Genomic DNA, 56,770 nt, shown 5'->3' on the forward strand with positions numbered 1-56,770 from the left:
CAGCGGGCTGCTGCGACCTGATCCTGCCCCTTCCTTAAAGCATCCATAGCTGGAATAAAGCCGCCAGACGGGCTCCAAACGACGCCCTCAGACGCTCCAGAGGCCGGTTTTGAGACCTCGGCGCCCTCCGCCGTCCAGTCCTGATTTCCGCCCGCCACCCCGGGTCTTGATTTTGGCAGCCGCAACGTCGAGAACGTACATCGCGCGAGGCTCGCGGAAGGAAGTTGCCTGAGGCCGGATGAACGACTTTGCACGCTCCATCGGCTCCGCCCTCTCTCTGATCGCCGAGGCCGACGCCGAGCTGCTCGGCATCGTCGCATTGTCGGTGCGGGTCAGCCTGACCGCCAGCATCGCCGCGCTCCTGATCGGCGCACCGTTCGGAGCCCTGCTTGCGATCACCCGTTTCCGGGGACGTCAGGTTGTCATCATCCTCACCAATGCGCTGCTCGGCCTTCCGCCGGTCGTAGTGGGGCTCGCACTCTATCTCCTGCTGTCGCGGTCCGGCCCATTCGGGATGGCCGGACTGTTGTTCACGCCGGCCGCGATGGTGATCGCGCAGACCCTGCTGGCGACGCCGATCGTGGTGGCGCTGGTGCACCGGCCCGCGAGCCTGCTGTGGGCCGAGTATGGCGATCTGGCCCGGATCGACGGCCTCTCGGCCTTTCGCAGCATGGCGCTTTTGTTCGCGCTCGGCCGGACCTCGCTGCTGACGGCGTTTCTCGCGGCGTTCGGGCGCGCCATCGCCGAAGTCGGCGCCATCATCATCGTCGGCGGCAACGTCCGCGGCTTCACGCGCACGATGACGACCGCGATCGCGCTGGAGACCAGCAAGGGCGATCTGCCGCTGGCGCTCGGGCTCGGGCTGATCCTGCTCGCGCTCAGCGTGGCAGTGTCGACCATCGCCTTCCTGCTAGTGGGACGCGTTGGGGAAAAATAGCTGCTCGCCGCCGACCTTGTACCCGGCGATCGCCTCCTGCCCCTTCGACGAGACGAGCCAGTCGATGAAGGCCTGTCCATCCTTCACCTTCACGGTCGGATGCGTGGCGGGATTCACCAGCATGACGCCGTACTGGTTGAACAGCCGCTTGTCCCCTTCGGTCAGGACGGCGAGTTCGCCGCGGTTCTTGAACGACAGCCAGGTGCCGCGGTCCGACAGAAGATAGGCGTTCGACGACGAGGCCATGTTCAGCGCCGGACCCATGCCCTGGCCGATCTCCCGATACCAATCGTTCTTTACCGCGCCGAGGTCGACGCCCGCTTCCTTCCAAAGCCGGAGCTCGGCGGCATGCGTGCCGGACTTGTCGCCGCGCGAGATGAACAGCGCCCCCGCCGCCGCGATCTTGCGCAGCGCGTCCGCAACGTCCTTGCCGCCGGCGATCTTTGCGGGATCACTCTTCGGGCCGACGATGACGAAGTCGTTGTACATGACGTCGAAGCGCTTCACGCCCTGCCCTTCCGACATGAACTTGTCTTCGGCGGACCTGTCATGGACAAACACCACGTCGGCATCGCCGCGCCGCCCGATATCCAGCGCCTGGCCGGTGCCAACGGCGACGACCTTAACACCAATGCCCTCGGCCTTCGTGAACAGCGGCAGCAGATGGCCGAACAGGCCTGATTGCTCAGTCGACGTGGTCGAGGCGACCGTGATGGTGCGATCCTGCGCGAAGGCGATGGTGGACCAGAGCAGAACCGCTCCCAGGGTGGCAATCTTCCTCATGCGTCGTTCCTCAACCAACAATGACGATCCTGAATAGCCCCTGTCGATGAAATCGGGAACCCCCGACGTCAGACCGCATAGAGTTGAACGGGTGACTACAAAGCGGCAGGAACGTCGTTGGCGCAGGCGGATTGTCTGGGAATGTAAGTCAAGGAGAATCCAATGAAGAAGATCATCTTGGCATCCACATGCATCATGGCGCTTGCAACCGGTGGCGCCGTCGCTCAGACACAACCCGCGCCGAGCGCCTCAGGCCAAAGCGATGTCGGTCCCTCATCGCGAGGTCCCGCCACCAAGGGCATGACGACCGGACGTTCGTCGAACATGCAGAACGAGGCCAGCGACGGCAAGGGGGCGCAGCAACCATCGGCCGGCGGCACCAACACCAACAACATGGGCAGCCCGGCCGGCGGCGGCAGCGCCGGCTCCGGCTCGGGCTCGGGCGGGCGATAAGTCTGCAGCTCGGCCAGGAGCTCGCTGCACGCGTTCTCTCCGAGGCTCGCGAATCAGGCGCCGCATGCGGTGCTGCGAGTCTCGGATCGCGTTAGTAGAGTGGAGCACGCGCACGAGCGCGCTTGCAGTTGCAAGGTATCTTCCAGGATCCTGAACCCGAGCCAGCGTATCCATCACGGCACGGCCGCACTGTGTCGCGGTCACACGCACATGTGCGGATGTTCTGCAATTGATCTCACCTTGACAGAGATGTGACGACCGGGGCAGTTTTTCATATTGCTGACGAATCAGCGATTGCCTCACGCCGAGTACCTCTTGGACAACTCCTAGTGCTTTCGAGACTGATATCGTTGCTGCGCCGCATCCCCGCGGTGAAATGGGCATTCACCCGGCTTCGGCCCGTGCCGCATGGCGGCAGCATTGACGTCAACCCGCTCACCGCAGACATCTCGTCCGTCATCGCCGAAGGCATCGCGGCCGAGAACATCACGAAAGCCGCTCCGGCTCAAATCACCGATATCAGCGCAGTTTCGGCGCGCGACGACGTCGAGATCGCGTGCGCGACTCGGTCCGCCGAAGTTGACGTCGCCATCTCTGTCATGGCGGAGAGCCCGCCGGCAGCCCCAGCCGATGCCGGCGGCAGCGACGATTCTTCGCGGGAGACGCCGTCGGAGATCGAACCGGTCATCGTGGAGCGGGCTTCGGTCTCGACCATCCAGATCGAAATCGCGACAGCCGATGAATCCGTCGCCAGCGATGACCCGGCTATTGAAATCTCGACGAACGTCGAGGCCGTAGATCCGGACCCGGCCGCGGTCGGCGTCGTCAGCGAACCGACCGACGCTGGGTTCGTTGTCGCGGAGGAGGCATCGCCGTCGTCCGTCGGTGTCGAGAGCGCGCCGGATGCCGCCCGCGCTCTCGCCGTCAACGATGATAGTTCCCCTGCCGTCATGGTGGATGTTGAGGCGACCGTAGAGGAGCCGTGTGTCACGCTTGTCGGCAGCGAGGGGCTGGCAGAGCCATTCCCTGAGGCTCGTTTCCACAGCGATCCTTTCCCCGGCGCCATGGCGGCAACCGAGCCGGGTGCTGCGGACGTTGCTGCGCCCGTCACAGCGGTGGCCGCGGCGCAGAGTACCCCCGACACAGCCGGCGTCGCCACCGACATCGAGCCGGCTCTCGTGTCTCCCTCTGCCGAGAGCCTCAGCACGCCGAAAGGCCGCGCAAGGGCCGCAGAACCTGCCGATCGCACCGCGCTGATCCGGCAGCGCTGGGCGGAAACCGGGATCAGGATGTGGAATCCGCGGCTGCACGGCACCGGCGAGGCCACGCTGAACATTCAGGGAAGCGTTGGGCTGCTGCCACCCGCCCCCGGCGAGACGATGCCGCGCTACGACAAGCTGGAATTCAAGATGCTCGGCGGACAGATCGTCTGCGAGGGCGTTATCCTCGAGGCGCCCGGGCAGGCGAGCCGGCACAGTTTCACGCGGCTCGCGGAGCCCTCGAAAATCGAGCGCGCCCGCGAACCAGCGCAGGAACGCCAGGCCGCTCTCGCCTGATCCCTTTCTCCCGCGATCAACCTAAAGTGGCTTTCTGTCGACACGCTCTTGTTCCCGCGCGGCACGTAAATTTTCCTCATACGAAGCCGTTGCCCGTAACGCCGGCTGCAACGTAACCTGCGCGCGGTCGAGCCCCGACATCCGCCCGATCAGAACGACAAGAACACTATGGGAGGAAAACCATGAGAACATTCACGGCCGCGCTGTGCGCACTGGCATTGTTCGCGACGGGCGCGCAAGCACAGACCCTCAAGGCTTTCCTGGCGTCGGTCATGCAGAAGTGGACAGCACCTTTCGAGCCGTTCCAGCTCATCGGCAACATCTACTATGTCGGAACCGAAGGCATTGCCGTCTATGTCATCAAGACATCGCAGGGCCTGATCCTGATAGATACGGCAATGCCCCAGTCAACCGGCATGATCAAGGACAACATCGCCAAGCTCGGCTTCAAGGTTGCCGACATCAAGATCGTCCTCAACTCGCACGCGCATCTCGATCACACCGGCGGTTTTGCCGAGATCAAGAAGGAGACCGGTGCGCAGCTCGTGGCCGGCGAGCGCGACAAGCCTCTGCTGGAAGGCGGCTACTATCCCGGCGAAGAGAAGAACGAGGATCTCACCTTTCCCCCGGTGAAGGTCGACCGCACGGTGAAGGAAGGCGACAAGGTCACGCTCGGCGACGCTACCCTCACCGCACATGCAACGCCCGGCCATTCGCCCGGCTGCACGAGCTGGGAGATGACCGTTGGGGACGGCGACCAGAACCGCCAGGTGCTGTTCTTCTGCAGCGGCACGGTGGCCCTGAACAGGCTGGTCGGCCAGCCGACCTATCCGGGCATCGTCGACGACTACCGGGCGACCTACGTCAAGGCCAAGGCGATGAAGATCGACGTGCTGCTCGGGCCACACCCGGAGGTCTATGGCATGCAGGCCAAGCGAGCGCAGATGAAGGACGGCGCGCCGAATCCATTCGTCAAACCGGGCGAGCTTGCGACCTATGTGACCGGCCTGTCGGAAGAATTCGACAAGCAACTCGCCAAGCAGACCGCGGCGCTGGAAAAGAAGTAGCGGCGATCGGATTCGGCCTGGCACCTTTCCCGGACCGGGAGAGGTGCGGCAGGTCGTCAGTCCGACGCGCGTGGTTAGCAAAGCGTAGCGCGGCTTTGCAGAACTTTGCAGCCAAAGCGCTGCATTTGCGGCCCCTATCCTTAACGCCGCCTCACCAACGCACGGGCCCGAAATGTCCGCGGTAGCGTGCAACCTGCGCTGGCCCTTGGCGCACGATCGATCTAACGCGCCCTTTACCGCCACCATGCAAGATCGGCCGCGTTTTCAGGGGCTCGTATTTCAATGCCTGTTGCCGATTTGAAGTCTCACCTCGCCGCCGCAATGCGGCTGTTTCGCGTTCCGGCCGACAATCCGGATCTGATGCGGGCGCAGTTCGACGCTTTCGCGCCCAGCTCGACACCCTGCGCCGCCTGGGGTGCGACTTCATCCAGGGCTATTATTTCGCAAAACCCATGCCGGGCGATGCGATTGGCGACTATCTGGCGAAGGAGCAATTCCGCCTCGACGGCGCCGGGGCCAAGGTCGTGGCCTGAGGTCACACCGCGCAATAGCGCTCCTGGATGTCCTTGTCCGCGAGCAGCGCCGCGGCGCTGCTCTGATGCACCACCTCGCCCTGGTCGATGATCACGGCGCGATCGGCCAAGCGGAGCGCCCATTCGACGTTCTGCTCCACCAGCAACAGCGTCTTGCCCTCGTCACGCAGGCGGCGGAACAGCGCGCCCATCTCCTCGACCAGAACGGGCATGATGCCCTCCGAGGGCTCGTCGAGCAGGATCATTTTGGGCCTCGCAATCAACGCGCGCGCGATCGCCAGCATCTGTTGCTCGCCGCCGGAGAGCGTCACGCCCTCCTGGTCGAGGCGCTCCTTCAGGCGCGGAAAGGTCTCGGCGATCTCGTCGATCGCCGCCCGTTCCTCGATGCCGCTGCCGGCAGCGACGAGGCCGAGCCGGAGGTTCTCGCGCACGGACAGGCCCGGGACGATGCGACGCTCTTCGGGCACGTACGCGAGGCCGAGGTGGAAGCGCTGATGCGCACGCAATGGCAGGAGCTCCCTGCCCGCGAAGCGCACGCGGCCGGTCGCCTTCGGCATCAGACCCATCATCGCCCGCAAGGTTGTGGTCTTGCCGGCGCCGTTGCGGCCGACGAGAGCGACCACCTCGCCCTCCTTCACGTGCAGGGAAATGCCGTGGAGGATGTGGCTGGCACCATACCAGGCGTGCAGGTCCTCGATTTCGAGCAGTGCTGTCTCAGCCATAGCCTTCACTCTGTCCGAGATAGACCCGGCGGACGTCCGGATTACTCCTGATCTCGTCGGGCGCGCCGTCCGCGAGCAGGCGGCCGTGGTGCAGCACGACGACGCGCTTGGACAGGCCCAGCACCATCTTCATCTTGTGCTCGACCAGGAGCACGGTGCGTTTGTCGGCGAGGCGCTCCAGCAGCGCAACCATCTCCTTGGTCTCTTCGGGCCCCATGCCGGCGGTCGGCTCGTCGAGCAGCAGCAGTTCCGGCTCCGAGACCAGCGCGATCGCGATCTCCAGCGCCCGCTGTTGGCCATGCGCGAGGAACTTTGCCAGATCGCTGCGCTTGCCGAGCAATCCGACAGCCTCGAGCGCACCGTCAGCACGCGCATTCAGCTCGGACAGCCGGGTGCGGTTGCGCCAGATGTCGTAGCTCACGGACAGTGCCTGCGCCGCCACGCGGACGTTCTCGTGGACGGACAGGTCCGGAAAGATGTTCGTAATCTGATACGAGCGCGAAATGCCCCGATGGACGAAGCGGTGCTGTGGCAGGCCGTTGAGCTCGCGCCCCTTGAAATGGAGATTGCCCGACGTCGGAGTCAACGCACCGGAGAGAATGTTGAAGAATGTGCTCTTGCCAGCACCGTTCGGCCCGATGATCGAGGTGAGCTGGCCGGCTGCGAACGACACCGTGATGCCTTCGAGCGCGACGAAGCCGCCAAAGCGTTTGCCGATCCCTTCGGCGCGAAGCAACTCCTCGCTCACGGCCGCGCCTTTCCGACGCCGAGAGCGTCCAGCAGCGTTCCCCAGATGCCCTTGGGCAGGAATAGCACGAACAGGACGAAGATCGCGCCGACGAAGATCTGCCAATGCGGCGTCCAGAGCGAGATGACGTCCTCCAGGATCAGGAAGCTGGCCGCGCCGACGAAGGGCCCGAAGAAGCTGCGAGCGCCCCCGAGCAACACCATCATCACGATCATGCCCGAGGTCTGGTAGTGCAAGATGTCGAGCGGCACGATCGATAGATGCAGCGCCAGCATGCAGCCGCCGAGTGACGAGATCGCGCCCGACAGCATGAACACGAGCAGCTTGCTGCGTTCGACGTCATAGCCGCAGGCCCGCGCCCGCTGTTCGTTCTCGCGGATCGCCTCGATGACGGCCCCGAACGGCGAGTTGAGGATGCGCGACTGGAACCACATCGCCAGCGCCGCAAAGGCCATCAGTACGTAGTACTTGTTGACGGGGTCGAGGAAATTGACCTGAAGGCCGAACAGGCTGATGCGGTCGACGGTGAAGCCGCGCAGGCCGTTCTCGCCCCCGGTGAAGGAGGCCGCCTGAAGCGCGACGTAGTAGACGAGCTGCGCCAGCGCGAGCGTCACCATGGAGAAATAGATGCCGCGGGTGCGCGTCGAGATGATTCCAATCACCGCCGCGAGGCAGGTGCTGAGCAGTACGGCAAGCGCGACCGCGGCAAACCACGGCACGCCGTAGCGGCCGATCGCAATGCCGGTGAAGTACGCTCCCGCACCGAAGAACGCCGCCTGACCGAACGACAACAGCCCCGTGTAGCCAAACAGCAGGTTGTAGCCCATCACCACGATGCCGTAGATCAGGACGTTGACGGCCAGCGCCTTGGACGGCAGCAGCCAGGGCAATATGGCCAGAACGATGATCGAGAGCAGCACGCGGTGGTCGAGAATCCGGTCGAGCCCGCCCGACGCAGATTTGGCGAGAGCCTCGCCGCCAGAAGGGTGCGTCACGCTGTCCTCCCTCTCACGCCGAACAGGCCCTGCGGGCGGATCAGCAGCACTACCGCCATCAACGCGAACATGACGATGGTCGCCATCTCCGGCGCGAACAGCGCGACAAGGCTGATGGAAATGCCGACCATGAGGCCGGCCACAACCGCACCGACGATCGAGCCGAGGCCGCCAATCACGGTGACGACAAAGGCTTCGGCCAGCACCAGAGAGCCCATTTCCGGGTTGACGCTGCGCATCGGCCCCGCGAGCACGCCGCCCAGCGCGGCAAGCCCGACACCAAGTCCGAAGATCGCAAGCCAGACCCGGCCGATATCGACGCCGAGCACCTGCATGATTGTGGGATCGCGGGCGCCGGCGCGCACGATCAGGCCGACGCGGGTCTTCTCCAACGCCAGCCAGAGCGCCAGCAACACCACCGCCACGAGCGCGATGACGAACAGGCGGTAACGCGGGAAGAATCCGATGCCGAGATCGAGCACGCCGATCAGCTGCGGCGGGGTCGGAAACGGAATTCCGTCGCTCCCGAATACGATACGCACGCCCTCGACCAGGACATAGCTGAGGCCGAAAGTAAGCAGCAGCGGATCGTCGATCGAGCGCCCGTAGAGTCTGCGGATCAGGACGAACTCGATCAGCATGCCGAAGGCGCCGATCAGGATCGGCGCGAGCAACAGCCCCCACCAGAAGCTGCCGGTGAGCGATGCCAGATACAGTCCCGCATAGGCACCGATCATGAACAGCGCGCCATGGGCGAAGTTGACCACCCCGAGCATGCCGAACACGATCGTCAGCCCAAGCGCAGTGATCACCAGGACCGCCCCAAGGGCGATCCCGGAGAGAAGCTGCATGATGATCAGCGACAGGTCCATCGGTCAGGCTTCAGGTGGCGTGGCCGAGCTCGCTGCAACTGCGCAGCATGTCGTCCGAGCCTGCGGCGTTGGCGAGGATCGCGAACAAATCGTTGTCGCCCGCCATGGCCGACTTCTTCTTGGATTCCAGCACCAGCACCGACTGTACCGATTGATGGTCGCATTTGCGGTAGTGCTGCGGGCCCTTGGTCAGATCGTATTGCAGCTTTTCGAGCGCATCGACGACCTTGTCGGTGTCGGTGCCGCCCGCGGTCTGCATCGCGGCCAGCAACGATCCGACACCCGAATAGCCGTAGGCGCCGTAATCGGTCGGGATGGCGCCGCCATTGGCGGCCTTGAACGCGGCGTTGAACGCGGCTGCCGACTTACTCTGCGCCTCCAGGCCCCAGTAGTAATTGGCGCCGCCGACCACGCCCTCGAACACATCGGGGCCGACCGCGAGCCGCTGGTTGTGCAGGATGACGGGCACGACGATTTTCATCTGCTGCTTGACACCGAAATCCACCGCCTGCTTGATCGCATTGGCCTGGTCGCGACCGAAATTGGAGATGCAGAGCACGTCGGGCCGCATCGACATCAGGCGCGGCATGAAGGTGGAATAGTCGGCAGCGCCGAACGGATGCAGGATCTCGCCGACATTGTCCGCGCCGATCGCCGCCTGCGCGCGCTTGAAGCCGCGCAGCATTTCATGCCCGTAGGCATAGTCGGCGACGAGATGCGCAACTTTCATGCCTTTCTTCAGGGTCTGCCGCGCCACTGCCGCCGTCGTCATGTGCGGGTTGAGCGCCTCGTGGAAGGTGTACTTGCTGAAATCCTTGGCCTCGTTGATGGTGTCCGACTGGCTGATCGAGACGTAGATCACGCCGCGGGCGCGCGTGACCTCGTTGACCGCGAGTTGCACCGCGCTGGAGAGCGCGCCGACCACGGCATGAACCTTGTCCTTCTCGATCAGCTCGAGCGTGCGGGTCGCGGCCTCACCGGCGTTGAGCTTGTCGTCGCGTACCAAGAGGTCGACCTTGCGGCCGCCGATGCCGCCCTTGTCGTTGACGAGCTTCACCGCGAGCTCGGCACATTTGACCTGATCGCGCGCTTCCGCCGCGAAGGGGCCGGTGAGCGGGGTCGGAAAGCCGATGCGGATCGTCTCGTCGGCCGCGCGGCCGATCCGGGGCATGGCGAGCAAAGCTGCGCCGGCCGAAAGGCCGACGAGCGCGGTGCGGCGGGTTATTCTCGGGGTCGAGCCGGATTTGGGCATGGTTTCCTCCAATGGTCTTTTTTCTAGAATCGCTTCAGGGCTTTCAGAACTTTGGCAGGCGTGATCGGGATAGAATTGATCGTCGCATCGAACGGGGCGAGCGCGTCGTTGACGGCGTTGAGCACGGCAGCCGAGGCCGCGGCGGTGCCCGCTTCGCCGACACCCTTGGCGCCGAGCTCGGTGTCGGCGGTCGGCGTCTCGACATGGGCGATGACGATGTCCGGCATCTCCATTGCCATCGGAACAAGGTAATCGGCGAGCGAGCCGTTCATGAGCTGGCCGGTCTCGCTGTAGCGGCATTCCTCGAACAGTGCCGCGCCCAGCCCCTGCACGATACCGCCGCGAAGCTGCTCGTCGACCAGCATCGGATTGATGACGCGGCCACAATCCTCGACGATGAAATGCTTCAGGAGCTTGATGAAGCCGGTCTCGACGTCGACCTCCAGCGAGCAGCCCTGGATGCCGTTGGTGAAGGCAAACGGATAGCCCTGCGGCGCGAAATGATGGCTTACGGTGAGCTGCGCCTGTGTGCCCGGCGGAAGCGTGTCGGAGCGGAAATAGGCGATGCGCGCGATCTCGGAAATCGGCAGGCGCGTGTTGCGCGTCGCGGCGTCGACCACCTTGCCATCGACGATATCGAGTGCCGACGGCTGCTCCTGCAAGATGAGCGCGGCGATCTCCAGGATGTTGCGCTTGAGAGCGCGCGTGGCCTGCAGCGCGGTTTCCCCTCCGATGCCGGCGCCGCGGCAGGCCCAGGTGGCACCGCCATGCGGCGTCACCTCGGTATCGCCGGTGACGACCTTGACGTGCTCCTGCGCGAGGCCAAGCTGATCGGCAACGATCTGGCTGATGATCGCCTCGGTGCCCTGCCCCTGCTCAGTGACCGAGATCAGGCAACGCACCTCGCCCGACGGGGTCAGACTGACGATCGCGCCATCCTGTGACGAGATTCGCGCGCCACCGACGCCGTAGAAGGCGGGGCTGGGATTGGTGATCTCGACAAAGGTCGCAATACCAATGCCGCGATGAACACCGCGCTTTCGCAAATCCGCCTGCTCGGCACGCAAGCTGTCATAGTCCATGATTTCACGCAGCCGCTTCAGGCAAGCCTGATGCGACAATGCCTCGAAGCGGTATCCGGTTGGCGACGTCTGCGGATAGGCATGATCCGCAATCACGTTCTGCACGCGGATGGCGAAGGGATCGAGGCCAATCTTCGCGGCAGCCATGTCGACCAGCCGCTCGGTGACGGCGCAGGCGATGGGATGGCCGACGGCGCGATATTGGCTGGTCTGCACCTTGTTCTGGAAGATCACTTCAAGGGCAGCACGATAGTTCTTGAAACGATAGGGCGCGCCGATCAGGCGGATCACCTGGTTGCCCTCGACGACGCTGGTGCGCGGGTAGGTCGAGAACGCGCCGATCGCGGTCAAATCGAGCACGTCCATCGCCAGGATCTCGCCCTTGGCATCCAGCGCCATGCGGGCGCGCACGCGGTGGTCGCGGGCGTGGATATCGGAGACGAAGGATTCCATGCGATCAGCGACGTACTTCACGGGCCGGCCCAGCAGGATCGAGAGGCCCACCACCGCCATGTCCTCGTGATAGACATGCAGCTTCATCCCGAAGGAGCCGCCGATGTCAGTTGCGATCACGCGAACGCGGGCCTCGGCGATGCCATAATGCCGCGAATAGAGGTCCTGGAATTGGTACGGCGTTTGGGTGCCGTGATGCACGGTGAGCATGCCGGCAGAAGGATCGTAGTCGGCGACGATGGCGCGCGGCTCCAGCGTCACCGCGGTGTGGCGGCCGAAGGTGAACTCCTCTTCCACCACGTGGGCGGCATGCGCAAAGGCGTCATCGACAGTGCCGCTCTCGAGCTGGCTGCGGAAGCAGGTGTTATTCGCACTGCCGGGATTGACCAGCGCACTGCCGGCCTCTCGTGCGCCGTCAATGTCGACGACCACAGGAAGATCCTCGTAGTCGACCTCGATCAGTTCCAGCGCGTCCTCGGCGATCGCCCGGGTTTCAGCGACGACAGCGACCACGGCCTGCCCGGCCCAGACCACGCGATCCAGCGGCAGCGGCAGTTGCGGCGCGGAGGTCATGCCCTTGAAATGATCGAGCGTGCCGGTCCAAGGCGTGCAGATCTTGGCGAGCTCGGCGCCCGCGGCAACGAGATGCACGCCTTCGAGCGCGCGCGCCTCGTCGATATTGATCGAGACGATCCTCGCATGCGCATGCGGGCTGCGCAGGAACGCAGCATGGAGCATGCGTGGCAGCCTGAGATCGCTGACATAGCGCCCGCGCCCGGCGAGCAGGCGCTTTGCGTTGGGCCGCGGCACAGAGCGGCCGATATAGGAGTTCGGGCGGTCGATCGAGGTCAGCGGCGCACTCATGTCGCGCCTCCGCTTTCGCGGCGCGCTTTCGCCACAGCATCGATGGCGTCGATGATCGCCTCATAGCCGGTGCAGCGGCAGTAATTGCCCGAAAGTGCGTCGCGGATGTCCTCCCGACTCGGCTGCGTCGCTTGCGAGAGCAACTCCTGGGCATTGACCAACATGCCCGGCGTGCAGAAGCCGCATTGCAGCGCATTGCGGCGGTGGAACTCAGCCTGGAGGTCGGCGATCACTCCGCTCTCGGTCAGACCTTCGATCGTCTCAATCCTGGCGCCGTCGGCTTGCACCGCAAAGATCAAGCAGGAATGCGCGGCACGGCCGTCAATCTGCACCAGACAGGCGCCGCAGGCTCCCATCTCACAGCCCGCATGCGTACCGGTCAGCTCCAGCTTGTCGCGCAGACAATCGACCAGCGTCTCGCGCGGCGCGACCTCACAGGCGATCTTGCGGCCGTTGACGACCAGGCGAATGCGCACCGTCTCGTCGGTCTCGTCCAGCAGAGTTTCGTCGAAGCTGCTCATGCGCCCTCTCCGAGACGTCCGAGCAGGCGTCCCAGCAACACGCGCGCGAGATGCAGGCGCATCGCCGGAGGCACCTCGTCGCTGTCGGGCGGCGCGAGATCGCCTTCGAGCGCTCCTTGCGCGGCCGCGATGCGTTCCGCATCCAGCCTCGCGCCGATCAATGTGGCCTCAACCCCCTTCACCCGCGTTGGCGTATTTCCGACCGAGAAGAAAGAGATGCGGATGTCGTCGATACGCTCGTCGGTGCAGGTTGCGAGCATGCCGCACCCGACCAGCGCGTAATCCCCGCGCCGCCGCGCCAGCTCGTCGAAGGCAAAGCGCTGACCGACCTTGAACAGCGGAACGTAGATTGCGGTGATCAGCTCGCCAGCCTGCAACGCGGTCTCGAACAGGTCGATGAAGAAATTGTCGGCCTTGACGCGCCGGCGGCCGGAAGGGCCGGCGATCTCGACCTCGGCATCGAGCGCCAGCGTCATCGCCGGAAATTCGGAGGCGGGATCGGCGAGGGCAATGCTGCCCCCGAACGTGCCGCGGTTGCGGATGGCCGGATGCGCGACGAACGGCGCCGCCGCGTGCAGCAGCGGCGCAAACTCGGCGATCAACGGCTCGCTCAGCATCTCGCAATGGCGCGTCAGCGCGCCGATGCGCAAAGCATCGCCTTCGCGCCTGACACCGCGCAGTTCGTCAATGTGGGTGATGTCGATCAGCAGCCGCGTCGCCTGGAGCCGCAGCGACAGCGCCGGCACCAGGCTCTGGCCGCCGGCGATGAAACGCGCATCGTCGCCGGCACGCGCGTGAGCGTCGAGCGCCTGGTCGATTGTCGCAGCACGAAAATAGCTGAAAGCCCTCGCCTTCACTGCCGTTTCCTCGAGATACCTCGGCCCATCAGCCGGGGACGCCAGATTTGTAACCATCTGGTCTCAAAATCCTGACACGGCCCCCAAGGGTCGTCAACAGGAACTGACCATTTGGTCACAAAAGCACCTTGGGCTATGAAGGAAGCAAGGCGTGCGATTCAGCGACGAAATGGCCCGAAAAGCGCAGAGAACGGCGAAGCGACCGCCCCGCAAGGGGACCGAGACAGGCAGCAAGTCTGCGCCAAAGCGCCGCAACATGCGTGCCGCTGACCGCGAGCGCGCGATCGTGGACGAGGCGATCCGCTTCTTCGCCGAGCGCGGCTTCGAGGGTCAGACCCGCGAGCTCGCCAAGCGCATGGGCATCACGCATTCGGCGATCTATCGCCACTTCCCGAGCAAGGAAGCACTGATCGAGCGGGTCTATCAGGAGGTTTATCTCAGCCGCTGGTCACCCGATTGGGGACCGATGATCCGCGATCGTTCGTTGTCGCTGGAAGCGAGGCTGACACGCTTCTATCTCGACTATGTCGACCGCGTGTTCGAGTACAATTGGGTGCGGATCTTCGTGTTCTCCGGCATGAAGTCGTTCGGCATCACCAGCCGCTATCTCGACATCGTCAGACGCGAGATCATCGAGCCCGCGGCCGCCGAGCTGCGCCACGAGCTGAAGCTACCCGACGCAAAGGCTCACGCATTGAGTGAACGCGAGACCGAGCTGTTCTGGGGCCTGCACGGCCGCATCTTCTATCTGGCTATCCGCAAGTTCATCTACGAGACGCCGATTCCATCAGACCTCGACGCGATCGTCCGCGACGCCGTCCAGACATTCATGGACGGCGCGAAGACGACGATGCCGAGGCTTCTGGAGAGCGACTGAAGGCGTTACGTGGAAAGGCTCGGCAGATCGAGCCCCTTCTCGCGCGCGCAGTCGATCGCGAAGTCGTAGCCCGCGTCGGCATGGCGCATCACACCGCTCGCAGGATCGTTCCAGAGCACACGTTCGATCCGCTTGGCCGCTTCCGGGGTGCCGTCAGCAACGATCACCATGCCGGCGTGCTGCGAATAGCCGATGCCGACGCCGCCGCCATGGTGCAGCGAGACCCAGGTCGCGCCGCTTGCGCAATTGAGCAGCGCGTTCAGCAGCGGCCAGTCGGACACCGCATCCGATCCGTCCTTCATCGCCTCGGTCTCTCGGTTGGGACTTGCCACCGAGCCGCTGTCGAGATGATCGCGGCCGATCACGATCGGGGCTTTCAACTCGCCGCGCGCCACCATCTCGTTGAAGGCAAGGCCGAGCCGGTGACGATCGCCAAGGCCGACCCAGCAGATCCGTGCCGGCAGGCCCTGGAATTTGATGCGCGCCTTCGCCATGTCGAGCCAATTGTGCAGATGCTTGTCGTCAGGCATCAGCTCCTTCACCTTCGCGTCGGTCCTGAAGATGTCCTCAGGGTCGCCCGAGAGCGCGGCCCAGCGGAACGGGCCGACCCCGCGGCAGAACAGAGGGCGGATATAGGCGGGCACGAAGCCCGGGAAATCGAACGCGTTCTTGAGGCCCATGTCCTGCGCCATCTGGCGGATGTTGTTGCCGTAGTCGAGCGTCGGAATGCCCTGCGCGTGGAAGTCCAGCATGGCCTGGACGTGCTCGACCATCGAGGTCTTGGAGGCGCGCTCGACCGCCTTCGGATCGGAGCCCCGCCTGGCTTCCCACTCGGCGAGCGTCCAACCCTTCGGCAAGTATCCGTTGACCGGATCATGCGCGCTGGTCTGGTCGGTGACGATGTCGGGCTTGACACCGCGGCGCACCAGCTCAGGAAAAATCTCCGCGGCGTTGCCGAGCAGGCCGACCGAAATGGCCTGCTTCGTCTTCGCGGCGTCAGCCATGATCGCCAGCGCTTCGTCGAGCGTTGCAGCCTGCTGGTCGAGATAACCGGTGCGTAGCCGCATCTCGATGCGGCTCGGCTGGCATTCGACCGCGAGCATCGAGGCGCCGGCCATGGTCGCCGCCAGCGGCTGCGCACCGCCCATGCCACCAAGGCCGGCGGTGAGGATCCATTTGCCGGCGAGGCTGCCGCCGTAATGGCGACGTCCGACCTCGACGAAGGTCTCGTAGGTGCCCTGCACGATGCCCTGGCTGCCGATATAGATCCAGGAGCCGGCCGTCATCTGACCGTACATCATCAGGCCCTTGCGATCGAGCTCGTTGAAATGATCGAGCGTCGCCCAGTGCGGCACGATGTTGGAGTTCGCGATCAGCACGCGCGGCGCGTCAGCGTGGGTGCGAAACACGCCGACCGGCTTGCCGGACTGGACCAGCAGCGTCTGGTCGGCTTCGAGCCTGCGCAGGGCCGCAACGATCCGGTCAAAACTCTCCCAGTCGCGCGCGGCGCGGCCGATGCCGCCATAGACGACGAGCTCGCTCGGGCGCTCCGCGACGTCGGGATCGAGGTTGTTCATCAGCATGCGCAGCGGCGCTTCCGTCAGCCAGCTCTTGGCGCTGATATCGCTGCCGCGGGGAGCGCGGATGGTGCGGTCATTGTCCAGTCGGCGGTTCATGCGGACCTCTTAATCAAGTCTCGGAAACGGATCTGATGAAAGTGCCGCGATCGCCGCGGCCGGAAGTGCATCGGCCTCGACCAGCGCGGCGGCCTTGGCGAGATCGCCGGCCATGTAGCGATCAGCGCCGAGCGCGGGCACCTGCTCGCGCAGCGCGGCGATGACGGCAATGAGCGGCACGCTGGTCGCATGCGGCGCGCGCAGCGTGATGCCTTGCGCGGCGACCAGCAGCTCGATGCCGAGGATGGCGGCGAGATTGTCGGCCATGTCGGACAGGCGCCGCGCGGCATGCGCCGCCATCGAGACGTGATCTTCCTGATTGGCGCTGGTCGGGGTCGAGTCGATCGAACAGGCAGAAGCGCGCTGCTTGTTCTCGGCATAGAGCGCCGCCGCCGTCACCTCGGCGATCATGAAGCCGGAATTGATGCCGGGGTCTGGCGTGAGGAACGGCGGCAGGCCGAAATTGAGCGCGGGATCGACCAGCGTTGCGATGCGCCGCTCGCTGATCGCGCCGATCTCGGACAGGGCAAGCGCGATCGCGTCGGCGGCAAAGGCCACCGGCTCGGCGTGGAAATTGCCGCCGGAGACGATCTCGCCGCTCTCGACCAGCACCAGCGGATTGTCGGTGACGGCGTTGGCCTCGACGAACAGCGTTCGCGCGGCCTGCGTGATCAGGTCGAGCGCCGCGCCTGCGACCTGCGGCTGGCAGCGCAGGCAATACGGATCCTGCACGCGCTCGTCGCCTTCGAGATGCGACAGGCGGATGTCACTGCCATCCAGCAGCGCCATCAGCGTCGCCGCCGCGGCGATCTGCCCGGCATGGCCGCGCAGCGCCTGGATCTCGGGGCGGAACGGCGCGGTCGAGGCCATCGCCGCATCCACCGACAATGCGCCGGTCACGAGTCCGGCTCGCGCCAGGCGGAATGCACGCAGCACGCCTGATATCGCGTAGGCCGTCGAGAACTGCGTGCCGTTGATCAGCGCGAGGCCTTCCTTGGGGCCGAGCGTCAACGGCGCAAGGCCGGCGGCGGCGAGCGCCTCGCTGCCGGACACGGTCTTGCCATCAACGATCGCCTGCCCCTCACCGATCATCACGGCAGTCATATGTGCCAGCGGGGCAAGATCGCCGGAGGCGCCGACAGAACCCTGCTGCGGCACCAGAGGAAAGACGCCCCGCGCCAGCATGGCCTGCAACTGCTCGATCACCTCGCGGCGCACGCCGGAGGCGCCGCGCCCGAGCGAGACGATCTTCAGCGCCATCATCAGGCGAACGATCGGCTCGGGTGTTGCGGGACCGACGCCGCAGCAATGCGACACGATCAGATTGCGCTGGAGCAGCTCGGTCTGGTCGGGTGGAATGCGCTTCGACGCCAGCTTCCCGAAGCCCGTGTTGATGCCGTAGACGGGGGCTTCGGCTCGCGCGGCCTTCGCGACAATCTCCGCAGCCGCTTCCACGCGCGGCCAGAACGAGGGATCTAGCACAACAGGCGCGCCTGCAAGCACGCGCGTGAGATCGTCGAGGCTGACCGTTCCCGGCGTGACGACGATCGCTGCCCCCTGCTCCGTCACTGCCCCCTCCAAACTCTGCGATGCAGCGGATTGAATCCGATGCGGTAGACGAGTTCAGCAGGCCGCTCGATATCCCAGATCGCGAGATCGCACCATTTGCCGGCTTCCAGCGTCCCGGTTTCATCGAGCACGCCGAGCGCCCGCGCGCCTTCACGGGTGACACCCGCAAGGCACTCGGCCACGTTCATCCGGAACAGCGTCGCGGCCATGTTCATGGTGAGCAGCAACGAGGTCAGTGGCGAGCTGCCGGGATTGCAGTCGGTCGCGAGCGCCATGTGGACGCCGTGCCGGCGAAAGATCTCGACGGGCGGCTTTTGCGTCTCGCGGATGAAGTAGAATGCGCCGGGCAGCAGCACGGCGACCGTTCCGGCCTTTGCCATCGCGGCGGCGCCGGCCTCGTCGGTGTGCTCGAGGTGATCGGCGGACAACGCTGAGAATTTCGCAGCGAGCGCAGCGCCGCCGAGGTTCGAGAGCTGGTCGGCATGAAGCTTGACCGGCAGGCCGAGTCCCGCCGCCGCCTCGAACACCCGCGCCGTCTGCTCGGCGGAGAACGCGATGCCCTCCATGAAGGCGTCGACGGCATCTGCAAGGCCAGCCTTTGCAACAGCCGGCAGCATCTCCTTGCAGACGAGATCGATGTAACGATCCTTGTCGCCGTCGGCTTCCACCGGCAGCGCGTGCGCGCCGAGGAAGGAAGTGCGAATCGCAACCGGCCGTTGACGACTGATGCTGCGCGCCGCGGCGAGCTGGCGCATTTCGGTTGCGGTATCGAGGCCATAGCCGGATTTGACCTCGACGGTGGTGGCGCCCTCGCCGATCAGCGCATCAAGCCGCGGCAACGCGCTTGCAACGAGCTCGGCCTCACTCGCCTTGCGCGTGGCGGCGACCGTCGAGACGATGCCGCCGCCGGCGCGCGCGATCTCCTCGTAGCTTGCACCCTTCAAGCGCAGCTCGAATTCGTGGGCGCGGTTGCCGCCGTAGACCAGATGGGTGTGGCAGTCGACGAGCCCCGGCGTGATCCAGCGCCCCTGGCAATCGATCCGCTCGACGGCGTCCGCATCCGCCGGGAAATCTGCTTCTGCACCGGCGTAAACGATGCGGCCGCCGCGCGCTGCGATCACGCCACGCTCGATCTCGCCGAGATCGGGACGGTCCGCCCGCATCGTAGCGAGCCGGGCATTGTGCCAGATCCTGTCGAAGCGCTCTGCCATGCAACGGTCCCTTCACGTGGGATGCTTGACTTATATGTCTAGACATATAATCGTGGGGCGGTTCTGTCCAGCCGGCGTGTAATCATGACCCGACTGCATTTCGCTTCCGCGCTCCTGCCCTCGGGCTGGGCCAATGACGTGCGGGTGGTGATCACCGCCGGCGCGATCGCGGAGGTGACGCCGGGCGTGACGCCGGCTGCCGGTGATGAGCGCCACGCCATCGCGCTACCGGGGCTGGCGAGCCTGCACAGCCACGCCTTCCAGCGCGGCATGGCCGGGCTCGCGGAGCTGCGCGGTGACAGCACCGACACGTTCTGGACCTGGCGCGAGACGATGTATCGCTTCGCCCTCGCCATGACGCCTGATGACGTCGCCTCTGTCGCGACGCTGCTTTACGTCGAGATGCTGGAGCAGGGTTTCACCCGCGTCGGCGAATTCCACTATCTACACCACGACCGCGACGGCTCTCTCTATGCCGATATTGCCGAGATGGCTGCGCGGATTGCGCAAGCTGCCGAGGCCTCCGGCATTGCTCTGACGCTGCTGCCGAGTTTCTATGCGCACGGCTCGTTCGGCGGCGCGGCGCCGCATGCTGGCCAGCGCCGGTTCATTTGCTCGGTCGATCAGTTCGCGACATTGATATCAGCATCGCGCAAGGCGATCAGCGCATTGCCGGGCGCCAATATCGGCATCGCACCGCACAGCCTGCGTGCGGTCACGCCGGACGAGCTTGCGGCGATCATTCCACTGGCCGACGGCGGGCCGGTGCATATCCACGCCGCCGAGCAGGTCCGGGAAGTCGAGGATTGCCTGGCCTGGTCGGGTCGCCGCCCGGTGCAATGGCTGCTGGCGCACGCGCCCGTCGATCGGCGCTGGTGCCTCATTCACGCAACTCATACGACGGACGAGGAAGTCGCCGCTTTCGCACGGACCGGCGCTGTCGCCGGCCTCTGCCCCATCACCGAGGCGAGCCTTGGCGACGGCATCTTTCCCGCGCGCGAATTCCTCGATGCCGGCGGCGCGTTCGGTATCGGCACAGATTCGAACGTGCTGGTCGGCGTCACCGACGAATTGCGCCAGCTCGAATACGGCCAGCGGCTGAAGCACCGCGCGCGCAACGTGCTCTCCGCCGGTGCAGGTCGCTCGACGGGACGCACGTTGTTCGACCACGCTCTTGCGGGCGGCGCGCAGGCGCTGGCGCAGCCGACAGTCGGCCTCGCAGCCGGCGCGCGCGCCGACATCGTCACCCTCGACACGACGCATCCTTCGCTGGCGGGGCGCGCCGGCGACGCGGCGATCGACGGCTGGGTCTTTGCCGCAGGGACTGGCGCGATCGATTGCGTCTGGGCCGGCGGCCGCAAGGTCGTGGAAGGCGGCCGGCACAGATTGCGCCAGGCCGCACGCGAACGCTTCAACGCGACAGTGCGGAGGCTCGTCGCATGAGCCTCGCGACCGATACCGCCGACAAGCCGACGCTCTACAAGCGCATACGTGCCGACATCGAGAAACGCATCCTGACCGGCGAATGGCCGCCCGGACATCGCATCCCGTTCGAGCACGAGCTGGTGGCACGTTACGGCTGCTCGCGCATGACGGTGAACAAGGCGCTGTCGGAGCTCGCGCAAGCCGATTTGATCGAGCGGCGGCGGCGTGCCGGCTCCTTCGTGCGCCGGCCGCAGCATCAGTCGGCGGTGCTCAAGATCGCCGACATCCGCGCCGAGATCACCGCGCTGGGGCGCGCATACGGCTATGAGCTGATTCATCGCAAGCTGCGCACCGCGACTACCGCCGACCGCGATCGCCTCGGCGTGAAGAAGGCCGGCAAGGTGGTCTCGATCACCTGCCGGCACAGCGCTGACAGCGTGCCGTTTGCCGTCGAAGACAGGCTGATCGACCTTGCATCCGTGCCGGATGCCGCGACCGCCGATTTCTCGCGCGAGCCGCCCGGCTCGTGGCTGCTTCACCATGTTCCATGGACCGAAGCCGAGCACACGATTAGCGCCATCGTTGCGGATGACCACACGGCGGACGCGCTCGCGATCGCAGTCGGCGCCCCCTGTCTCGTGATCGACCGTTACACCTGGCGTAGCGCGCGCACGATCACCGCGGTGCGCCTGCTCTATCCCGGTGACTCTCACCGCCTTGTCGCGCGATTCAAGGGAGGCTGAGAGGGAATGTCGGCACAAATCGTGCAACGCTTCATGAAGAGACCAACAGGACGTCAATCCATCGATCGGCAAGAGGACGACAATCATGCGTAATTCGACGATATTTGCGACAATCATTGCTCTGGCGGCCTCCACTCCCGTGCTCGCCGACGACGTCAAGGTCGGCGTCGGCATCTCCGGATGGACCGGCTTTGCGCCGCTGACGCTGGCGAAGGAGGCCGGCATCTTCAAGAAGAACGGCCTCGACGTCACGATCAAGAAAATCCCGCAGAAAGACCGCCATCTCGCCATCGCCTCCGGCGATATCCAGTGCGCGGCAACCACGGTCGAGACCTGGATCTCCTGGAACGCCAATGGCGTTGCGACCAAGCAGATCTTCCAGCTCGACAAGAGCTTCGGCGCCGACGGCATGGCCGTGCGCAACGACGTCAGCGCGATCAAGGACCTGAAGGGCAAGACCGTCGCGGCCTCCGCGCCCGGCACCTCGCCCTATTTCGCGCTGGCCTGGATGCTGAAGAAGAACGGCCTTTCGGTGAAGGACGTCACTGTCGTCAACCTCGAGCCGGCTGCCGCTGCACAGGCCTTCGTCTCCGGCCAGAACGATGCAGCGATGACCTATGAGCCGTATCTTTCGACGGTGCGCGCCGCGCCCGACAAGGGCAAGATCATCGCCACCACGCTGGACTATCCAATGGTCATGGACACCTTCGGCTGCACGCCGAAGTTCCTCACCGACAATCCCAAGGCCGCCAAGGCGCTCGCCGACAGCTACTTCGAGGCGCTCGAGATGATCGCCAAGGACCAGGCCAAGGCTTACGAGATCATGGGCGCCGACGTGAAGCAGACCGGCGAGCAGTTCGGCAACTCGGCGAAATATCTGCGCTGGCAGGACAAGGCCGCGAACCAGAAGTTCTTTGCCGGCGACTTCCTGACGTTCAACAAGGAGGCGGCCGACCTGCTGCTCGAAATCGGCATCATCAAGGCCGCGCCGAAGGTCGAGGACCTCTTCGACGCGAGCTACATCAAGTAAACCCCTCGAGAGCCGCCGGCCCCGTCTCGCGGCAGGGCCGGCAAATCTGTTCAGCGCCCGGATAGACAGTTTGATGCGTCCCCTGGACCCTGTTACATCGAAGCAGCGCGTGGCCTACGGCCTCGCGTTCTTCGTTCTTTTCGTTGCCCTCTGGTCGTGGGCGACGCTCGGCGGCCATGTGTCGAAGACCTTTCTCGCAAACCCCTTGACCATGGTGCAGGAGGGTTATGACCTCTTGGCCAAACAGGGATTCGCCTACGACATTGGCATGACGATCTGGCGCGTCGTCGGAGGCTTCGCGCTCGCGGCCATCATCGCGGTCCCGCTCGGCGTGCTGATGGGCGCCTACAAGCCGGTCGAAGCCTTCCTCGAACCGTTCGTCTCCTTCGCGCGCTATCTGCCCGCCTCCGCCTTCATCCCGCTCCTGATCCTGTGGGCCGGTATCGGTGAATTGCAGAAGCTGCTCGTCATCTTCATCGGCTCGGTGTTCCAGGTCATCCTGATGGTCGCAGTCACGGTGGGCGCCACCCGGCGCGATCTGGTCGAGGCGGCCTATACGCTCGGGGCCAGCGACCGCGGTATCATCCGCCGCGTACTGCTGCCCTCCTCCGCCCCCGAGATCGCGGAAATCCTGCGGCTGGTGCTGGGCTGGGCCTGGACCTACGTCATCGTCGCCGAACTGATCGGCTCGTCCTCGGGCATCGGCCACATGATCACCGACAGTCAGGCGCTGCTCAACACCGGCCAGATCATCTTCGGCATCATCGTGATCGGCCTGATCGGCCTCCTCTCGGATTTCATGTTCAAGGCGTTCAACGCCTGGCTGTTTCCGTGGAGGCTCGCATGACGATCCTCAAGATCGAACAGGTCTCGCGCACATTCCCCGCACGCCACGGCAACGCGCCGACCAAGGCGCTGGAGCCGACCGACCTCACCATCGGCAACAACGACTTCGTCACCATCCTCGGCCCTTCCGGCTGCGGCAAGTCCACGCTGCTCCGCATCGTCGCCGGCCTCGATCGTCCGACCGGCGGTCGCGTCACGCTCGATGGGCGCGAAGTCACCGGGCCGGGAGCCGATCGCGGCATGGTTTTCCAGTCCTACACGCTGTTTCCCTGGCTCAGCGTGCGCGAGAACATCGCCTTCGGCCTGCGCGAGCGCGGTGGGGCCGAGGCGGAGCGCAACAAGGTCGCCGACACCCTCATCCGTCAGGTCGGATTGTCCGGCTTCGAGAACCATTGGCCCAAGCAACTCTCCGGCGGCATGCAGCAGCGTACGGCGATTGCCCGCGCGCTCGCCAACGATCCCAAGATCCTGCTGCTCGACGAGCCGTTCGGTGCGCTCGACAACCAGACCCGCGCCCTGATGCAGGAGATGCTGCTCGGGATCTGGGAGCGCGACCAGAAGACCGTGCTGTTCGTGACCCACGACATCGAGGAAGCGATCTTCCTCGGCAGCCGCGTCATCGTCATGACTGCACGCCCCGGCCGGATCAAGGCCGAGATCAATGTGGAGCTGCCGCATCCGCGCTCCTACAAGATCAAGACGACGCCGGAGTTCGTCCAGCTCAAGGAGCGGCTGGTCGAGGAGATCCGCACCGAGGCGCTCAAGGTTGCCGGACATGCCTGACACAAATCCGCGCGCCAATGGTCAGCGCGTTCTCGCCGATCTCAATGCGCTCCGTGCCATCGGCGCTTACAAAACCGGTGTGCACAAGCCGACCTTCTCCGAGCCGCACAAGCTTTCGCTCGAATGGCTGATGCGCGAGCTGCCCGCGGCGCGTCTCTCCGCTTCGATCGACGGAATCGGCAACGTCTTCGGCACCAGCGCCAAGCCCGGGCCCAAGCTGCTGGCCGGCTCGCACCTGGAAAGCCAGAACTATGCCGGATGGCTCGATGGCCCGCTCGGCGTCGTCTACGCGCTCGAGGCTGCCCGCGTGCTCAATGCCGATCCTTCCGTCAAGGGCGCGGTCGAAGTCGCCGCCTGGTGCGACGAGGAAGGACATTTCGGCCATTTCCTCGGCTCGCGCTCCTATGTCGGGCAAGTGACGGAAGCCGACATCGACGCCGCACGCGACCGCACCAGCGGCCGCACCATGCGCGACGCGCTCGCCGATATGGGGCTCGCCAACCGCCCGCGCGTCGGCGTCGAGCCGGGCCGCCACGTCGGATATCTCGAGGCGCATATCGAGCAGGGCGACACGCTCGAAAGCGGCAGGCTCGCGGTCGGGGTCGTGACCTCCATCGTCGGCATCTGGCAATACCAGATCAATTTCACCGGCGAGCAGAATCACGCGGGCACCACGCGGATGGCCGTGCGCAGGGATGCAGGCCTGGCGCTGGCAAAATTCTGCGTCGCGCTCGACGAGCGTTTTCCGGCCGCCTGCGGCCCACGCACGGTTTGGACAACCGGCCGCATCACGCTCGATCCGGGCGCACCGAGCATCATTCCGGGCGGAGCCGAAATGCTGTTCCAGATCCGCGATGACGATCCAGCCGTCATCGCCCGGCTCGAGCAGTTGCTCCGGACTATGGCGGACGAGGCCAGTGCGAGCGGTCCCTGCACCGTCGCCGTGACGAAGCTGCGCACCGGCGCGCCCGCCATGATGAACGCCCGCTTCCAGGATGCGATCGAAGCCGCGAGCAAGGCGCTCGCCGGTGGGCGATCCATTCGCATGCCCAGTGGCGCCGGTCACGATGCGCAGATGCTGGCAACGGTCATGCCCGCCGGCATGCTGTTCGTGCCGTCGATCGGCGGCATCAGTCATCACTGGACTGAAAACACCGCCGACGCCGATATCGTCACCGGTGCAGAGGTCTTCGTCGACGCCTGCCTGCGAATCCTCGGCGGCTGACATGACGACAACCGATTGCGCGATCCGGAGCGGATGCTGCGGGCAGGCGTCCCGCATCACCGGGGGTTCACCCGTTTGTGCCGGAGGTGCCGGGCATCTGTCGGCGCCACACCGCCGGGCTGACGCCGACAATTGAGGAAAACACCCGCGTGAAGTGACTCTGGTTGGCAAATCCGGCGGAGATCGCGATCTCCGAGAGAGGCAGGCTGCGAACGCTCATCAACTGCTGGGCGGCCTTCACCCGCTGATGAAGCAGCCATTGGTGCGGCGGCAAACCGACGGAAATTCGAAATGCGCGGGAAAAATGGCTGACCGAAAGGTCGAGCTCGGCCGCGATCTTCTGCAACGAGAGCTTGCCGCCGAGATCCGCCCCGAGAACCTCGCAGGCGCGCCTGGCTTGCCACGACGCGAGCCCCCCGCGGGCCGGCTCCGTCCTGCGCTGAAGTCCACCATAAGTCTGGGCAACATGCGTGGTCAGGCCGAGCATCATGTGATCGATGAAAAGCTGATTGGCTTCGTGCGGCCGGCGCAGCCCGTGCTGCAGTGCCGCTCCGATGTGACGGATGACCTCGTCGTCGTGGCCGACGCCAATTCGACAGTCGAGCTGATCGATACGTTTCGCACCGCATTGCTCGGCGACGCCATCGAGGGCCGAGCGTGGAAGGTAGAAGAAAAGCGAATGGAACGGCTTGTCGATCACATAGCGCGGATCGAGCTTGAGGTCGTAGAGGTAGGTCGCGCCGGCGCGAACGTCTGCCTTCATGAGGAATTTGCCGCGCTGCCAGAGCTCGCAATCCGGGTAATCGCGAAGCTTCAGGCTGACGAGAAACGCGTCTTCCGTGGTGAGCGAGCCCGACAGACCCGTCAGCGGACGATCATTCCGCGTTTCGGTGACCGCAAGCTCGGCGCTGCGCAGCGAGCGCGTGACCAGGGAGGGCGGCGCTTCCTTCAAACGCAGGAATTGCCCGAGCTTCTCTCCGTAGGCGCCTGCCTGGGTCATCGGATTAGCCCTTCTGTGGAAGTCCGCGCGCAGGCCACAGTGTCCCGCTGTTGCAGGAGCGCATTACAATATTTGACAGCGATTGTCCACGTGCGCGCACGAAGCGAGCTTCACAGGTTTTCACAAGCGCACGATCGGATGGCGCGACGTGGGTTCATACGACACCGGGCTTGTTGTGGCGCGGCGAGCCAGCGACGTGCCGTTGCCGACCCTGAACTCCTGGACGACTTCATATTTGTCCTCTTCGAAGCTCCGCCGACAAGCCGCTGCACTCGCAATGACGGTGTTGTCGATCCCGCGCACGCCCGCGACGCGGCTATCGCTGAAGGCGCGAGGCGACGCGTAGATGGTTGGCACGCTGGCGCTTTGCTCACCCAACGACGTCCGAACTTGTGACACGCAGATACCCGTGAAGCGTCATCGTGGCACGCTCGTCACGCGCCAGATCGTGCCGTTGCCGTCCTCCGACACCAGCAGGGATCCGTCTTTCGCGACCGCCACTCCCACCGGCCTTCCCCAAACTTCTGTGTCGCTCACGACGAACCCCGTAACGAAATCCTCGTACTCGCCCGTCGGCTTGCCATCCTTCATCCTGATGCGGATCACCTTGTAGCCGGTGCGCTTCGACCGGTTCCAGGAGCCGTGCTCGGCGGCGAAGGCGTCGCCCTGATACTCGGACGGAAACTGCGTCCCTTGATAGAACGTCATGCCGAGCGACGCCGAATGCGGCTGGATCAGCACGTCCGGCACCGTCACTTTGTCCTTGAGGTCCGGCCGCGCTCCGGCGTGGCGCGGGTCTTCATTGTTGCCGATATAGAACCACGGCCAGCCGTAGAAGGCGCCCTCCTTCACGCTGGTCACGTAGTCGGGCACGAGGTCGTCGCCGAGGCCGTCGCGTTCGTTGTTCGAGCACCAGGGCAGGCCGGTCTGCGGCTGGATCGCGAGGCCGACGCAATTGCGGATCCCGGTGGCGTAGATCTTGCGCTCCTTGCCGTCTGGATTGAAGGCCAGCACGGCGGCGCGCTCGGTCTCGCTCGCCCATGTCGCGCCAAGCGGTTGGGCTTTCGACCAGGCCTCCAGTCCCCCCGGCGGCGTGCCCATGCCTTCGGCGACGTTGCTGAGCGAGCCGACCGACACCAGCATGCGCTTGTTGTCGGGCGTGAAGACGATGTCGCGGGTGGAATGGCCGCCATCATGCGGCAGGCTCGCCACGATCGTCTCCGCCTTGCCGCGCGCCTTGAGATCGCCGGCCTGATAGGGAAAGCGAACGACGCTATCGGTATTGGCGACATAGACCCATTGCGGATTGTCGCCGTTCGGAAAGAAGGCGATGCCGAATGGCTGCCTCAATCCGGCTGCAAACACCTCGCTGGTCGCGACCTTGCCGCCCTCGCCCGCGCGCAGGACGCGGACGCTGCCGGCCCGCGTCTCCGCGACGAATACATCGCCGTTCGGCGCGACGCGAATGATGCGCGGCGCGCGCAGGCCTTCGGCGAACAGTTCGATCTTGAATCCCGCCGGCACCTGAAGCTCCGCCTCTGACGGACGTGGCACCACGCGCGATGAGCTCGCCACCGACCGCGTCGCACCGGGCCTGACCAGATCCTGGGGCCGGATCAGCCTGACCGTACCGGGCTTGTCGGCGCGCCAATCGCCATAGGCGTCCTTGCCCTGCAACACCGGCTCGGCCTGCGCGGCAGTCGCAGCCAGCAGCCCCGCGGATATTGCTGCGGATACAATTCTGCTCTTCACCTTGTCCTCCCGGCCTGCGATCTCGACATCGACCCGATCGCGGCAGGTCGAAGCCCTGCCGCATACCAGGTCAACCGATGCCCGCACGATGTGCATCAGATGCACTCATCGTACTGGAAAACGCCGCGGATAGGTGCGACACATTGTAAGAGCAGGGGCCGCGGTCATCAAAGCTGCGGCATCGCTGTCGCGACTGATGGGAAGATCATGTGGGGATCCATCATATCGGAATGGGCGAGCCTGCTGCTCCGCTGGCTGCACGTGGTCGCCGCAATCGCCTGGATCGGAAGTTCCTTTTATTTCATAGCCCTCGATCTCAGCCTCAAGCCGAAGGCTGGGCTGCCTGACGGCGTGCAGGGCGAGGCCTTGCAGGTCCATGGCGGCGGCTTCTACCGGATCATGAAATATCTGGTGGCGCCGAGCCAAATGCCGGACGAGCTGACCTGGTTCAAATGGGAGGCCTACACCACCTGGCTGTCCGGATTCGCGTTGATGGTGGTGGTCTATTATCTCGAGGCCGATCTGTTCCTGGTCGACAAGTCGATCCTCGACCTCACGCCATTCCAGGCCGGCCTGTTCAGCTTTTGCAGCCTCGCTCTCGCCTGGCTGCTTTATGAAGCCGCATGCCGCAGCGGACTTGCGCAGCGCGAGCTGCCCTTTGCGGTCGGTGGCTATCTGTTCCTGGTCGTGCTGACCTACGCCTTCACCCATGTGCTGAGCGGCCGCGGCGCCTTCAACCAGATCGGCGCGATCATCGGCACGATCATGGTCGCCAACGTCTTCGCGCTGATCATCCCGAACCAGAAGAAGATCGTGGCCAGCCTGATCGCGGGGCAAGCACCCGATCCAAAGCTGGGCAAGGCCAGCAAGGAGCGTTCGGTCCACAACAACTATCTGACCCTGCCGGTCGTCGTGTTGATGATCAGCAACCACTATCCCCTGCTCTACGCCACGCGCTTCAACTGGATCATCGTCGCGATCATCCTGGCCCTCGGCCCCGTGATCCGCCATTTCTTCAACGAGCGCCATGCCGGACGCAAATCGCCGTGGTGGGTGTGGGGTGTCGCGGCAATCGGCGTGCTTGCGATCCTCTTCCTCTCCGCGGCCGGCCCGCGCGAGGTGAAGACAGGCGCGCTGTCGTCTCAGCCGACGCTCGCCAATGCCGAGGAGATCGTGATGTCCCGTTGCAGCATGTGCCACGCGACCGAGCCGGTCTGGGCCGGCATCGTGACCGCGCCGAAAGGCATTTTGCTCGATGCGCCCGAGCACATCCATCGCAATATCCGCCTGATCGGGCGTGTCGCGGCCTGGTCCAGCGCGATGCCGCCGGGCAACATCACCGAGATGACCAGCGAGGAGCGCGCGATCCTTGCCGCCTACATCGAGCAGGCGCGCTGACGCCACCCCGCGCGTCGATGCTGCATTTCGCGGAATGAAATTCCATATCGCCCGTCGATTAGAAAATGACTTGACCGCTTATCCGGCGTAGACAAGACCTTGCGGTCGCCGGCGCGGCCTGAAGTCAGTTTGCATTCTCGGGGAAAGAACAGTGGCCCTCAACAACGTCATCGGGATCGACCACGCCGTGGTCATGGTGCAGGACCTCGACGCGGCCGCCGAGAACTACCGGCGGCTCGGTTTCACCGTCTCCCCGCGCGGCACCCACAGCGCCCATATGGGCACCGGCAACTACACCATCATGTTCGACCCCGACTATATGGAGCTGCTCGGCGTGCTCGCTGCGACCGAGCACAACGCGCCGGCGCGCGCGTTCCTGGACAAGCGCGGCGAAGGCATCGAGCGCATTGCCTTCACCGCCGTCGATTCAGCCGCAGGCGCGGAGGAGATCCGCGCGCGTGGCCTGACGCCGATCGGTCCGACCGATTTCGAGCGGCCGGTGACGCTGCCTGATGGCACGGTCTCGGCGGCAAAGTTCCGCACCTTCATGTGGCCGACCGCGGAAGCGCCCGGCGGCGTGCGCATTTTCGCGTGCCAGCACAAGACGCGCGAGACGGTGTGGATTCCGGAGTTGATGAAGCACGCCAACGCGGCGAAGCGGATCAAGCAGATTCTGATCGCAACGCCCGAGCCGGCGCAGGAAGCCGCGCATCTCGGACGGCTGATTGACCGCGAGCCGAAGGCCGAGACCGACGGCGCCGTGACCGTTCCCTCCGGCGGCGACCGCGCCGACTTTGTCTATCTCACGCTGGAGCAACTCGGAAAGCGCTATCCCGGCGTACCGCTCGCCGGCCTCGCCGAGCGCGGCGGCGCGGCGCTGGTGCTCGTCAGCGGCGATCTCGCCGCGACGGAGAAGGTGCTGGGCTCGGCGGCCGTGCGCAGCGGGCCCGCGATCTGCGTGCCGCCGGCCAAAGCCAACGGCACCCTGCTCGCCTTCGTTGCCGGCTGATTTGAACGAATTCTCTAACGCGTATTGGCGGCGCGCTTGCCGGCCGCCTTGCCCTGCTGCTTCGAGGACGCTTCCGTCGGCGCATCGAGGAAGACGACGGGTGTGCCGCGCTTGACGTTCTCGCCGAGCACGCGCGCGTCCCAATTGGTCAGCCGGACGCAGCCGTGGGACGCCGACTTGCTGACCCTGTCCGGCTCCGCGGTTCCATGAATGCCGTAGCCCTGCGCCGACAGACCGATCCAATATGCGCCCACCGGGTTGTTTGGCCCCGGCTTGATGTTGAAGGGCTTCCTGGATTTCACGCTCTTGAACCTGTATTCCGGATTGTAGCGATAGGTCGGCTGCTCATGGCTCGAGGTGACCTTCAGCGTTCCTGTCGGCGTCGGGCGATCCGGACTGCCGATTGACGCCGGATAAAACGCGCTCAGGCGACCGGTCTCGTCGAACGCCTTGAGCGTTTCGCTTGCCTTGTCGATCTCGATCCGTGCGATGCGCGGGATCTCTCTCCGCGTCGGCACATTGGCCACGACGACCGTCTCGCCGGCTTTGTCGAAGGCCTTCCCGGGATTGAGTGCCTTCAACAGCTCTTCGCTCATGTGGAATTTTTCCGCGAGCCCTTCGAGCGGAGTGGTGTAGCTCAGCGCCTCCAGCGACTTCATGTCATCGAGCTTGGCCGGCAGCTTCTTGAGAAACGGTCCCTTCATATCTGCGTCGGTGATCTTGTAGTCGACGAGAACAGCACCTTCGCTCGCTGCGTTCAGCTTGTCCCAGAGTTCAGGGGCGATGGTTTTGTCGAAGCCGACACCGTTCTGCTCGGCAAACGCCTTCAGCGCCTTCTGCGCGTTTTCGCCGAGCTTGCCGTCGATCTGGCCGGGGGAGAATTGCGCGCGGTCGAGCAGAATCTGAAGCTTCGTCACCGGCGCGGTGATCTTGTCGCCGGCCGGCTGTTTTTCCGGACGCGCAGCGTCATTCACCGCTTTCGCATCGAGATTGCCTGCGAGCGCAGGGCAGATGAACGACAGCGACATCACCGCGGCAAGCATCCATCGCATCTTGATCGTCCCGAAAATGACCCGCAAAATCGCGGGCAGTTTCTCTTTGGGAACACCGTAGTAACACCGAAGGAACCGGCGAGATCGCAGCTTTGCCGCAATCGGAAGGTTAAGAACTTCCTATCGCCGGCGCATCGCTGGCCGTTCACCCCACAGTTCGAGGTTGCCCCAGCAAATGCGATTTGTCGTCGCGGCTTGCGCCGCGTTTCTGATTCTGATGTGCGATCTCGATCCGTCGGCGTCGCGGCAAACATCGACTATCAACACCACCGTTCTCAAGAACGATCATGCCTCACCACTTGTTCCAGTGGTCGAGCTCTTCCTCGCCAGCGTGCAGGCCATCGACGTCGCCAATGCGCGCGCGGCGCATGAGGAAACAATCGAACCGCCGCGCGCGGCCGAGCCTGCTTCGGACGAGCCTGTCGCAGACCAGCCGATTTCACCGACGGAAAAGTTCTGCCATGCGCTCCGCGGGGCCGCCGAGGCCAGCGGGATTCCGGTGCCGTTCTTCGCGCGTTTGATCTGGCAGGAGAGCCGCTTCAAATCGAACGAAGTCAGCCACGCCGGTGCACAGGGCGTCGCGCAGTTCATGCCGGCGACGGCCGCCGAGGTCGGGCTCGATGATCCCTTCGATCCCATGAAGGCGCTGCCGGCATCGGCGAAGTTCCTGCGCAAGCTGCGCGACGATTTCGGCAATCTCGGCCTCGCCGCTGCCGCCTATAATGCCGGCCCGGGCCGCATCCAGAAGTGGCTTGCCAGAGAGAGCCAGCTGCCACGCGAGACGCGCGACTATGTCCGCATCATCACCGGCACCAAGGCCGAGGACTGGACCGAGCGCTCCGAGGCGCTTGCGATCCGGATCGACCTGCCGCGCGAAGCGCCCTGCGAAGGTTTCGGCAGTCTCTCGAAGGCCAAGGACGTCGCCTGGGTTCCGGTCAACCTGACCCCTTCGGTCACGACCATCATTCGCAAGGCCGAGCAGCTTGCCGCGCGCCAAACGACGAACCATGCGCGCAAGCGGTTCGCAATCATGCTTCGGAAGAATGCCACGGCTCACGGCAAGGCACGCAGCATGATTGCGGCACGCGCGGCCGGCAAGAGCGCGAAGGCCCGCGCCGTTCGCTTCGCCTCACGCGAACGGCCATCCGGTTAGTGTTCGGAGCCACCCGCTCGAGTGGCTCCGACATTTACCCGCTAATCGATCTCCTCGATCACGCGCCGCTCACGCGGCTCGATGAGATAGGTCCGCGTGTCGCGGTGGATGTAGCGGTATTCCCGCAGATCCGGCGCGTCCCGATAGACCGTGCTCGGGAATTCCTCCACCTCGACGCTCTCGGGGAGACGGTCACCGACGCGAATCTCCGTGCGTGCGGTGCTCCCGGTGGTGCGCGCCTCGGTCCGCCCTTCGGTGCGGGTCTTCGCATGCTTGCGAATTGCATCACGATCGCGATCGGAGAATTTGCTGGCGCTGCGCTCGCGCGTGGTCGTCGTCGTGGTCGCGGTGGACTGCCCTGAATACGGCAGCACCGTCACGATCTTGTAGGTCGCCGGATCGACCACGACGATCTGATCCTTGACCAGTGCGAAGCTGTAGCCGCGATATTGCGGCACGATCTCGACGACGTCAGGCGGCAGTATCGAGAGATGTACGTCGCGCGGCACCACCGTGCCGACATTCAGCGAGAAATTGACGCTGGTCACGGGCCGAACGTTCAGGCGCGAGATCGAGGTGCTGATCCTGGTCTCCTGCTGCCGGTTGAGATTGACGTCGGTCTGCGCGGCCGCCTGTGTGCCGGCGTTGGACTGCCCGCCCTGGGCCTGATTGCCGGCTGGCGCATTCGGCGCCTGCTGAGCTTGGTTGGTCCCTGATGCGGCAGGCGCCTGTTGAGCCTGATTGCTGTTGGCCGGCGGCGGATTGGACCGATCCTGCGCCTGGTTGGTGTTCGCAGGCGGCGGGTTGGCGCTCTGCTGGGCGGCGGGCGGGTTGCCGGTCGTATTCGAGCTTGCCGTGCCGCTCTGCGGCCGCGAGGTGTCCGTGCTGTTCGCGGCATTGTTGGATGTGCCGGAGCCGGAATTGGCAGCCCCGGATGACGGCGCGGGGCTCTGCGTGGTCTGCGTCGAGTTTCCTGTCGCCGGTGATTGCTGCGGCTGCGACGTCGTTTGCTGCGTTCCGGATGACGGGTTGGTCGAGGGCGCCGTGGAATTTGATTGGGACGGCGGGCTCTGATCGGACTTCGTTGTCGTGCCGGGCGATTGCGCAAAGGCGGCGTTCGCCAGCACCAGCCCTAATGCTGTGGTTGCCAGCAGGCGGATCATGATTTCACTCCCGTTTATCAAATGAACGTTCGCTACTAACCTGCGTTAGAACGACCTGTTCCACTTTTTCCCGAGAGAAGGATAAGCCGTTTCCGCACGGAACCTCCGATGCCATCGAAGCGTGCCGGGATCATCGTCAAGCGCCGGCCGCTGGAGGTTCGCCTCGTTCATCCCGGCACTCGCCGACCCACGTCCTACTCAGCCTTGATGTTGGCGGCCGTCACGACGTCGGCGAGCTCTTTCGTCTCCTTGGCGATCTTGGCGGCGTACTCGGCCGGGCTGAGCACGGACACGACGCCTTGCGAGCCGAGCTTCTCCGCGACCGCCGGGTCCCTGGCAGCTGCGACGATCTCCCGGTGCAGCGTCTCGAGGATCGGCGCCGGCGTCGACTTCGGCATGAAGAACCCGACCCAGAACGAGATGTCGAAGCCGGGATAGCCTGCTTCCGCAACGGTCGGCACATCGGGCAGCGCCGGCAGCCGTTCGGCTGACGACACCGCGAGCGCGCGCAGCTTGCCGGCCTTGACCAGCGGCACGGCGGAGAGCGGATCGAACACCGCAAGCACCTCCTGCGCGAGGATGCCGACCTCGGCGGCCGAACCTCCGCGATAAGGCACGTGGATCATCTTGATTCCGGCCTTCTGGCTGAGCAACTCCATGGCGAGGTGGGCAAGGTTGCCGTTGCCGCCCGAGCCGTAAGCCAGTGCGCCGGGCGCGGCCTTGGCCGCTGCGACGAGATCGGCCACGGTCTTGATATCAGCCGTCTTGGGGTTCTCCGGATTGACTACGAGCACGAGCGGCGCCGACACGATGGTGGTGAGCGGCGCGAAGTCGCCTTGCGGGTCGTAGCGGATGTCCTTGAACAACGTCTTGTTGAGCGTGATGGTGGAGGAGTTGCAGGCGAGCATCGTGTAGCCGTCCGCCTCCGCACGCGCAACGCCTTCGGCGGCGATCATGCCGTTGGCGCCGGCGCGGTTCTCGACCACGAAGGGTTGCCCGAGCTTGCTGCTCAAGCGATCGCCGACGATGCGGGCGGCGACATCGACCGGACCGCCCGCGCTGAAGCCGACCATGACCTTGACCGGGCGCACCGGATATTTCTGCGCGACGGCCTGCGTCGACAGCGCAGAGGCGCACAATCCGGCGATGACTGCCAGCAGGCGGGCGATTCGTTGCATCGGTTCTCTCCCCAGACTTCACCAGCGCCGCTTGTGCATGCTTGTTGGTGCGACGCATCCGGAGATCATGAATAGCGGTCGCGCCGGATTTCGCAATCGCGTTGGGGCGCCGGCATTCCGCCGCACGGCAGGTGCGCACCGCCTCGCAACAAAAAATGCGAAAACAACCCCATGCACAGTAGACGCCCCCTGTCGAAACAAGGACTTAGGCGGGACGACAAATCTTCGGATGTTACGAAATCGAATTTGACTCGTCGGGCAAAACGGGAGCATGATGGCATCATCGCGATCCGCGTAAGCGAGCTGCCTCCACAGCCATGTGGGCCTCGCTTTGATCGCGCACAAGCCCTGCATCGACATCTGAAACACAACCGCCGCACGGCAACTGCGCGGGTGGGCTTCGCATCAGCGGGCCTGCTCGCACCTGCCGTGGGCCCAAAGGACATATCGACTTGAAAACAGCCATGACACGCAACAACACGACCGCCGTTCCCAGGTACGGCAGCAGGCCCACCCCCGGGGTCAAGCTCGCTGGACAACGAATCGCAATTCAGCACCCCGACGCCGAGACCGGCGAACGCCTGATGGCCGAGGCGCTCGGCGCCGTCGATCGCGACGCGCTGCACGGCATCCTCAAGCAATTGATGAAAGCCAGCGTAGTCCTTCAGCAGCCCGATGAGGCCAATCTCGCGTTCATGATCTCGATGATGAAGAGCGTCGCGCCACGGGATTCCCTCGAGGCCATGCTGACGGCGCAGATGGTGTCCGTCCACGTCGCGACCATGCGCTTTGCCTGCCGCCTCGCCTTTGCGGAAGGCATCCCTCAGCAAAAAGGCATCTCCCGCGCATTGACCCGGTTGGCCCGCACCTTTGCAGCCCAGATGGAGGCCCTGAACCGTCATCGCGGCAACGGCGAACATCAGATCACCGTGCAGAATTTGTCGGTGCAGGATGGCGGCAGCGCAATCGTGGGGAATGTCGCGCAGCATGCGCACCTGACCGTTGCCGAGCCCGGCACATCGATCGAGGCGGGACCGGCTGCGCCGCGCGACGGCAAACGCGAACACCACGGGGCCGCAGCGATGCAAGGCGCCGGCGCATGAGTGTCGACCGCGTCAGCAACACGAGCGCGATGTCGGCAAGCCCCCGCTGCGGCGCCGGCACGCGTAGCGGTCTCGCCTGCCGCGCGCCGGCCGTGCGCGGCGGGCTACGCTGCCGCATGCACGGCGGTGCCCCGGGATCGGGCGCACCGTGGGGAAACCGCAATGCGCGCAAGCACGGTGCCTTCACACCGGAGCGGATCGCAGAGCGAAGGGCGATCCGGGAACTGCTGGACGAAGCGGCGAAGCTGCTGGGCGAAATGAAATCATGCCCGGCTGACGCATCGTCGGACTGAACAGCTTCAAGGAATGAATGGGCCGGCTACGAGGCGCGGCACGGCCGCGCGGCGAACTGATCCGCGCGGCCAGATCCGATCCCGGCGTCATGGCGCCCCCTTGCGCTCCTCGTCGTAGGGCCGCTCGTCGAGACGGAGCGACGAGATGACGGACTGAAGCAGGACGCGGGATCCTGCGCGACGCCATCGCGCCGAAAGCCCTGACATGAGACCCGTCGCCCCTGCGCGAACGCTGCAACTCTCGCCATTGGCAGTCTCTTCCCAATCGTGTAACCCGGCAAAAAGCCTTGCCGGGACGAAACGCTCATGACCGCCGCCACCAATGACGACACGCGCAATGGCACCCGCGCGCTGGTCTTTGCGCTGCTTGCGCTGGCCTGCGGCCACATGCTCTCGACGTTGCTGCGCACCATTCCGGCGGTCAGCCTCGATCTGATGGCGGCGGATTTCCGTATCGAGCCGCAGGCGCTCGCCAGCCTCACCTCGGTCTACCCCTTCGCCTTTGCCGCCGCGCAGATCCCGGTCGGCGCGGCGATGGATCGGTTCGGCGTGCGGCCGGTATCGCTCAGCCTGCTCGCGGGAACCGTGATCGGCGCCATCGCGTCGGGGTTTGCGACCGGAGCTGCCAGCTTTGCGGTCGGGCAGGTGCTGTTGGGCGTTGCCACCTCCGGCATGCTGATGTGCCCGATGACGCTGGCGGCCAAACAATTGTCGGCGGCGCGGTTCGGCCTGTGGTCGGGTGCGATCCTCTCGATCGGCAATATCGGCATGCTGCTGTCGTCGAGCCCGCTCGCCTTCGTGGTCGACAATTGGGGTTGGCGCGCCGGGTTCTGGATGTCCGCTATCGGCGGCGTCGCCGTCGCGCTCGCCGTGTTCGTGCTGGTGCCGCACCAGTCGGCCGAGCACAAGGACGAGTCCTCGCCGCTGTCGCAGATGATCGAGGTGCTCAGGCTCGGGCTCTCGCGTCCCCTGCGCGGCCTGATCGCACTGGCGCTCGTATCGCTGGCGACCTCGCTGGTGCTGCGCGGCCTGTGGGGCGGGCCGTGGCTGATGCAGGTCAAGGATCTGTCGCGGGTCGAGGCCGGCAACCAGCTCGGTGCGTTCACGCTGGCGATGATCGTAGGTCCGCTTCTCATCGGCATGATCGACCGCAGGCTGGGTCATCGCCGCGCGCTGGTGGCGGGCACGCATATGGTCGGGGCGCTGCTGCTGGCGCTGATGGCGCTGGGCGCGCCGGGTTACGCCGTCTCCATGCTGTTCGGCCTCTCGGTCATGCCGCCGCAATACGACCTCGTGCTGTTCGTTCTCATTGGCCTTGCGACTTCCGCCCAGCCGCTGATCTTCGGCATGTCCCGGCAGCTGGTCGATGCGCAGACCGCGGGCAAGGCGCTCGCGGCGGTCAATCTCGCCTTCTTCCTCGGCGCGGCCCTGATGCAGTCGGTGACCGGTGCGGTGGCGGCGGTGGCGGGATTGCCGGCGGTGCTGCTGTTCATGGCTGCCATGCTGGCGCTCGGCGTGCTGATCTTCTTGGCTTACACCTCGCAGGGCCCATAGGATGGCGCGCCGCCCCCGCTAGGGGAATCACCCACGCTTTTCGACACCGCTGCCGCCATCGATCGCCTCATCCGCTCCAATGCCGAATGCACAAACAAGTCACTCTACTCGGCAAGGCTTCAGGATCGATATCCGTGCTAATGGCGACCATAGCATCACATCGCTCTCCCTACGCAAGAGGGCGTCACGTCCGCTAGAATGACGGGCAGTTCGATGTCTCGCTGGCAGCGACAGTGCTGGTTGATCGGGTGCCATGCAGAGCCTCAGCTCACTGATCATCATTACTGTAGTCGTATACTTCGACGTAGCCAACTCTCGCCGAGACGAAATGGACGCCTAGCATGCTAGCGATGTAGTCTCGACACGCATCCATCAGCTTGGCATCGATTGAGTCCTTCTTCTCGTAGTCCAGCCGATCAAGTCGCTCAATAATTGGAGCACTGCCGTCGCGAGGTGCGTTTCCAAACCATGCGTCTGCGATACTCAATATGACATGATACTTCTCGACCTGTTCATGTCGTTTTCCGACATTAATCTGCAAAACATATTGCTCCCACTTTCCCTGCAGCTGCCTACAAAATGAAGCGCTGTTTGCCCCGATAACGATCTTTGCCGCACTCGGAACGGTGGTTGTAATTCTTAATACGTCAGGTGAAAAGCGCTCCTTGAAGAACGTCTCCAATCTATCACGAAATCGCCAGGCGTTCGCGCTTTCGGCCCCATACAATTGCTCAACCGTCAGCTCAATTTCGGTCGGATCCGTGCCTCCTGCCGTCTGTGCATAGCGGCAAGCTTCGATCACGTCTGGATGATTGCGTAGACGACCAGCGAGGCTAGCTTCCTGCCCGATCGGCGTCTCAACCCAGTATGAAATTGGGTGCTTCCGACAATTTGAGTTGAGGGCAACTCCGCTGCTAAAATTAGCGCGCTCATTCGCTAAGCCGAGCGACCTGAACGCCGATTGGCAACTCTCTATCCGCTTGCAAGCGACATAAATCGTCCCATCATAACAGCCTTCATTGCCTGTGTCCTCAAAGCACATGGCGTAGCGTGAAGTGTTAAGAGCCGGTGAGAACCGAGGCTTCCTGGTCCAACGATAGATGGTGTTAGCGCCCGCGCTGAAGCGTATCAGCGCGCCTTCCTTCTCTTTCATTTCCTCAAGTCTTATTTCGCGTCCTTTGCTGTCAAGTAGTGTTATTGCACGGCTGTCTCTACGATATGTCCCTCTTAGAAGCGGCGCAATGTCGTCGTCACCCGCCACCCCGTCGCCGAGGCCTCCATAAGGATCCTTGCGCAAAAGAAACCAGTCCCCCGAACTAGCCTTCACCCCCCTCAGAAGTAGAAGGCCGGGCTGATTGAATACTATCCCGGCCCATACCTCTCCTTTCGAACGGTCTCCCCAAACCTCTCGCAAATCGGACGACGTACTGGATGCTGGGGATGAGCGATAACTGAAAACAAGCGTGTCGTCGCGATAACCAATGGTTCTGCACAATGTGTCTCGTTGCGGAGCTTTGCCTTGTAACGTCACGGCTCGTTGATCATCAGCGACATGCCCGCTCACACTATATTTGATGGGACCGCAGTTAGAAGAAAACAGCACCGCATTCCCTACATAGGTATTTGCCTGCTTTTGTCCTTCGAAAAGCAAATCCCCACTTTTCGCAGGAAGCCCCGATCTGGGTTCGACATAGTAAAAGCGCCGGGTTGTGCCAGCCGCGTCTAGTCTGACCGTAGATCCGTTATGATCCCAAAGGCTTTGAGCTTGGGATGGGTTTATCCCCAAGCCCACAGAAACGAACGAAGCGAGGATGACCAAAGATAGTACCGCGCAAAGCGTCCTAAGTGCGTTCATCCTTAGATCCTCCAAATAGAGTATCAATAATGAGGCCTAGGAATGCTCCAAAGGAAGTCTCGCTAATGGCGAGATATGTTTTCAACTCTTCTGGGCTTCCGATGACGCGCATCGAGAATAGAACCAGGCCGGACAGCATAAACAGCAAGAAGGACCACGTAACAAGGATGGCCATTGCACAAAATGAGCCATTCAACCTGGCATCATCTCTTAGAGCTCCGCGCTCCTCAACAAAGCTCCTAACAATCGAAAGCGAAAAAACAAAAAAGATCGGAGAAATGATAAGGGCGATGTCCACCCGGCGCCCCATCTGTAAGTCCAGAAAGAATAGCAGAATGGTAAATATCGCCGCCAAATGAACAATAACAACTGAAAAACCAATGACGTTGCGAAGGGATGTGGTGGTCATAGCCGGCCGGAAAGATGCAGGTTGAAAATTGTATGCTGCCATAGGTTGAGTACTCCAGGCAAATGGGTAGTGATATTCATAGAAAGCTCACTGCGGCATCAATTTCCTTACAGAAAACCGAATTTTCTCGCTGTCGTGAGGGCCGGCATGTAGCACCAGGGGGTTGCGCCGCAGTGCTTCACGAACGATGCTTAGGCGCCACTCGCCGTAAGGACTGCTCATGCCTGTCGACACCCAAGCCGCCACCGACCGCCTCATGCGCTTCCTCGCCGTCGAGGGCGTCACCGGACAGGAGGCGGCCATCGGGCGGGAGCTCATGGACGCGCTGAAGGAGAGCGGCGTACCGGCGAAGGCGATCCGGCTCGACGATGCCAACACGCGCATTCCAGTGCCGACCGAGACCGGCAACCTCATCGTCGACCTGCCCGGCCGCGGCGCGCTGCACAACCAGCCGCGCATCATGTTCATGACCCACATGGACACCGTGCCGCTCTGCGCCGGTGCCAAGCCGAAGAAATCCGGACGCAAGATCGTCAACGAAGCCAGGACCGCGCTCGGCGGCGACAATCGCTGCGGCTGCGGCGTGCTGGTGACGCTGGCCGCAGAGCTCGAAAAGCAGAAGCTCGACCATCCGCCGATCACGCTGTTGTTCTGCGTGCGCGAGGAGAGCGGGCTCTATGGCGCGCGCCACGTCAAGCTCGACGAACTCGGCTCCCCCGTGATGGCGTTTAACTATGACGGCGGCTCTGCCTCCAACGTCGTCATCGGCGCGGTCGGCGCCGACCGCTGGACCGTCGAGATCTTCGGCCGCGCCTCGCATGCCGGCGTCGCGCCGGAGCGCGGCATCTCCTCGACCATGATCATGGCCCTCGCCCTTGCGGAAGTGAAAGCCGGCGGCTGGTTCGGCAAGGTGGTGAAGGGCAAGGGCGCGAGCGCGCGGATGGGCACCAGCAATGTCGGCCCGGTGACCGGCGGCGAGGGCCGCCCCGCGGGCGATGCCACCAATGTCGTCACCGACTACGTGCACGTGCGCGGCGAGAGCCGCAGCCATGACGGAAAGTTCTTCAAGGAGATCACGAAAGCCTACAAGGCCGCGTTCGAGAAGGCGGCCAAGAAGGTGACCAACGCGCAAGGCAAGTCCGGCAAGGTCAAGTTCAAGGCCGAGACCGACTATTATCCGTTCCGCATGAAGGACAGCCAGCCCGTGATCAAGCGCGCGGTCGAGGCCGTATCCGCGGTCGGCGGCACGCCGAACGTCCGCACCGCCAATGGCGGGCTGGATGCCAATTGGATGGTTCGTCACGGCATTCCGACCGTGACCTTCGGCGCCGGGCAGAACGAGGCGCACACGGTCGACGAATGGATCAATCTGGACGAATACGACCGCGCCTGCGCGCTGGCAGTGCAACTCGCGACGATGCGGTGAGATGGCAAACGGCACGTCATAGCGCTCTAACACCGCTCTGATCTCACGGATCGATCGCGGCTTCCGTGAAGTCCGCGCATGTCCCGTGCTGCCATCGATGGCGAGCACGGTCACGCGGTTCCTCGGCCGCAATCAAATCGAGTTAGAAGCAAACCTCCGCCATCAACTCCAAGTAGATTCAGATTCAAGCGTGACCGCAGTGCGTCTCGCCGAGACCTCCGCTGCTTTCGGAGTCACGCGACTGACATGAAATGGGAGTGATGCGCCATGCGCACGATGCCGAACGACACCCTGATCCTCACCTTTCCGGACTTCAGCCAAACCGCGACCATCGTCGGAGATCCCAACTTCCCGATCGATGGCTGGGGCGGGAACGACACGGTGACGGCAACCATCCTCAACGCGGACGTGTTCGTTACGCTGATCGGCGAAGACACGGTCATGCAGGGCAATTCCCACGGCGGCAACGACACGCTCACGGCGAACGTGGACTATCCCTTCAGCGGCGCCACCATTATGGGCGACGCCGAGACCATGTTGGGCAATGCTGCAGGCGGCAACGACACGCTCTCCGCCGACGCCGGCGGCAATTTCCGCTCCAACATCTCCATTTACGGAGATGCCGGAGGCGACATGTCGGGCAGCACGCAGGGCGGCAATGACACGCTGACGGCCGTGACTGGAGGACGGGCCTTCGAGAACGTGTTCAGCGGCGATGCCGGGGGATCCATGAGCGACAACGCGCATGGCGGCAACGACACGCTGAACGTGTTCGAATATGCGTTCGAAAGCACGGCTACCCTCAGCGGGGATGCCGTCGGTGCCATGACCGGCAACGCAATTGGCGGAAGTGACAACCTCACCCTGGGCATCAGCAGCGACATGGCGATCGGAGGCGGAAGCCTGGCCGGGGATTCGCTCACATCCTTGGATGACAACGCGCAAGGTGGAAACGACACCTTGAGCTTCGTCACGAACGGTGGCGAGCAGCCCCCGGCCGTCTACGGCTCCGAGTTAGTTGGTGACGCCCCGAACATGTCCAGCAACGCGCGCGGCGGCAACGACACTCTCAACGGCGGAGAGTTCACCGATCATCTCTACGGCGATGCGCGGACTTATGCGCCATCTACCCCTGGCTCCATCACCGGCGGCACGGACACGCTGAACGGCGGCGCGGGCAATGATCAGCTGTGGGGCGGGCCGAACAACGATGTCTTCGTCTTCACGGCCAGCTCCGGCAACGACGTCATCAACGACTTCAATCAAGGCAACACCGCCGTCGGCAGCACCGCGCCGGAACTCGACGTGATCAACCTGCACGACTACGGTTTTGCGGATTGGGCGGCTGTGTCCAGTCTCATCAGCGATGACAGCTCAGGGAATGCGGTGATTCACCTCTCCGCCAATGACACCATCACTTTGAGCGGGGTTCATGCGGCCTCGCTGGAGGCGACGGACTTCATCATCTAGGCGCTAGCGGCATCGGCGCGACGACAAATCGCAGCGGTGCGGCGCGGATTCGGCGAGGAAAGTGCCGGATCCGCTCACCGCCGTCGTTGCCGAAGATTGTACGCGCCGCACGATCGGCTTAACCTGAACTAAAAAACAGGAAGGAATCATGCCGCGCATCGCAACGACCGATACCGGACTCTACCGGATCCCCCTCCCCATCACGCTCTCCGACTCCACGCATGGGGACATGACGGCGTTCGAGCTGATCACCTGCCGCATCCGCGATGCCGATGGCGCCGAGGGCGTCGGCTACACCTACACCGTGGGTCGCAACGGCGGCGCTGTCGCCGACATCCTCAGGCGTGAGATCCCGCCGCTGATCGAGGGCCGCGAGGCCGACGACACTGAAGCGATCTGGCATCACGTCTGGTGGGCACTCCATTATGGCGGCCGCGGCGGGCCGGTGGTGCTGGCGCTGTCCGCGCTCGACATCGCGCTGTGGGATCTGAAGGCGCGGCGCGCGGGCTTGCCGCTGTATCGCCTGCTCGGCGGTTTCGACGCGCACGTGCCGTGCTATGCCGGCGGCATCGACCTCGATCTCTCCGTCGATGAGCTGCTCAAGCAGACCGACGGCAATCTCGCCAAGGGATTTCGCGCGATCAAGATGAAGGTCGGCCGGCCCGAGCTGAAAGTCGACGTCGCGAAGGTCTCCGCAATGCGGCAGCATCTCGGCGACGGCTTTCCGCTGATGGCGGATGCCAACATGAAATGGACCGTCGAAGAGGCGATCCGTGCCGCCCGGGCCTTCGGTCCCTACGACCTCACCTGGCTCGAGGAGCCGATCATTCCCGATGACGTCGCAGGCCATGCGCGCATCATGCAGGAGGGCGGCGTGCCGATCGCGGCGGGCGAGAACCTGCGCTCGCTGTGGGAGTTCAAGAACTACATCGCCAGTGGCGCGGTGTCCTATCCCGAGCCCGACGTCACCAATTGCGGCGGCGTCAGCGCCTTCATGAAGATCGCGCGGCTGGCCGAGGCGTTCAACCTGCCCGTGACCAGCCACGGCGCGCACGACATCACCGTGCACCTGCTCGCGGCCTGCCCGAACCGCTCCTATCTGGAGGCGCACGGTTTCGGCCTGGACAAGTACATCGAGCACCCGCTGGTGCTTCAGGACGGCAAGGCGCTGGCGCCTGACAGGCCGGGCCACGGCATCAGTTTTGATTGGGGCGGACTTGCGAAGCTGGCATGATATCAATTGGGACGCGGCGAAGGCGCGCCCCGGAATGACGTGGAAGCGGCTTGCGCTATTGCACGCGAGGCATTCCAACGTGCCGGATGCAGTGCGCGGATAATCCGCTATGGTGCGGCAACCGACACTTTGCGAAAGACCCCATCTTGCCCCCCGAGCTGCACCAGAAACTGACCGCGTGGCGCCAGCACCTTCATGCGCACCCCGAGCTTTCGCTCCAGGAGAAGGAGACCGCCGCCTTCGTGCAGGACAAGCTCACCGAGCTCGGCATTCCCTTCGTGGCAGGCGTCGGCGGGCACGGCGTCGTCGCGACATTGACCCGCGGGCATGCGCAGAGGCGGATCGGCCTGCGCGCCGACATGGATGCGCTGCCGATCACCGAGGACACCGGCCTGCCCTACGCTTCCAAGACATCGGGCGTCATGCATGCGTGCGGCCACGACGGCCACACCGCCTCATTGCTCGGCGCTGCCGCCCTGCTCACCAGCGATACCGATTGGAGCGGCACGGTCGATTTCATCTTCCAGCCGGCCGAGGAAGGCTTTGGCGGCTCACGCGCCATGGTGGCGGACGGTCTGTTCGACCGCTTTCCGATGGAGCGGGTGTTCGGTTTTCACAATTGGCCCGGCCTTGCCGCCGGCACCATCGCCGTGCATGACGGCGTCGTCATGGCCTCCGGCGGACGCGTCACCATCACCATCGAGGGCCATGCGGGCCACGCCGGCATGCCGCATTTGACACGCGATCCGGTGATGGCGGCCGGCCATCTGATCGTGGCGCTGCAATCGATCACCTCGCGCAGCGTCGATCCGCTCGACACCGCCGTGCTCTCGCTCTGCACCATCGAGGGCGGCACCGCGCCGAACCAGATCGCCGGACGCGTGACCATCCGCGGCACGCTGCGGTACCACCGCGACGCCGTCAAGGACGTCATCCTCGACGGGATCGAGCGCACCTGCGCCGGGATCGCGACGAGCTTTGGCGTCAAGGTGACGCCCGAGATCGTCATGGGCGTCGGCGTCGTGATCAACACGCCTGATGAGGCGGGCCTGGCCCGGATCGCCGCTGCGAAGGTGCGGGCCGAGCTGCGGCGCGACCTCGCGCCCAGCATGGCCGGCGAGGATTTTGCCCATTATCTCCAGCAGCGGCCGGGCGCCTTCGTCTGGATCGGCAATGGCGAGCTCCGCGACGGCGCCGAGCTGCACGGCCCGCGCTACGATTTCAACGACGCGATTCTGCCGGTGGCATCGGGCTGGATGGCCGAAGTGGCCAAGGCGGCGCTGGCGTCGAACTAGCTCACGAGATCTCGCGCGGCAGCTTCCAGCCGGCCCGGGGCTCGAAGGCCTCCTCGACGCGCGCGACGTGATATCCCTCCGGGAGAAGCCGGCCGCCCTCCTCGTCCGCCACGGGAACGTCGGTCACCAGCCCCTCGATCAGGGCGGCCTCCCACACCTCTTTCTCGGTGGGAAAGGGATCGCCGATCTGCTTGTTGCCTTCGAACAGCGCGTACATCGGTTCCGGTCCTGCGTTGATCAAGCCCGTGAGAAACGTATCGACGGCACGGACGTTCCTTCCGGCAAACGGCAACGGATGGCACGTGAAACATGGCGCGCGTTCTGATCGGCACCTCCGGCTGGCACTACGATTCCTGGCGCGGCCCGTTCTTTCCCGAGGGCGTGACGCTGAAGGAACAGTTGCGCTACTACGCCGGACAGTTCGACACCACGGAACTGAACGGCGTGTTCTACCGCACGCCGACGCCCGAAGCGGTGAAAGGCTGGCGCGAGCAGACCGGCGGGGATTTTGTCTTCGCCTGGAAGGCGTCGAAATTCATCACGCACTGGAAGCGCCTGTCGGAGCGCTCCGACAACAGCCTCGAGCTGCTGGAGGACCGCATCTCCCGCCTCGGCGGCAAGGCCGGCCCGATCCTGTTCCAGCTGCCGCCGCAGTTCGAGGCGAATGCCGACCGGCTCGCGTCTTTCTTCAAGCTGTTGTCGCGCAAACGGCGTTACAGTTTCGAATTCCGTCATCCGAGCTGGTATCAGCCGCGCATCCTGCGCATGCTGGCGGACGAGAACATCTCGCTGTGCCTGTCCGACCATCACGATGCGCCGGCGCCGTGGAAGCGCACGGCGGATTTCGTCTATGTGCGCGGACACGGGCCGAGCGGGCGCTACCACGGGCACTACACCAAGGCGACGCTGGCGCAATGGGCAAAGCGCATCAAGTCCTGGAAGCGGCAGGGCTGCGACGTCTATGTCTATTTCGACAACGACCAGAAGAGCGCGGCACCAGCCGACGCACAGGCGTTGAAGCAATTGCTCTAGATGACACCATCCTGCCGGAGCGCCGCGATCGCCGCCGCATCATAGCCGAGCTCGGCGAGGACGAGATCGTTGTGCTCGCCGAGCGTCGGCGGGCGCGTTGCGATCTCGCCCGGCGTTTCCGACAACCGGACCGCAGCACGCGTTACCGGCGCGGGCTTCGGCAAGCCTGGATAGTCGACGTCCTGCATGAAACCGGCCGCGCGGATGTGCGGATGATCCAGTGCCTGTTGCGGTGAGAGCACGGGCCCGGTCGGAATCATCGCCTTGCCCAACGCATCGACGGCCTCCTGCGTGGTGCGCTCGGCGCACCAGCGCGCCATCCGCTCGCTGATGACGGGGCCGTTGTTGCCCCGGCTGATGTCGTCGGCAAAGCGCGGATCGTTCAGCCACGCCTCCTCCTCGCCCATCAGCCGCGCCCAGCGCTTGAACAGCGGATGTCCGGTGACCTGGCAAAGCACCCAGCCGTCCCGGGTCCGGTAGATGTCGGCCGGCGCAGCGGTCTGGCCGAGATTGCCCGTCGGGACGCGGTTCACGTTGATCACCGCCTGCTCGATCAGCGTAGCATTGGTGAAGGACAAAGCGGTTGCGAGCAGCGCGCCTTCGACGATTTGCCCACGCCCGGATTTGCCGCGCTCGATCAGCGCGGCGAGCGTGCCGAACGCGCAATGCAGCGCGGTGCCGAAATCGACCCAGTTCACAGCGGCACGATACGGCGGATCCCCGGTGCCCGTCATGTACACCGCCCCCGACATGACCTGCCCGACGCCGTCGAAACCGACGCGGTCGGACCACGGCCCCGGCCCGCCGAATGCAGTTGCCGTCGTCAGGATGATGTCGGGCTTGATGGCCTTCAAGGACTCGTAGTCGAGCTTCATCGCGCGCAGGGTCTGCGGCGGCAGATTGGCGACGACGACGTCCGCGGTCGCGACCAGGCGGCGCATCACCTCCTGCCCTTCCGGCTTCATCGGATCGAGCGTGATGCACTTTTTGTTGCGATTGATCTGGAGGAACAGCGCGCCTTCGCCGCCTTCCCCGACCGGCGCCACGAAGCGATCCTCGCTGCCGTCGCGCTTCTCGACACGGATGACCTCAGCCCCGAACTCGGCCAGCAGGGTCGCGCAATAGGGGCCCGCAATGTAGCGCCCGAAATCGAGGACGCGCACGCCCTCCAGAACTCCTCCCATCGATCCCTTCCCTGATGTTTTGGAGAGCTTACAGGGAACAGCTGCTACGGCAAGGTGGCAACGGGCATCGTGCGCTGCCCCGATATTTGATCGGCGCCCCGTTTCGGCGGACGGAAATTCTGCTCTAATATGCACTCCAGCCCCCAGCCAGAGTGCCCATCCATGCCGCAACAATTCGACCGATCCGCAGAAGATCTCGGCAATGCCATCCATTTCGAGCACGTCAACATCCAGGTTCCGGATCAGCGCCTCGCCACCCTGTTCTACGTCGCGGGGCTCGGACTGACCCGCGATCCCTTTCTGATGGTGTCGGACACCAACATGTGGATCAACGCCGGACGAAGCCAGTTTCACCTGCCGAGCGGCAAGCCGCAGGTGCTGCGGGGCCATATCGGGCTCGTCATCGCGGGCCGCGAGGCGCTGCTGGGGCGGCTGGCGTCAGTCGCGAAGAAGCTCGAGGGCACTGCCTTCGCCTTCGCCGAGCGCAACGACCACGTCGAGGCGATCTGTCCGTGGGGCAACCGCCTGCGCTGCTACGAGCCCGACGCCGCGCGCTTCGGGCGCATCGCGCTCGGCATTCCCTATGTCGAGCTCGACGTGCCCATCGGATCGGCGCGCGGCATCTGCGCCTTCTACCCCGAGATCATGGGCATGCCATCGGAGCTGTGGAATGGCGACGGCACGGTCGCCGCCGTGAAGACGGGCCGCAACCAGCATCTGCTGTTCCGCGAGACCGATCAGCCGCAGCGCGACTATGATGGGCATCATTTGCAGATGTACATCACCGACTTCTCCGGCCCGTATCGAAAGCTCCTGGCGCGCAAGCTGGTCTCCCGCGAGGACAATCAATACCAGTACCGGTTCTGCGACATCGTCGACCTCGACAGCGGCAAGCCGCTGTTCACGGTCGAGCACGAGGTGCGCAGCGCCACCCATCCGATGTTCATGCGGCCGATGGTCAATCGCAATCCCGCGCTCAATAACCGGAATTACGCGTACGGCCACGACCAGTCGCTCTGGGCGATGGGACCGGACCAATACGAGGGGTAGCTCCCTCACGCCGCCGATCGATCCACCAAGCCGTGTTGGAGCGAATCGAGCAAGCGCTGCTCGCGCTCGATCCGGGCGCGATAGAGCTCGCGTTCGCTCTCGCTTCTGGCACCGGCCAGCAACACGCGGTAGTGCCCGATCACCTTTTCGCTGCCGCGGATGAGGAGGTTGCGGACGTCACTCATCGTTCCGCTCCCGCAGCAGTGGAAACCGATGGCATGTTCGGAAGGCTGAAGGCGACCGGGAAGACGTCGGCGGCGAGAGCCTCGAGCGCGGCCTGCTCCTCGGCGAGGCGTCGTTCGATAAACTGGCGCTCAATGTCCGACAGCCTGGTCTTCAGCAAGCGTCGATAACGAGACAAATTATTGCGGTGCGCGCGGATGCGGGCGAAATCCTGATCGAGCATCGTCGTCACTCCTGACGGTCTTTCACGGGTCCTTTTCGATTTTGCGGTGCAGGAAGAAACATCTTCCGGCGCAGAAAATATTCAGGCGCGCGCCCCTGTCAAGGCGCTGCTTCGCCGCCCCTTCGACCGCGCCGGCGCCCCCTCGAAAAACTTCTCGCGACCCCTCTTGCAAGGTCCTTGCGCTGCTCCAATTCGTTTTTCGCCGCGAGAGCGGTGCGCCGGATGCCCAGTCCGGGTCCGGCGCGCGGAGCGCCCTTACTCCTATCCCCGCGCGCCTCATCTGAAGCTTATCGTAATCGCGCTGATGTTGGCCGCGAGTTCGAGGCCTGCTTTTGGTCCCCGCAGAACCATGCTCACGCCCTTCTCGTTGCGCAGCTGGACGCCGTTGGCGCCGCCGACAAGGGCAAAGCCGCCGCCGACAGAACTGTAAGTGCCGGCGAAATCACTGACGTCGCGGATGCCTGAGGCCCAGCCGTCGAGCCGGCCAATGGTGGCTCCGGCGGTGATGCCGAAGCTCATGCCGATGATCTTGAACGGATAGGTCTTGCCGCGATAGGTCAGCACGCCGCTGCCGGCACCGCCGCCGACCAGGAGGCCGGCTTTGACGATCCTGGCGTGGACGTGACCGGCGGCCTGCGCGAAGGATTGCGTACACGGCGCGACAAGGGCGAGCGCCAGCACGAACATCGCGACGAGGGGCGATGCGCGCCCTCGCAGCATCATTCGCCGTTCAAGGTTTTGCGGCATCGACCTTTTTCCAGGTCTGATCGGGATTGAACAGCGTGGTACGCGAGGCGACGAAATCGGTGCGGTTGCCAAGATCCTTCTCGTAGACGGTGCCGGTATGGTTGACCAGGAAGGTCTTCACGCCGGAATTGCCGTATTCCGCTGGCCACGCGATCAACGCGAAACCGCCGATCATCTTGCCCTTGACGACATAATTGAGCGCGCCGCCGGGCGCGTCAGGGCCTTGTCCCTTCAGGATGTGGAAATAGTAGCCATGATACGGTGCAGGACCGGCATCGCCGCCGCGATAGCCCTCCTTCGAAGCCTCGGCCACGAGCGCGCCGAGCGGGCTCGGATCGCTGTCGTCGCGCCAGAACAGGCCGTCCTTCTTGCCGGCTGAAGAAACGATGCGTTGCGCGTAGACGCCGGCGCCCTCGCCCCGGTCCTTGTCGGCATACTCGTTCTGGGCATCGACAAAAGCCAGCGCGGTCTGGATCGCATCGAGCTCGTTGCGGCCGATGCGGCGGCGAAGCACCTCGATCCGTCCCTCGTCGGTGTCGAACTCCCAGCCGGTCTTGGTGTTGACCAGCGGAATCGGGAACGGGAAATCGTCTTGCCCCAGTATCAGGGTCGCGGTCTTGTTGCCCTCGGCCTTGATGCCGTGCTTGGCATCATACATCGACAGGAAGCGCTGGCGTATGTTGTCGTCGGCAACCTCATCGCCGGAGAAGACGATGTCCTCGGCCGCCTTGCCGAGCACCTTCAGGATATCGCGCGGTCCGCTCTTGACCGCGGCTGCAAGTGCCGTAGCTGCGTCCTCCGGTGTCTTGTAGGACTGCTGTGCCTGTGCTGCGGAGCCAAGCAGCGCCAGGGCCATGATGCCCGGCAACAAGGCGCGACGAAACGATGTCAGGCCTATCATGGCGTCACCTCCGCAGGAATCCTCGCACCGCCGTCGATCCAGTCGCGGTAAGTGCTGAATTTCAGACCAAGCTTCTCGTAATGAACCCGCAGATACCCGTCGCTGCCGCGCGTCACGGCGTTCGGCGCAACTTGTTCGACCTCCTGCGCCATGACGCCGACATAGGCCTTGTCGCTCCCGATATAGCTGAAGCGATAATAGCCGAGCCCACTGCCGAGATGGCCGAGCAGGACGACATCATGCTTCAGCGCGATGTCCGAGCGCCGGCCACCGCCGCCACCGCGGCCGCCTCCTCCGCCACCGCGGAATCCGCCACCACCGCCCATCGACATTCCGCCGCCGCCACGGCCGGCCATGCTCGGTCCGCCACCGCCGCGCGGCATACTCGCCATGCTGGATCGTCCACGCGCCGACGCCGCAGCCGCGGAGCGGCCGGACGAGACGTTCATCGCGCCGCCGCGATTTCCGCCGCCGCCGCGGTTGGCCGCACCGCCGCCCGCGCGATTTGCAGCCTTCGCACGATCGCCGCCGCCCTTGGTCCGGTTGCCGGCACCCTTGGCGCGATCACTCGCAGCGGCTCGATCGCCGCCGCCCGGCCGGTCTCGCGTACCCGCACCGGCGCGATCACCTGCTCCCGGACGATCGCCACGATCTCCAGCGCGGTCTCCGGCCCGGTCACCCGTGCGATCTCCCGCACCCTGGCTCGGACGCAGCACCTGATTGCCGTCACGGCCTCGGAAATCCATTCGATCCGACGCGCCGGCTTTCAGATTGTTGTTGCCGAAACGCTGCTGAACATTGGTGTTGTTGTAGCGCACGCCCTGACGATGTGCCGGATTGTGCTGCCAGCCGTTGCCGATGTTGGTGGTGCGATGATTGACGTAGACGTTACGGTTACCCCAGTTGCAGCCGCCGCCCCAGTAATTGCCCCAGCGTCCGATCGCCCAGGCGGTGCCGAAGGCAATGCCGGCCGCCACCATGCCGGCGCCAATATAGGACGGGTAGCCCCAGTAATAAGGCGGATACTCCGCATAGGGCCAGCCGCCGTAGACCGTCGCGGGATCGTAATACGGCACGTACATCGCCGAGGGATCGGCCTGCTGGATGACGACGACCTGCTTGCCCTCCTGAGACTGGACGCTGACCTTCTGCTGCTTTGTCGTGACCAGCTTCTTGTTGTCGTAGGCCTTGTTGCGCAGGCGTTGGATCGCGTCCATCACGTCCGCCTGCTGCGCGAGGAAGGCGTCACCGAGCTTCTTGGTCCATTCGAGCTGGTCGCTCATCATGGTCAGGACGTCGGCGGTGCTGCTGAGCGCCTTGACGCTGTCGTCCCAGGCCTGCTTGTCCACCTGGGTCTTCAACGCATCGCCCTTCAGGGCCTTGTGCTGCTTCAACCAGCGGTCCGCTTGCACAACCTCGAGCGGATAGGTCGCGGCCGCCAGCACGTTGGCGAGCAGTTCGTCGGGATAGAGGGCGATCGGCGCGACCAGCGCCTCAAGCTGCTCAGGCTTCAACAGGTCTACGGTCGGAGCTGGCGGAACGGCGGGCTGGGCCTGTGTGCTCGGCAGCACCGGCGCTGGGGTCTGCGCCGTCGCTGCAACGGGAACCGCAACGACCAATGCAAGCGCCATAAAAGTCTTACAGCAGCGAAACATTACTCCCTCCATCGCACGTTCGATTGGGAGGATCGGGCTGGCCGTCGGACGTTTGTTGATCGAGATCAATGAAATGGCGTCCCGCTTTCGGCGCGCCACGATGATGGTTTCAGCTACCTGCGCACGATCGGGAGCCGGATCGTGAAAAGCGCCCCACCTGAGGATCGGTTCGCGGCAGAGATTGTGCCGCCATGGGCCTCGACGATGGTCCTTGCGATCGCAAGCCCGATGCCCATCCCTTGCGGCTTGGTGGTGAAAAACGGATCGAAGACCTTTGCGAGATCGGAGGCCGCGATTCCCGGCCCGGTGTCGGCGACTGTGATCTCGGCGTGGGCGCCGGCCTGTACGGTGCTCACGCTGACCTCGCGTTTGACCGTTTCCGCATCCGAAATCGCGTCCATCGCATTGATGATCAGATTGAGGATGACCTGCTGGAGCTGGACGGGGTCGCCCTTGACGTGGAGATCAAAAACGGCCGGCATGTAGGTCAATGCGATCCTCCGTCCGTTGGCGAGGGCAACGACAAGCCCAATCGCGTCGCGCACTGTCGCGTTGAGCTCGATATCCCGGACCTCGAACGGCGTCTTCCTCAAAACGCTGCGCAACCTGCGGATCACCTCGCTCGCCCGCTGATCGTCGCGCCTGATATCGGCGAGGATCTCGCCGATCTCCTCCAGGTTGGGCGAGGCGCCCTTCAGCATGAGCTCTGCGGTTTCGGCATTTGTGAGGATCGAGCCGAGTGGTTGGTTCAGCTCGTGCGCGATCGAGGCCGTCAGCTCGCCGGCGGCCGCATAACGGTTGACGTGGGCAAGCTCGGCAAGTCGCTGGCGTGATTCGATCTCGGCATGTTGGCGGCGCCTGCGCTCGTGCAGCAGACCACCGATCAGGCCGGTCTGCACCAGGATCACGCTCGCCAACAGCAGGACCTGCCACCTGTACCTTTCCCAGAAAGTCGGCTCGCGGAAAAGGATTTCGCTGCCAGGCGGCAAATTGCTTTCACTGATGCGCCAGCGCTGAAGCTCCCGCCAATCGTATTTCGGCGGCGCAAATCCGATCGGCGGATAGGTGATGTTGGCCGGCTTCTCGCCGCCGAGGATCTTCATCACGGCGTTGACGGTCTTTGAAGTCGTTTCGGAGACCGAATGCATCGGACCTCCGACCGTGCTGCTGCCGAAGAACGGCTCCTGGTAGGAAAAGATCGGCGCATTCGCGACGGCATGAAGGCTTTGCAGGGCGATGTCGCCTTCGTGCATGATGCCCGCGGCGTCCACCGACATCAGCCCCCAGAACAAGACAGTATGCTCTGGTAGCGTCGACGCACGCTTGAGGATATTGTCGAATGGCAGGTCGGAGTACCAAACGAGGTCGATCCGGCCCTCCAACGGCTTCAATTCTCGCTTCACCTCCTCGATCCAGAACCTCTCCAGCGGCGAGGCACCGATCACGACGGCCACCGTCGTGGTATTGGGAAGGAGCTGGAGAATGTTGTTGAACGCGGCCACGAAATCGTTGCGGACTGCAACGACGACGTCGCGGTCGGTGAGATCAACAGGATTTACCAGCCGCTGCTCGACGACCGCCACCACGGTCGGTGTGTCGGGAAACAGCTTCCCTCTATACTGCTGCACGAACCGCGCGGCAGGTGCGCCGACGCTCACCACGATGTCGGGCAGCGCCCCCTGATAGAGCGAGCTGAGATACTCGACGAAAGGCGCTTCCGGACCTGGATTGTTGAAGCGTGCCGTGAGCAACGTGTGCTCCTGGATGTCGAGCGGCCAAGGCGATTGCCGTTCGAGCTCGGCCTTGATGCTCCGCGCATACTCGCTCCAGGGGCGGAATTCCCGCCCGAAGGAATGCAGCAGCAGCACGCGCTTCAGCTCGCGATAGCGAGGTTCGCCAAGCTGAACGGCACCGGCCGGCCCAGACGGAATGCATGAAGTCAGGATCAGGCCGAACCACAGCAAGATCGCCGTGGCCCGCCCGAATTTGACGGCCCGATTGGTCCCGCTCGCGCTCATCATCATTCCCGCGCGGGCTCGAACGCCGCTCTCCGGTGGAGTTCTAGCGGAAATTGCATAGTGCCACCAGGGTCCGCGCGACTGCAACTCGTCTCAGCAGCGCGTGACGACGCGTCCGTAAGCATCGACGACCTGAACGCAGGACGATCCGTAGTAGGCTCCGGCCGCGCCCGCCGCGACGCCAGCCCCAACCACCGCCCGCCGCGTCGTCCGCCGGGCCACACCGGCATAGCTCATCGGTGTCAGCGGCCGGCCCACCCTGGCCTGAGCCTCCGCAAGGAAGCCGCGGTCGAAGACGGGGCCTGTGTCATTCCAGAACAGGCCGGCAGCAAAGGCGGTTGCCGCCGAAGTGCCGATCAACAGTTTCCGCAACATGATCATTTCTTGGCTCCTGGAGGTGTGCCGGGGGGAAGTTCGTCGAACTCGGTCATCGCCACCGAATCCAGTGTCACCTTGGTCGCACCCACGGGCGCCTTGAAGGCGAAAGTGTCGGGATCGGCGAAGGCGTCGGTCTTCCAATCCTTGATGCGCAGCGTGTATTGGGGCGCCCCTGTCAGCGTCTTGCTGGTGATCACGTATTTGCGGGGCACCGGACTGGCGCCGATCTCGATCCAGATCTGCCAATCGGTGTCGGCTGTACGGAATGCCAGATGTTCGCACTCGACGCCGTCAACCACGCCGTGGCCGATATGCTTGCCCTCCATCGCGGTCTGCACCAGTTCTTCGTAGGCATTGGAGAGCAACAGATCGGTGCCTGGCATGGCTGCGCCCGACGAGGCCTGAAGCGTGTCGATCACCTTGTCCACCGTGTCGGGCGCATCTGCCTGCATGTAGGACTTGGCGCCGTTTCCGTAGAGCGACACCGTCTTGCCGTCATAGACCAGCTCGACGTCGGCGTAACCGCCGGTGCGCCTGACCCGCAGCTTGTCGGGCCTGCTCAGCTTGAATTGGCCGGAGCTCGCGAACTGGATCTTCTGAAGCTCAGGTGTAATGATCTCAATATCGCTGTCGAACGAAGCCGACAGGGTTTTCTGGCCCGCCAGATAGTCGGTCATCGACTTGAGGATCTTCGCCGGATCATCAGCGCGGGCCGGTGAAATGGCGGCGAGCAGCAGGGCCGTGCCGACTGCTCCAATTGCGGTTCGTCTGGTTGCTGCTTGGCTCATGCAATCCTCCCGAGGTGACGGAATTCAACGCGTCCTGTGCGCCTCATTGCTTGACATGAATCAAGCGAAGCGAACTTGTCGCTATCTGGCAGGGCAACGTTGATAGCGAATTTCCATGTCTTCCATGCCCGGGAAGAGGCGAGCGAGACTGTTCGCATCCAGCTCTTTCAAACTGAATTCAATACTTGAAAGCATCATGTCGGTGGCGCAGGTCGCGATCAGGTTGACGTTCGCTCCGCTGTCCTTCCTTGTCTTGATCCGGCAGCGCGCAAACTTGCCGATGATCTGGTCACCGTCGATGATGAAGCCGCCGCCATAGGCATCCGACATGTCGGTAAAGCCAAGCTGCGCACCCTTGCGTTCAAACACCTTGGCGCAATTGTCGGCGTCGCTGACCCACGCCCCATTAAGGTCCAAGGCATCAGAGCGACCAGACATGAGAGGCAGCGAGAGCAGAAATGTCGCGCCGAGCAACATTAAATAATGTGAGCTCATTCGATTGGCCTTTCTTGCGCCCTCAATGACCGCTGAACACCAGGGTCTGGATCGGAAGCAGTAACGCCTGGATGCGCAGCAAGAGCGCGTGGACCAGGCCGACGCCGTCGACGACATGCAGCGCGATCTTCCGGCTGGTCGACGTATCCTTGGCCGAGATTTCCTCGTGATTGCTGGTGTAGGCATTGACGATGCAGCTACTGCCCGGCGTTACGCCCTCGAGCCCGCCCTTGTAGAGCGGCTCGAGGAACACCAAAATCGTGCCGGGTCGAACGTTGTTCTGAGCCTCGATCAACTGCTCGCCGGACCGAAACTGTCCGGCGGCGATATAATCCTGCACGGTCGTGATCACGAGTGGGATGATGACCCAAGGCTTCGAGATGCAGGTTGCTTCCGCCACCATACCTTCCTTCATCACTTGCGCTTCGATCTGGCCGAAACCGGCCTGCAACGCCTTGCGACCGGCGCCCTCCGGAACGAGCACGCCCGCCGGCCGCATCAGCTGGTTGACGACGTCGCCGGAGCGAATGAGGAACTGCTCGACCCTTCCGTCCACGCCGGCGCGCACGAAGGTCTTGTCGAGATCGACCTGGGCCTGATCGAGCGCGGCTTCCGCACTGGCTTTCTGCGCCGGCAACAAGGTGGATACCTGCAGCGAGGCGGATTGCCGCGCTGCCGTGGCCGCGTCCAGG

Annotated in this window: 55 protein-coding genes (1 of these 55 cut by a window edge); 23 read left to right on the forward strand and 32 right to left on the reverse strand. The window is 64.2% G+C overall.

Annotation, left to right across the window (positions count from 1 at the left end; all coding sequences use genetic code 11):
* The first annotated feature begins 238 nt into the window (after positions 1–238).
* Positions 239–937, forward strand: coding sequence for an ABC transporter permease (locus tag RX330_RS27800; RefSeq protein WP_212080985.1), 699 nt, complete (start codon positions 239–241; stop codon positions 935–937).
* On the opposite strand, the gene RX330_RS27805 is transcribed toward RX330_RS27800, so the two are convergent.
* Positions 911–1,720, reverse strand: coding sequence for a substrate-binding domain-containing protein (locus RX330_RS27805; protein WP_317240589.1), 810 nt, complete (start codon positions 1,718–1,720; stop codon positions 911–913). The genes RX330_RS27800 and RX330_RS27805 overlap by 27 nt on opposite strands.
* Positions 1,721–1,882: 162 nt before the next feature.
* On the opposite strand from RX330_RS27805, the gene RX330_RS27810 reads away from it, so the two are divergent.
* The 3 genes from RX330_RS27810 to blaBJP all read left to right on the forward strand — a co-directional run bounded on the left by RX330_RS27810 (position 1,883) and on the right by blaBJP (position 4,796).
* The gene (locus tag RX330_RS27810; protein ID WP_317240590.1) at positions 1,883–2,173 is read left to right on the forward strand and encodes a hypothetical protein; all 291 of its coding nucleotides are present in this window, start codon (positions 1,883–1,885) and stop codon (positions 2,171–2,173) included.
* A gap of 350 nt (positions 2,174–2,523) precedes the next feature.
* Entirely contained in the window at positions 2,524–3,729 is a 1,206-nt protein-coding gene (locus RX330_RS27815) for a hypothetical protein (RefSeq protein ID WP_317240591.1), read from the forward strand.
* A 182-nt stretch (positions 3,730–3,911) separates the two neighbouring features.
* Positions 3,912–4,796 (forward strand): BJP family subclass B3 metallo-beta-lactamase, encoded by an 885-nt coding sequence (gene blaBJP / locus RX330_RS27820; protein ID WP_317240592.1) that lies wholly within the window; start codon positions 3,912–3,914, stop codon positions 4,794–4,796.
* A 535-nt stretch (positions 4,797–5,331) separates the two neighbouring features.
* On the opposite strand, the gene RX330_RS27825 is transcribed toward blaBJP, so the two are convergent.
* Genes RX330_RS27825 through RX330_RS27860 form a run of 8 tightly spaced genes read right to left on the reverse strand, consistent with a single transcriptional unit; the run spans position 5,332 to position 13,695 of the window.
* Entirely contained in the window at positions 5,332–6,051 is a 720-nt protein-coding gene (locus RX330_RS27825; protein ID WP_212080979.1) for an ABC transporter ATP-binding protein, read from the reverse strand.
* Positions 6,044–6,799, reverse strand: a complete 756-nt coding sequence (locus tag RX330_RS27830) for an ABC transporter ATP-binding protein (protein ID WP_212080978.1) — start codon at positions 6,797–6,799, stop codon at positions 6,044–6,046. Before RX330_RS27830 ends, RX330_RS27825 begins: the two co-directional genes overlap by 8 nt.
* Positions 6,796–7,794, reverse strand: coding sequence for a branched-chain amino acid ABC transporter permease (locus tag RX330_RS27835; protein WP_212080977.1), 999 nt, complete (start codon positions 7,792–7,794; stop codon positions 6,796–6,798). The genes RX330_RS27830 and RX330_RS27835 overlap by 4 nt, the downstream gene beginning before the upstream one ends.
* Positions 7,791–8,666, reverse strand: coding sequence for a branched-chain amino acid ABC transporter permease (locus tag RX330_RS27840; protein WP_161966383.1), 876 nt, complete (start codon positions 8,664–8,666; stop codon positions 7,791–7,793). Before RX330_RS27840 ends, RX330_RS27835 begins: the two co-directional genes overlap by 4 nt.
* 10 nt (positions 8,667–8,676) lie before the next feature.
* Complete coding sequence (locus RX330_RS27845) at positions 8,677–9,918, reverse strand: ABC transporter substrate-binding protein (protein ID WP_317240593.1); 1,242 nt, start codon at positions 9,916–9,918, stop codon at positions 8,677–8,679.
* A gap of 23 nt (positions 9,919–9,941) precedes the next feature.
* Positions 9,942–12,317, reverse strand: coding sequence for a xanthine dehydrogenase family protein molybdopterin-binding subunit (locus RX330_RS27850; protein WP_317240594.1), 2,376 nt, complete (start codon positions 12,315–12,317; stop codon positions 9,942–9,944).
* Positions 12,314–12,838 carry a (2Fe-2S)-binding protein gene (locus RX330_RS27855; RefSeq protein ID WP_317240595.1) on the reverse strand — a complete coding sequence of 175 codons (525 nt, stop codon included), beginning with the start codon at positions 12,836–12,838 and terminating at the stop codon, positions 12,314–12,316. Before RX330_RS27855 ends, RX330_RS27850 begins: the two co-directional genes overlap by 4 nt.
* On the reverse strand, positions 12,835–13,695 hold the full coding sequence (locus RX330_RS27860) for an FAD binding domain-containing protein (protein WP_317240596.1): 861 nt from the start codon (positions 13,693–13,695) through the stop codon (positions 12,835–12,837). Before RX330_RS27860 ends, RX330_RS27855 begins: the two co-directional genes overlap by 4 nt.
* 256 nt (positions 13,696–13,951) lie before the next feature.
* Between RX330_RS27860 and RX330_RS27865 the strand changes: the two genes are divergently transcribed.
* On the forward strand, positions 13,952–14,572 hold the full coding sequence (locus tag RX330_RS27865) for a TetR/AcrR family transcriptional regulator (RefSeq protein WP_212080972.1): 621 nt from the start codon (positions 13,952–13,954) through the stop codon (positions 14,570–14,572).
* Between the two features lie 5 nt (positions 14,573–14,577).
* Here the strand turns inward: RX330_RS27865 and hutU are convergent, their stop codons facing one another.
* Genes hutU through hutI form a run of 3 tightly spaced genes read right to left on the reverse strand, consistent with a single transcriptional unit; the run spans position 14,578 to position 19,028 of the window.
* On the reverse strand, positions 14,578–16,248 hold the full coding sequence (gene hutU, locus RX330_RS27870) for a urocanate hydratase (protein ID WP_317240597.1): 1,671 nt from the start codon (positions 16,246–16,248) through the stop codon (positions 14,578–14,580).
* 9 nt (positions 16,249–16,257) lie between these two features.
* Positions 16,258–17,817, reverse strand: coding sequence for a histidine ammonia-lyase (hutH, locus tag RX330_RS27875; protein ID WP_317240598.1), 1,560 nt, complete (start codon positions 17,815–17,817; stop codon positions 16,258–16,260).
* Positions 17,814–19,028, reverse strand: coding sequence for an imidazolonepropionase (gene hutI / locus RX330_RS27880; RefSeq protein ID WP_317240599.1), 1,215 nt, complete (start codon positions 19,026–19,028; stop codon positions 17,814–17,816). The genes hutH and hutI overlap by 4 nt, the downstream gene beginning before the upstream one ends.
* A gap of 84 nt (positions 19,029–19,112) precedes the next feature.
* Here hutI and RX330_RS27885 point away from each other — a divergent pair, with 84 nt between their 5' ends.
* From RX330_RS27885 to RX330_RS27910, 6 genes are all read left to right on the forward strand, one after another.
* A complete protein-coding gene (locus RX330_RS27885; protein ID WP_317240600.1) occupies positions 19,113–20,471 on the forward strand; it encodes a formimidoylglutamate deiminase in 1,359 nt (452 codons plus the stop codon).
* Complete coding sequence (hutC, locus tag RX330_RS27890; protein ID WP_317240601.1) at positions 20,468–21,196, forward strand: histidine utilization repressor; 729 nt, start codon at positions 20,468–20,470, stop codon at positions 21,194–21,196. The genes RX330_RS27885 and hutC overlap by 4 nt, the downstream gene beginning before the upstream one ends.
* An 85-nt stretch (positions 21,197–21,281) precedes the next feature.
* Positions 21,282–22,226, forward strand: coding sequence for an ABC transporter substrate-binding protein (locus RX330_RS27895; protein WP_212080966.1), 945 nt, complete (start codon positions 21,282–21,284; stop codon positions 22,224–22,226).
* Positions 22,227–22,299: 73 nt separating this feature from the next.
* Positions 22,300–23,073, forward strand: coding sequence for an ABC transporter permease (locus RX330_RS27900; RefSeq protein WP_317240602.1), 774 nt, complete (start codon positions 22,300–22,302; stop codon positions 23,071–23,073).
* Positions 23,070–23,855, forward strand: coding sequence for an ABC transporter ATP-binding protein (locus RX330_RS27905; protein ID WP_317240603.1), 786 nt, complete (start codon positions 23,070–23,072; stop codon positions 23,853–23,855). Before RX330_RS27900 ends, RX330_RS27905 begins: the two co-directional genes overlap by 4 nt.
* Positions 23,848–25,080 carry a Zn-dependent hydrolase gene (locus tag RX330_RS27910; protein ID WP_317240604.1) on the forward strand — a complete coding sequence of 411 codons (1,233 nt, stop codon included), beginning with the start codon at positions 23,848–23,850 and terminating at the stop codon, positions 25,078–25,080. Before RX330_RS27905 ends, RX330_RS27910 begins: the two co-directional genes overlap by 8 nt.
* Positions 25,081–25,147: 67 nt before the next feature.
* Here RX330_RS27910 and RX330_RS27915 read toward each other — a convergent pair whose 3' ends face one another.
* The 3 genes from RX330_RS27915 to RX330_RS27925 form a co-directional block, all read right to left on the reverse strand.
* A complete protein-coding gene (locus RX330_RS27915) occupies positions 25,148–26,080 on the reverse strand; it encodes a helix-turn-helix domain-containing protein (protein ID WP_317240605.1) in 933 nt (310 codons plus the stop codon).
* Between the two features lie 120 nt (positions 26,081–26,200).
* On the reverse strand, positions 26,201–26,458 hold the full coding sequence (locus RX330_RS27920; RefSeq protein WP_317240606.1) for a hypothetical protein: 258 nt from the start codon (positions 26,456–26,458) through the stop codon (positions 26,201–26,203).
* A gap of 39 nt (positions 26,459–26,497) precedes the next feature.
* Positions 26,498–27,832 (reverse strand): PQQ-dependent sugar dehydrogenase, encoded by a 1,335-nt coding sequence (locus RX330_RS27925; RefSeq protein ID WP_317243982.1) that lies wholly within the window; start codon positions 27,830–27,832, stop codon positions 26,498–26,500.
* Positions 27,833–28,039: 207 nt separating this feature from the next.
* Between RX330_RS27925 and RX330_RS27930 the strand changes: the two genes are divergently transcribed.
* Together RX330_RS27930 and RX330_RS27935 are read left to right on the forward strand one after the other, a co-directional pair.
* Positions 28,040–29,230: a urate hydroxylase PuuD gene (locus tag RX330_RS27930; RefSeq protein ID WP_317240607.1), complete on the forward strand. Its 1,191-nt coding sequence runs from the start codon at positions 28,040–28,042 to the stop codon at positions 29,228–29,230.
* A gap of 151 nt (positions 29,231–29,381) precedes the next feature.
* Positions 29,382–30,239 (forward strand): VOC family protein, encoded by an 858-nt coding sequence (locus RX330_RS27935; RefSeq protein ID WP_317240608.1) that lies wholly within the window; start codon positions 29,382–29,384, stop codon positions 30,237–30,239.
* Between the two features lie 14 nt (positions 30,240–30,253).
* On the opposite strand, the gene RX330_RS27940 is transcribed toward RX330_RS27935, so the two are convergent.
* Positions 30,254–31,291 carry a L,D-transpeptidase family protein gene (locus RX330_RS27940; RefSeq protein WP_317240609.1) on the reverse strand — a complete coding sequence of 346 codons (1,038 nt, stop codon included), beginning with the start codon at positions 31,289–31,291 and terminating at the stop codon, positions 30,254–30,256.
* A gap of 175 nt (positions 31,292–31,466) precedes the next feature.
* Here RX330_RS27940 and RX330_RS27945 point away from each other — a divergent pair, with 175 nt between their 5' ends.
* On the forward strand, positions 31,467–32,444 hold the full coding sequence (locus RX330_RS27945; RefSeq protein WP_317240610.1) for a lytic transglycosylase domain-containing protein: 978 nt from the start codon (positions 31,467–31,469) through the stop codon (positions 32,442–32,444).
* A gap of 41 nt (positions 32,445–32,485) precedes the next feature.
* Here RX330_RS27945 and RX330_RS27950 read toward each other — a convergent pair whose 3' ends face one another.
* Positions 32,486–33,607 carry a DUF1236 domain-containing protein gene (locus RX330_RS27950; protein ID WP_317240611.1) on the reverse strand — a complete coding sequence of 374 codons (1,122 nt, stop codon included), beginning with the start codon at positions 33,605–33,607 and terminating at the stop codon, positions 32,486–32,488.
* Between the two features lie 194 nt (positions 33,608–33,801).
* The gene (locus RX330_RS27955) at positions 33,802–34,785 is read right to left on the reverse strand and encodes a Bug family tripartite tricarboxylate transporter substrate binding protein (protein ID WP_317240612.1); all 984 of its coding nucleotides are present in this window, start codon (positions 34,783–34,785) and stop codon (positions 33,802–33,804) included.
* Between the two features lie 452 nt (positions 34,786–35,237).
* Between RX330_RS27955 and RX330_RS27960 the strand changes: the two genes are divergently transcribed.
* The 3 genes from RX330_RS27960 to RX330_RS27970 all read left to right on the forward strand — a co-directional run bounded on the left by RX330_RS27960 (position 35,238) and on the right by RX330_RS27970 (position 37,735).
* A complete protein-coding gene (locus RX330_RS27960; protein WP_375847632.1) occupies positions 35,238–35,888 on the forward strand; it encodes a hypothetical protein in 651 nt (216 codons plus the stop codon).
* Positions 35,885–36,181 (forward strand): HGGxSTG domain-containing protein, encoded by a 297-nt coding sequence (locus tag RX330_RS27965; RefSeq protein ID WP_317240614.1) that lies wholly within the window; start codon positions 35,885–35,887, stop codon positions 36,179–36,181. The genes RX330_RS27960 and RX330_RS27965 overlap by 4 nt, the downstream gene beginning before the upstream one ends.
* Before the next feature lie 306 nt (positions 36,182–36,487).
* Complete coding sequence (locus tag RX330_RS27970; RefSeq protein ID WP_317240615.1) at positions 36,488–37,735, forward strand: MFS transporter; 1,248 nt, start codon at positions 36,488–36,490, stop codon at positions 37,733–37,735.
* Between the two features lie 268 nt (positions 37,736–38,003).
* On the opposite strand, the gene RX330_RS27975 is transcribed toward RX330_RS27970, so the two are convergent.
* Positions 38,004–39,590 (reverse strand): hypothetical protein, encoded by a 1,587-nt coding sequence (locus tag RX330_RS27975; protein WP_317240616.1) that lies wholly within the window; start codon positions 39,588–39,590, stop codon positions 38,004–38,006.
* Positions 39,577–40,041, reverse strand: coding sequence for a hypothetical protein (locus tag RX330_RS27980; RefSeq protein WP_317240617.1), 465 nt, complete (start codon positions 40,039–40,041; stop codon positions 39,577–39,579). Before RX330_RS27980 ends, RX330_RS27975 begins: the two co-directional genes overlap by 14 nt.
* 178 nt (positions 40,042–40,219) lie before the next feature.
* On the opposite strand from RX330_RS27980, the gene RX330_RS27985 reads away from it, so the two are divergent.
* The 4 genes from RX330_RS27985 to RX330_RS28000 all read left to right on the forward strand — a co-directional run bounded on the left by RX330_RS27985 (position 40,220) and on the right by RX330_RS28000 (position 45,424).
* A complete protein-coding gene (locus tag RX330_RS27985; RefSeq protein ID WP_212080951.1) occupies positions 40,220–41,425 on the forward strand; it encodes a M20/M25/M40 family metallo-hydrolase in 1,206 nt (401 codons plus the stop codon).
* Between the two features lie 267 nt (positions 41,426–41,692).
* Complete coding sequence (locus RX330_RS27990; RefSeq protein WP_212080950.1) at positions 41,693–42,895, forward strand: hypothetical protein; 1,203 nt, start codon at positions 41,693–41,695, stop codon at positions 42,893–42,895.
* Positions 42,896–43,043: 148 nt separating this feature from the next.
* Positions 43,044–44,129, forward strand: coding sequence for a mandelate racemase/muconate lactonizing enzyme family protein (locus RX330_RS27995; RefSeq protein ID WP_317240618.1), 1,086 nt, complete (start codon positions 43,044–43,046; stop codon positions 44,127–44,129).
* A 146-nt stretch (positions 44,130–44,275) separates the two neighbouring features.
* Positions 44,276–45,424: an amidohydrolase gene (locus RX330_RS28000; RefSeq protein ID WP_317240619.1), complete on the forward strand. Its 1,149-nt coding sequence runs from the start codon at positions 44,276–44,278 to the stop codon at positions 45,422–45,424.
* Between the two features lies 1 nt (position 45,425).
* On the opposite strand, the gene RX330_RS28005 is transcribed toward RX330_RS28000, so the two are convergent.
* A complete protein-coding gene (locus tag RX330_RS28005) occupies positions 45,426–45,641 on the reverse strand; it encodes a hypothetical protein (protein ID WP_317240620.1) in 216 nt (71 codons plus the stop codon).
* 92 nt (positions 45,642–45,733) lie between these two features.
* On the opposite strand from RX330_RS28005, the gene RX330_RS28010 reads away from it, so the two are divergent.
* Positions 45,734–46,456: a DUF72 domain-containing protein gene (locus RX330_RS28010; protein ID WP_317240621.1), complete on the forward strand. Its 723-nt coding sequence runs from the start codon at positions 45,734–45,736 to the stop codon at positions 46,454–46,456.
* Here the strand turns inward: RX330_RS28010 and RX330_RS28015 are convergent.
* Positions 46,453–47,640, reverse strand: coding sequence for a CaiB/BaiF CoA transferase family protein (locus RX330_RS28015; protein ID WP_317240622.1), 1,188 nt, complete (start codon positions 47,638–47,640; stop codon positions 46,453–46,455). The genes RX330_RS28010 and RX330_RS28015 overlap by 4 nt on opposite strands.
* 162 nt (positions 47,641–47,802) lie before the next feature.
* Between RX330_RS28015 and RX330_RS28020 the strand changes: the two genes are divergently transcribed.
* Entirely contained in the window at positions 47,803–48,690 is an 888-nt protein-coding gene (locus RX330_RS28020) for a hypothetical protein (protein WP_317240623.1), read from the forward strand.
* Positions 48,691–48,695: 5 nt separating this feature from the next.
* Here RX330_RS28020 and RX330_RS28025 read toward each other — a convergent pair whose 3' ends face one another.
* The 10 genes from RX330_RS28025 to RX330_RS28070 form a co-directional block, all read right to left on the reverse strand.
* Positions 48,696–48,875, reverse strand: a complete 180-nt coding sequence (locus RX330_RS28025) for a hypothetical protein (protein WP_317240624.1) — start codon at positions 48,873–48,875, stop codon at positions 48,696–48,698.
* Positions 48,872–49,096 (reverse strand): hypothetical protein, encoded by a 225-nt coding sequence (locus RX330_RS28030; protein ID WP_212080942.1) that lies wholly within the window; start codon positions 49,094–49,096, stop codon positions 48,872–48,874. Before RX330_RS28030 ends, RX330_RS28025 begins: the two co-directional genes overlap by 4 nt.
* A gap of 276 nt (positions 49,097–49,372) precedes the next feature.
* Positions 49,373–49,843 carry a hypothetical protein gene (locus RX330_RS28035; protein ID WP_317240625.1) on the reverse strand — a complete coding sequence of 157 codons (471 nt, stop codon included), beginning with the start codon at positions 49,841–49,843 and terminating at the stop codon, positions 49,373–49,375.
* Positions 49,827–50,744, reverse strand: coding sequence for a DUF2950 domain-containing protein (locus tag RX330_RS28040; RefSeq protein WP_317240626.1), 918 nt, complete (start codon positions 50,742–50,744; stop codon positions 49,827–49,829). Before RX330_RS28040 ends, RX330_RS28035 begins: the two co-directional genes overlap by 17 nt.
* Positions 50,741–52,399 carry a DUF3300 domain-containing protein gene (locus RX330_RS28045; RefSeq protein WP_317240627.1) on the reverse strand — a complete coding sequence of 553 codons (1,659 nt, stop codon included), beginning with the start codon at positions 52,397–52,399 and terminating at the stop codon, positions 50,741–50,743. Before RX330_RS28045 ends, RX330_RS28040 begins: the two co-directional genes overlap by 4 nt.
* A 113-nt stretch (positions 52,400–52,512) precedes the next feature.
* Positions 52,513–54,417, reverse strand: coding sequence for a HAMP domain-containing sensor histidine kinase (locus RX330_RS28050; RefSeq protein WP_317240628.1), 1,905 nt, complete (start codon positions 54,415–54,417; stop codon positions 52,513–52,515).
* Positions 54,418–54,510: 93 nt separating this feature from the next.
* Positions 54,511–54,798: a hypothetical protein gene (locus tag RX330_RS28055; protein ID WP_212080937.1), complete on the reverse strand. Its 288-nt coding sequence runs from the start codon at positions 54,796–54,798 to the stop codon at positions 54,511–54,513.
* Positions 54,795–55,583 (reverse strand): DUF2092 domain-containing protein, encoded by a 789-nt coding sequence (locus tag RX330_RS28060; RefSeq protein ID WP_317240629.1) that lies wholly within the window; start codon positions 55,581–55,583, stop codon positions 54,795–54,797. The genes RX330_RS28055 and RX330_RS28060 overlap by 4 nt, the downstream gene beginning before the upstream one ends.
* A gap of 81 nt (positions 55,584–55,664) precedes the next feature.
* Positions 55,665–56,078 carry a hypothetical protein gene (locus tag RX330_RS28065; RefSeq protein ID WP_317240630.1) on the reverse strand — a complete coding sequence of 138 codons (414 nt, stop codon included), beginning with the start codon at positions 56,076–56,078 and terminating at the stop codon, positions 55,665–55,667.
* A 22-nt stretch (positions 56,079–56,100) separates the two neighbouring features.
* Positions 56,101–56,770: the 3' portion of an HlyD family secretion protein gene (locus RX330_RS28070; protein WP_317240631.1), read on the reverse strand. 563 nt of this gene lie beyond the right edge of the window; 670 of the gene's 1,233 nt are visible here — the last part of the coding sequence; its start codon lies off the right edge, out of view; its stop codon occupies positions 56,101–56,103.

This window comes from Bradyrhizobium sp. NDS-1, assembly GCF_032918005.1.
GTDB classification, from domain to species: Bacteria; Pseudomonadota; Alphaproteobacteria; order Rhizobiales; family Xanthobacteraceae; genus Bradyrhizobium; species Bradyrhizobium tunisiense.

Coding starts and splice junctions, on each gene's coding strand:
- RX330_RS27800 (WP_212080985.1), top strand. CDS start 239: ATGAACGACTTTGCACGCTCCATCGGCTCCGCCCTCTCTCTGATCGCC.
- RX330_RS27805 (WP_317240589.1), bottom strand. CDS start 1,720: ATGAGGAAGATTGCCACCCTGGGAGCGGTTCTGCTCTGGTCCACCATC.
- RX330_RS27810 (WP_317240590.1), top strand. CDS start 1,883: ATGAAGAAGATCATCTTGGCATCCACATGCATCATGGCGCTTGCAACC.
- blaBJP (WP_317240592.1), top strand. CDS start 3,912: ATGAGAACATTCACGGCCGCGCTGTGCGCACTGGCATTGTTCGCGACG.
- RX330_RS27825 (WP_212080979.1), bottom strand. CDS start 6,051: ATGGCTGAGACAGCACTGCTCGAAATCGAGGACCTGCACGCCTGGTAT.
- RX330_RS27840 (WP_161966383.1), bottom strand. CDS start 8,666: ATGGACCTGTCGCTGATCATCATGCAGCTTCTCTCCGGGATCGCCCTT.
- RX330_RS27845 (WP_317240593.1), bottom strand. CDS start 9,918: ATGCCCAAATCCGGCTCGACCCCGAGAATAACCCGCCGCACCGCGCTC.
- RX330_RS27850 (WP_317240594.1), bottom strand. CDS start 12,317: ATGAGTGCGCCGCTGACCTCGATCGACCGCCCGAACTCCTATATCGGC.
- RX330_RS27855 (WP_317240595.1), bottom strand. CDS start 12,838: ATGAGCAGCTTCGACGAAACTCTGCTGGACGAGACCGACGAGACGGTG.
- RX330_RS27865 (WP_212080972.1), top strand. CDS start 13,952: ATGCGTGCCGCTGACCGCGAGCGCGCGATCGTGGACGAGGCGATCCGC.
- hutU (WP_317240597.1), bottom strand. CDS start 16,248: ATGAACCGCCGACTGGACAATGACCGCACCATCCGCGCTCCCCGCGGC.
- hutI (WP_317240599.1), bottom strand. CDS start 19,028: ATGGCAGAGCGCTTCGACAGGATCTGGCACAATGCCCGGCTCGCTACG.
- RX330_RS27885 (WP_317240600.1), top strand. CDS start 19,113: ATGACCCGACTGCATTTCGCTTCCGCGCTCCTGCCCTCGGGCTGGGCC.
- hutC (WP_317240601.1), top strand. CDS start 20,468: ATGAGCCTCGCGACCGATACCGCCGACAAGCCGACGCTCTACAAGCGC.
- RX330_RS27895 (WP_212080966.1), top strand. CDS start 21,282: ATGCGTAATTCGACGATATTTGCGACAATCATTGCTCTGGCGGCCTCC.
- RX330_RS27900 (WP_317240602.1), top strand. CDS start 22,300: ATGCGTCCCCTGGACCCTGTTACATCGAAGCAGCGCGTGGCCTACGGC.
- RX330_RS27905 (WP_317240603.1), top strand. CDS start 23,070: ATGACGATCCTCAAGATCGAACAGGTCTCGCGCACATTCCCCGCACGC.
- RX330_RS27910 (WP_317240604.1), top strand. CDS start 23,848: ATGCCTGACACAAATCCGCGCGCCAATGGTCAGCGCGTTCTCGCCGAT.
- RX330_RS27915 (WP_317240605.1), bottom strand. CDS start 26,080: ATGACCCAGGCAGGCGCCTACGGAGAGAAGCTCGGGCAATTCCTGCGT.
- RX330_RS27930 (WP_317240607.1), top strand. CDS start 28,040: ATGTGGGGATCCATCATATCGGAATGGGCGAGCCTGCTGCTCCGCTGG.
- RX330_RS27940 (WP_317240609.1), bottom strand. CDS start 31,291: ATGCGATGGATGCTTGCCGCGGTGATGTCGCTGTCGTTCATCTGCCCT.
- RX330_RS27945 (WP_317240610.1), top strand. CDS start 31,467: ATGCGATTTGTCGTCGCGGCTTGCGCCGCGTTTCTGATTCTGATGTGC.
- RX330_RS27950 (WP_317240611.1), bottom strand. CDS start 33,607: ATGATCCGCCTGCTGGCAACCACAGCATTAGGGCTGGTGCTGGCGAAC.
- RX330_RS27955 (WP_317240612.1), bottom strand. CDS start 34,785: ATGCAACGAATCGCCCGCCTGCTGGCAGTCATCGCCGGATTGTGCGCC.
- RX330_RS27965 (WP_317240614.1), top strand. CDS start 35,885: ATGAGTGTCGACCGCGTCAGCAACACGAGCGCGATGTCGGCAAGCCCC.
- RX330_RS27970 (WP_317240615.1), top strand. CDS start 36,488: ATGACCGCCGCCACCAATGACGACACGCGCAATGGCACCCGCGCGCTG.
- RX330_RS27975 (WP_317240616.1), bottom strand. CDS start 39,590: ATGAACGCACTTAGGACGCTTTGCGCGGTACTATCTTTGGTCATCCTC.
- RX330_RS27980 (WP_317240617.1), bottom strand. CDS start 40,041: ATGGCAGCATACAATTTTCAACCTGCATCTTTCCGGCCGGCTATGACC.
- RX330_RS27985 (WP_212080951.1), top strand. CDS start 40,220: ATGCCTGTCGACACCCAAGCCGCCACCGACCGCCTCATGCGCTTCCTC.
- RX330_RS27990 (WP_212080950.1), top strand. CDS start 41,693: ATGCGCACGATGCCGAACGACACCCTGATCCTCACCTTTCCGGACTTC.
- RX330_RS27995 (WP_317240618.1), top strand. CDS start 43,044: ATGCCGCGCATCGCAACGACCGATACCGGACTCTACCGGATCCCCCTC.
- RX330_RS28005 (WP_317240620.1), bottom strand. CDS start 45,641: ATGTACGCGCTGTTCGAAGGCAACAAGCAGATCGGCGATCCCTTTCCC.
- RX330_RS28010 (WP_317240621.1), top strand. CDS start 45,734: ATGGCGCGCGTTCTGATCGGCACCTCCGGCTGGCACTACGATTCCTGG.
- RX330_RS28015 (WP_317240622.1), bottom strand. CDS start 47,640: ATGGGAGGAGTTCTGGAGGGCGTGCGCGTCCTCGATTTCGGGCGCTAC.
- RX330_RS28020 (WP_317240623.1), top strand. CDS start 47,803: ATGCCGCAACAATTCGACCGATCCGCAGAAGATCTCGGCAATGCCATC.
- RX330_RS28025 (WP_317240624.1), bottom strand. CDS start 48,875: ATGAGTGACGTCCGCAACCTCCTCATCCGCGGCAGCGAAAAGGTGATC.
- RX330_RS28030 (WP_212080942.1), bottom strand. CDS start 49,096: ATGCTCGATCAGGATTTCGCCCGCATCCGCGCGCACCGCAATAATTTG.
- RX330_RS28035 (WP_317240625.1), bottom strand. CDS start 49,843: ATGCCGCAAAACCTTGAACGGCGAATGATGCTGCGAGGGCGCGCATCG.
- RX330_RS28040 (WP_317240626.1), bottom strand. CDS start 50,744: ATGATAGGCCTGACATCGTTTCGTCGCGCCTTGTTGCCGGGCATCATG.
- RX330_RS28045 (WP_317240627.1), bottom strand. CDS start 52,399: ATGTTTCGCTGCTGTAAGACTTTTATGGCGCTTGCATTGGTCGTTGCG.
- RX330_RS28050 (WP_317240628.1), bottom strand. CDS start 54,417: ATGAGCGCGAGCGGGACCAATCGGGCCGTCAAATTCGGGCGGGCCACG.
- RX330_RS28055 (WP_212080937.1), bottom strand. CDS start 54,798: ATGATCATGTTGCGGAAACTGTTGATCGGCACTTCGGCGGCAACCGCC.
- RX330_RS28060 (WP_317240629.1), bottom strand. CDS start 55,583: ATGAGCCAAGCAGCAACCAGACGAACCGCAATTGGAGCAGTCGGCACG.
- RX330_RS28065 (WP_317240630.1), bottom strand. CDS start 56,078: ATGAGCTCACATTATTTAATGTTGCTCGGCGCGACATTTCTGCTCTCG.